We start from the raw sequence: 54719 nt of genomic DNA, 5'->3' as shown, positions 1-54719 counted from the left end.
TCGGCGTCCTGCACGCCGCCGCCGCTCGGCGCGTGGACGTGCCGGGAGCTCTCTCGGTCGTGGGGTTCGACGACCTGCCCGTCGCCGAGCTGGCAAGTCCCCGGCTGACGACGATCCATCAGCCCCTCCGCGAGATGGCGGAGCAGGCCACCCGGCTCCTCCTGCGGCTTCTCGAAGACGCCGATCCGGAGCCGACCCGCATCGAGCTGGCGACGAGCCTGGTCGTGCGCGACTCCACCGCCCCCCCGCTCGCGGGCAAGTGACCGCGGCAAGGCTCAGCGGGTGCGGGCGACCAGCTCCTCTGACTTCTGCTGGAGGAATGCGCAGAGGGCCGAGAGCGTCGCCAGCTCGCCCGCCAGAGCCTTCACCGCGGACGCGCCGAGGCGCACGGCCTGCTCGCGGGGCTCGAACGTGATCGTCCACTCGGCACCGGGTTTCGCGGGAGGCTCGATGTAGATCTCGGTGGGGGAGTCCAGCAGCCGCATCGCCACGAGCCCCGTGTCGGCACCCTCTTCACCGTCCTGCGGGATGACGCGGATCGACCCCTTCAGCGGATAGCCGAGCCGCGTGAACTCCTCGACCCACGCCTGCAGGGTTGCGAATCGTCGATAGGGCATCCTCCACCACACCCCTTTCCGAGCGACGGTGCCCGTGACTCGATTATCCCGACCCGGCGACGGTTGGGCCAGTGCGCTCGTCAGGTCGCGGCGCAACATTTCTCGCCGATCCGGCCCCTCCGCCCGCTGAACCGACCTACTCTCTCGTCATGACACCGTCGCCGTCCGCGATCGCCACCACCGGGCAGCTCCGCGCGTCGGGGCACACCTTCCGTCCGCTGCGCGTCGAGCTTCGGGAGAACCTTCTCGCCGCGCTGGCCGCGGGGCGAGACCCGTGGCCCGGCATCCACGGCTTCGACACCACCGTCATCCCGCAGCTCGAGCGCGCGATCCTCGCGGGGCACGACATCGTGCTGCTCGGTGAGCGTGGTCAGGGCAAGACGCGCCTGCTGCGCAGCATTCCCGGACTGCTCGACGAGTGGAGCCCCGTCATCGAGGGGTCCGAGCTCGGCGAGCACCCGTTCCACCCCGTCACGCCGGCGTCCCTCCGGCGCGCGAGCGAGCTCGGCGACGACCTGCCTGTCACATGGCGGCACCGCTCGGAGCGCTACGCCGAGAAGCTCGCGACGCCCGACACCTCCGTCGCCGACCTGATCGGAGACGTCGACCCGATCAAGGTCGCCGAGGGCCGCTCGCTCGGCGACCCGGAGACCATCCACTACGGGCTCGTCCCGCGCAGCCACCGCGGTATCGTCGCGATAAACGAGCTGCCGGACCTCGCCGAGCGCATCCAGGTGTCCCTCCTCAATGTCATGGAGGAACGCGACATCCAGATCCGCGGCTACCTGCTGCGGCTCGACCTCGACGTCCTCGTCGTCGCCACCGCCAACCCCGAGGACTACACCAATCGCGGCCGCATCATCACGCCGCTGCAGGACCGCTTCGGCGCCGAGATCCGCACGCACTACCCGCAGTCCATCGACGAGGAGATCGCCGTCATCCGTCAGGAGGCCGGGCTCGTCGCCGACGTCCCCGACCACCTCCTCGAGGTGCTCGCGCGTTTCACCCGGAACCTCCGCGAGTCGGACGCCGTCGACCAGCGCGCCGGCGTGTCCGCGCGCTTCTCGATCGCGGGCGCGGAGACGATCGCCGCCGCGGCGCTGCACCGGGCCACGCGTCAGCACGAGGACGTCGCGGTCGCCCGGCCGGTCGACCTCGAGACGGCCGTCGAGGTGCTCGGAGGCAAGATCGAGTTCGAGACGGGCGAAGAGGGCCGGGAGCGCGCCATCCTGGAGCACCTTCTGCGCACGGCAGTGGCCGACACCGCGCGCGCCCATCTGCGGGGGCTGGACTCGCGCGTGCTCGTGGAGGCGCTGCACGAGGGCTCGACCGTCATGACCGGCGAGCAGGTGCCGGCCGCCGATGTGCTCGCGGCGATGCCGGTGCTCGGCGAGTCCGACCTGTACGACCAGGTCGCCGAGCGGCTGGACGCCCGCACGCCCGGCGAACGCGCCGGGGCGCTCGAGCTGCTCCTCGAGTCGCTCTATCTCGAGCGGCGGATCGGCAAGGACAGCGCGGCAGGAGAGACCGTCTATGGATAGCGGGACGTCCTGATGGTGCGGAGCTTCCACCGATCGTCGGCGCACCGGTCTCGATACGGTCGCTACACGGGCGGGGACCCGCTCGCCCCGCCGGTGGAGGTGCAGTCCGCCCTCGAGACGATCGGGCACGACGTCATGTCGGGCACGTCGGCCGAGCGCGCCCTGCGCGAGTACCTCCGCCGCGGCGATCGCGATCGCGAGGGCCTCGACGACCTCGCCCGGCGCGTCCGCGAGCGACGGGCGGAGCTGCTGCGCCGGCACCGGCTCGACGGCACGCTGGAGGAGATCCGGAGGCTCCTCGACCACGCCGTGCTCGAAGAGCGCAAGCGTCTGGCGAACGATGTGGAACTGGACGACGACGATCGCGCGTTCGCCGAGATGCGCCTGGAGAACCTGCCCGGGAGCACCGCGGCAGCCGTCAACGAGCTCGCCGACTACGACTGGAAGAGCCCCGCGGCGCGCGCCGACTACGAGCGGATCACGGAGCTCCTCGGCCGGGAGCTGCTGGACCAGCGGTTCGCCGGCATGAAGAACGCGCTCGAGAACGCCACCGACGCCGACCGGCAGGCCATCCGCGACATGCTGGGCGACCTCAACGACCTTCTCGAGAAGCGACGGCTCGGCGAGGACACGCAGGACGACTTCGACGAGTTCATGCGCAAGCACGGCGACCAGTTCCCCGAGAGCCCGCAGAATCTCGATGAGCTGATGGATGCTCTGGCCGCGCGCTCGGCGGCCGCGCAGCGCATGCTCAACTCGATGACCCCCGAGCAGCGCGACGAGCTTCTCAGCCTGGCTGCGCAGGCGTTCGGGTCACCCGAACTGATGCAGTCGCTCTCGCGCCTGGACGACAACCTGCGCTCGCTCCGGCCCGGCGAGGACTGGACGGGCTCGGCATCCTTCTCGGGAGACGAGCCGACGGGTCTCGGCGAGGCGACCGGCGTCATGCAGGACCTGTCGGACCTCGACGCCCTCACCGATCAGCTGAGCCAGATGTACCCCGGCGCGCGGATGGACGACATCGATCTGGACGCGCTCGCACGGCTGCTCGGCGACGACGCCGCCGTGAGCGCGCGGACCCTGCGCGACCTCGAGCGGGAGCTGAAGGACAGCGAGATGCTGCAGCGCGCGTCCGACGGAGCGCTCCGCCTCACTCCGCGGGCGATGCGCCAGCTCGGCCGCGCCCTTCTGCGCGACATCGCGACGCGCCAGTCGGGACGTCTCGGCCGGCGTGAGACGCGCAACGCCGGGGCGGCGGGGGATCGCACAGGTGCGACGCGGGAGTGGGCGTTCGGCGACACCGAGCCCTGGGACATCCCCCGAACCGTGTCGAACGCCGTCCTGCGAACGGTGGCCGACGGTGCGGATGCCTCGACCGGCGTGCGCCTGACCACCGGCGACGTCGAGGTCGTCGAGACGGAGCAGCGCACGCAGGCCGCCGTCGCGCTGCTCGTCGACACGTCCTTCTCGATGGCGATGGACGGCCGCTGGGTGCCGATGAAGCGCACCGCGCTGGCGCTCCACCACCTGATCTCGACCCGCTTCCGCGGCGACAGTCTGCAGCTCATCGCCTTCGCCCGCCACGCCGAGGTGATCGACATCGAGCAGCTCACGGCGAAGGACGCCGTCTGGGACAAGGGCACCAACCTTCACCATGCCCTGCTCCTGGCGCAGCGTCACTTCCGCCGCCACCCCACGGCTCAGCCGGTGCTCCTCGTCGTGACCGACGGCGAGCCGACATCGCACCTCGAGACCGACGGACATGTGCTGTTCGCCTACCCTCCCGACGCGCGCACGGTCGCCGCGACCGTCCGGGAGCTCGACACCGCGCACCGGCTCGGGGCGCAGACGACCTTCTTCCGGCTGGGTGACGACCCCGGCCTCGCACGCTTCCTCGACGCGCTCGCCCGGCGCGCAGGCGGGCAGGTCGTCGCCCCTGAGCTCGACGATCTCGGGCGTGCCGTCGTCGACAGCTACCTGGGGTCGCGTCACACCGGTCGAGGGTCGCCCGAGGACTTCGGCGACATGCTGCGCGGGCGCGCGTGGTGGTGACCGGAGTCAGCGCTCGGTGCCCACCTGCGTCACGAGTGCCTCCAGGGCGGAGAACGTCGCCCGCGGCGCGGATTGCTGCACGTTATGGGGATGCCCCGGGATCACGACGAGGCGGGCGCTCCCGGCCCGGTCGCGGAGCTCTCGACACCACTCCTCGCCCGCGATCGGGTCGCGTCCGCCGCGCACGATGAGCAGCGGCACCGGCAGTACGGCCACGCGCTCCTCGATGGGGTAGCCGACCATGTGGCGCAGCTGCGTCAGGTACCACGGGATGCCGCAGCGGATGTAGTCCGTCAGCACCAGCGCGTTCACGTTCGGCGGCTCGCGGAGCGAGTCGACCGCGAGCGCCGCCGTCTGAGCGAGCACGGACCGATGCCCGGCATCGACGACGGGTCCGATCGTGACGACCTGGGCGACGAGGTCGGGGCGCTGCACGGCGAGCTCCACGACCCACTGGCAGCCCATCGACTGCCCGATCAGCACGACCGGGCCGGCGTCGAGCGAGGCCACGACGTCCGCGAGCCCCGACGCCATCGCCGGCACGTCGACGTCGTGCGGCGGCTTGGGGAGTCCGCCGAAGCCGGGCAGGTCGATCGAGAAGACGCGACCCTCCGCCGCGAGGAGCGCGTGCAGCTTCGAGAGGTAGCGGTGGGACATCCCGATCCCGTGGACGAGCACGACCGGCGGGCGGCTGCTTCCCTCGGGGCCGGGGCTCTCGACGACGCCGAACACGAGGGGGCCGACGGCGAGCCGCCGCTGCGGGATCGGCATCCGTCATCCCTCCTTCCGCGTGATCTCGCGGATCGCGCGGGTGAGCTCGGGGGGAATGTCCCGCGCGAGGAAGCCGATCCCGACCTCGTCGGTCAGGCGGTCGCCGGCACGCGCGTGAGCCCAGCTGCCCCAGACCGCCGCCTGGGCCAGGGGCACTCCCCGTGCCGCGAACCCCGCGATCGCGCCGGCGAGCACGTCGCCGCTGCCGGAGGTGCCGAGCCCCGGCCCGCCGTGCGGAACGACCCAGGTCTCGCCGGTGGGCGTAACGACGCGCCCGTAGCAGTTGACGACCGCGTCGTAGCGCTGGGCGATCTCGACGAGGTCCGACTCGTCGCCCGGATCGCGGTCGGCGAGGATCGCCGCCTCCTCGCGATTCGGGTTGAGGATCAGTCCGGCCGGAAGGCGGCTGCGGTCCACGCGAGGAAGGATGCCGAGCGCGAAGGCGTCCAGGACGAGGCACTCGACGTCGAGCTCGGCGACGGCCAGGAGGGTCGATCGGGTCTCGTCGGGATCGTCGAACCCCGGCCCCACGAGCACCGCGTCCGCCGATTCGATCGACGACCGCGGACCGTCCGGCAGGGGCGCGTCCGCGTCCTCCGGCAGCGAATGGACGGCCGCCTCGGGCATCACCACGCTCAGCTGCGCGTCCACCGACGCAGGCACCACGACGGCGAGGCGGCCCGCGCCGACGCGGAGCGCCGCCTCGCCCGCGAGGAACACGGCGCCCGGCGACCGGCGGGATCCGCCGACGACCACGACCTCGCCGCGAGACTTCTTCGACTCGCCGGGATCGGGAAGGCCCCAGCTGCGCAGGAGGCCGGGCGTGACGTCGACCTCACTCGGGTTCGACATCGGGGTTCCCGGGGTGGACGGTGACGGGCGCGCCCTCGACCTGCAGGTGGCCCACGGCGGCGAAGTCGGCGAGCTCCCAGCCGCCGTCCCGGCGGACGAGCTCGGTGACGGACGCGTTCAGGACCGTGTGGGAGGCCGCGAAGTCCAGAAGCGCCTCCTCCTGCAGCGGCAGCAGCAGGTAGAGCATCAGCATGACGACGGCGTCGTGGGCGACGATGAGGGCGCCGCTCTCGGACGCCGGCTGCTCGTCGCGCAGGAACGACCGCAGGCGCAGCGCGACGTCCGCCCACGACTCGCCTCCCGGCGGCCGGTGGTAGAACTTGCCGAGGTGGCGGCGGCGCTCGGCCTCCTCGGGGTGCAGGCGCTCGACCCCCCGACGGGTGAGGAGATCGAGGACGCCGAGCTCGCGGTCGCGCAGACGCTCGTCGATGATCGCGGGGTCGCCGCGTCCGTCATCCCCGCGCGCGATCTGCAGCGTCTCTCGCGCGCGTCGGTAGGGCGATACCCAGCTGGTCCCGATCGCGTCGCGGTGGGCGCGCCACCAGACGCCGAGGGCCTCGGCCTGGGCGCGACCCGTCTCGGAGAGCGGCACGTCGGCATCGCGGATGTCGATCGGTATGCGCTCGAGCCCTTCGCGCTCCGCGTCGGTCGCCGCGATGTTCGCGACGCTCTCGCCATGCCGCACGAGCCAGAGCCGGGGAACCGCCATGCGATCAGGCTAGGGTGCAGCCCCGCGCCCGCGAACGGGTTGACAAGGCGCGCGCCGGTCCGGCTAGGGGCGAGGGCGGGGTCGGGCGAGCGGGAGGACCGCGGACAGGAGCCATCGCGGCACCCGGAACATGGGGCGGGCCCTGCCGAGCGCGTCGATGTCGGCCATCTCGCCGGGGGTCAGCGCGAAGTCGAAGACGTCGATATTGGCCGCGATGTGGGCGGGATCCGTCGACTTCGGGATGGCGACGAATCCGCGCTGGATGTGCCAGCGCAGGATCACCTGGACGGCCGACTTGCCGTGGGCCCGCGCCGCCGACACGATGGCGGACTCGTCGAGGAGCTTCCTCGACCCGTGGCCGATCGGGTACCACGCCTCGGCGGCGATCCCCTCCCGTTCCAGGAAGGGCAGGAGGTCGGGCTGCTGCCAGTGCGGATGCAGTTCGACCTGATCCACGACAGGCCGGATGCGCGCCGCCGGAAGCAGCTCTCCGAGATCGTCGGTCGTGAAGTTGCTCACTCCGATCGACCTCACCACGCCGCTGTCGACCGCTTCCTCCATCGCCCGCCACGCTCCGCGCACGTCGCCGACCGGCTGATGCAGCAGCAGCAGATCGATGGGACCGCAGTCGAGCCTCGCGAGCGAGCCGCCGATCGCCGCTTCGGCCTTCTCGTAGGCGTAGTCCGACGGCCAGAGCTTCGTCGTGACGAAGATGTCCTCCCGCGGAACTCCGGACGAACGGATGCCGCGTCCCACGGCGGCCTCGTTCCGATACGCGAACGCGGTGTCGAGGAGCCGGTATCCCGCCCGAAGGGCGGTCCTGACGCTCGCCTCGCACACGGCGGGATCCGAAACGAGGTAGACCCCGAGGCCGAGCTGCGGCATCCGCAGCCCGTTGGAGAGCGTGACGCTGGTCGTCATGCTCCGAACCTAGGACTCCGGCGACCGAGCCGCGAGGGGTCGCGGGCCACGTTGTGCCGTCCACTCGAGGGTCAGCCGATTCGGATGAGGATGCCTCGGACCGGTGGCGCGCTGCTGTCATCATGGGGCGCACACCGGCCCCTCGATCGGAAGGCCACCTCGTGAAGACTCCTCGCCGCCGGGTCGCGCGTCTGCTTCTTCCCGCTCTCGTCCTCGTCGCCGGATCGGTCGCCTTGGCCGGCTGCGCCGGCGAAGTGAGCGGCGTGGACGTCGCACAGGCGCGGGTGGCCGCCAAGGAGAAGGCCGTCGCGGAGGCGGAAGAGGATTTCGCGGCAGCGTCCGCAGAGTTCTGCGGTGCGAGCAGGGCCTACATCACGGCCCTCGACCGGTACGGCGACGTGATCACATCCACCGCGCCGACCGTCGGCGACGTGCGGGACGGCGGAGCGGATCTGGCGGAGCCGCGTGACGACGCGCTGCAAGGAGCGCAGGCGGCCGTCGAAGCGCAGCAGGCCCTCGTGACAGCCGAGCAGGAGCTGGCCGTCGCTCAGACCGCGCTCGCGGCTGCCGAAGCCGAGGCATCCGGCGCCGCAGCCCCCGAGGCCGGCGACGAGCCGGACGAGCCGTCTGCCCAAGGGTCTGCCACGCCGCTGGCCCCGGCTGCGACCGTCGACCGGGTGAGGCAGGCCGAGGAGCAGTTCGCGCAGGCGCAGGCGGGCATATCCGACGACACGCCGCTCACGGAGGCCTCCGAGCAGTTCAACAGTGCGGCCGTCGCTCTCGAGATGGCATGGATCCGCCTGTTCGTGGATGCGGGGTGCCTCACCGACGAGCGGAGGCTGGAGGCCGAGGAGGCGGCACGGGCCTATACGGCCGCGTTGCAGCAGGACCTGACGACCGCGGGCTACTACACGGGCGCCGTCGACGGCATCTACGGCCCGCTGACCGTTCAGGCGGTCGAGGAACTGCAGAAGGCGAGCGGGCTTCCCGTCACGGGGACCGTCGACAAGGCGACGGCAGAGGCGCTGCAGGCCGCGCTCGCCGCGGCCGGCGGCGCCGCCGCGGACGCCTCCCTGGCGTCGACGGCGGCGATTCAGCAGACGCTCAAACTCCTCGGGTTCTGGGACGGACCCGTCGACGGCGTCTGGACGCCGGAGCTCACCGAAGCGGTGAAGGCCTGCCAGGTCGAGCTCGGAGTCGAGCCGACGGGGACCGTGGATGCCGCCACCGTCGCGGCGTTCCAGAGGGCCGTCGCGGATCTCACGGAGTCGCTCGCGTCACCCGACCCCGACGAGCCGCAGCCGGAGCCCTCGCCCGAGGAGAGCGAATCGACGGACGAGTGAGCGCGGCCCCGTCGAGCGCCTCGACGGAACAGCGACGCTCGTGGTCGGGCAGCGCCGATTCGGCTCTTCCGCGCGGTGCACAAGTGCGCGCGGGAGCGCTCCCCGCTAGCGTCGATGCCACAGACCCGCCCTCGCAAAGGAAAGACGCGTGCCAGCTGAATCCACGCCCGCTCGAGGCCGCCCGAGCATCTACGACGTCGCGGCGCGTGCCGGCGTGTCCCACATGACCGTCTCACGGGTGATCAACGCGCAGACCAACATCAAGGAGTCGACGCGGCAGAAGGTTCTCGACGTGATCGCCGAGCTCGGCTATCAGCCGAGCTCCACCGCGCGCGCCCTCGCCTCGGGCCAGTCGCGGCGCATCGGCGTCGTCGTCGACGCCGCCGACCATTACGGCCCGAAGAGCATGCTGCTCGCGATCGAGCGCGCCGCCCGCGAGGTCGGCTTCAGCGTGGAGGCGTTCTCGATCTCCGGCCATCAGGAGGCGACGACCAGCACAGCACTCGCCGAGCTTGCCCAGCACGAGGTGGACGCCGTCTGCATGATCGCCCCGAGGCTCTCGTCGCTGCTCGCCGTCACCGGCGGGCCGGTGCCCGTTCCCACGATCGTCGTCGGCGATTTCGATGCCGAGCCCTCCGTCGCGACGGTCGCCGTCGACCAGGGCGCGGGGGCGGCCATGGTGGTCGAGCACCTCGCGTCGCTCGGCCACGAGTCGGTGCTGCATCTGGCGGGGCCCCTCGACTGGATCGATGCGCTCGCGCGCGAAGGCGCCTGGCGGCGTGCCATGGACGGGCGCGGCATGAGGGCCGAGCTCCTCGTCGGAGACTGGTCGTCGGACTACGGCTACGAGGTCGGGGCGTCGCATCCGCTCATCGAGCAGGTCACAGCGGTCTTCGCGTCGAACGACCAGATGGCCCTCGGCCTCATGCACGGTCTGTGGACGCGCGGCATCCGCGTCCCCGACGACATCAGCGTCGTCGGCTACGACGACACCCCGGAATCGCGACACTTCCTGCCGCCGCTGACGACGATCCGGCAGGACTTCCCCGCGGTCGGCCGCGCGGCGATGCAGGCCGTGCTCGGGTCGCTCGAGAAACGCGACGTGCCGCACCGGCAGCGCGTCACGCCCGAGCTCATCATCCGGGAATCGACCGCCCCTCCCCGTGCGGCGGACGCCGAGTGATGACGGATCGGCTCATCCCACGTCGATGAGCACTTTGCCGACGAACCCCTTCTCGACCGCGTCGTGTGCGGCAGCGGTCTCGGCGAGCGGATAGCGCGCCAGGGGCAGGCCGTGCTCCTCGCCCACCGGCAGAGCCCCGTCGGCGACGGCCGCCGCGACGGCGCGGACCGCGGCATCCTTCTGATCCGTGGCGATCGTGTAGGTCAGGATGAACTGCCAGCGGATGTTCTTGCCCATGCTCGGCCGGATCGGGATGGCGACCTCGGTGGCTCCCGGCGCGTCGGCATACGACGAGACGACGGCGTCCGGCCCGGCGACCGCGGCGTCGAGCGACGCGTTCGCGGCGACGTTCACCTCGACCACGATGTCGACGCCCGACGGCGCGAGCTCGGTGATCCGTGCCGCCGCGTCCGAAGCCGTGTAGTCCACGACGTGGTGGGCACCCGCGGCCTTCGCCAGCGCCGCCTTGGCGTCGCTGCTGACCGTCGCTATCACGACGGCGCCCGCCCACACCGCGAGCTGGATGGCCGCGTGCCCGACCGCGCCCGCTCCGCCTGCGACCAGGACCGTCCGGCCCGCGAGTGAGCCGCGCGTCAGCTCCGCCGGGCCCTCCGCGCTCGCCGCGAGGGCATGGTGAGCCGTCAGCGCGGGGATGCCGAGCGAGGCGCCGACGTCGAACCCCGCGTCCTCGGGAAGAGCCACGACCTGGCGCCGCGGCAGCACCACGAGCTCCTGCGCGGTCCCGTCGGGCCGCTGGTCGGCGGCATCCCACACCCACACCGGCTCGCCCGGCCGCAGATCCGTCACGCCCTCGCCCACCTCGTCGACGACACCTGCGCCGTCCTGGTTCGGGACCTGGGGCCGCTCCAGCGGCGCTCCGCCACGGCGGGCCTTCCAGTCGGTCGGATTGACCGCCGAGACGTGGATGCGCACCCGGACCTCGCCCGGTCCGGCATGCGGCGCGTCGCGATCGACGAGCCGGAGGACGGAGGATTCGCCACGGGACGAGTACACGACAGCTTTCATGCGGCGGGCCTTTCGGGGACGTGCGGGCGCCGGTGTCCGGAGGTTCCGGGACCTCTGCCACGCTAACGGCGTGCCGGAGGGCGCGGGCATTCCGGATCGATGTCGCGCTACATCAAGTCGTCGGCGCGCGCAAGCCCGAGCCTGAACGCGAAACGGCTCCTACCGTGGAGGAAGCCGGTCGAACGATCGAGATCAAGGAGACGACATGGGACTCGACGACAAGATCAGAAACACCGCCGAGAAGGCGGGCGGCAAGGCCAAGGAAGCCTTCGGCGACGCCACCGACAACGAGCGCCTCGAGGCCGAAGGTCAGGCCGACCAGACGAAGGCCGACCTGAAGCAGGCCGGCGAGAACGTCAAGGACGCCTTCAAGTAAGTCCGAGAGCAATCGCCCTGCGCCATAGGCGCAGGGCGATTCTCATTTGTCGCCCGAGGGCCGCCCGAGACTCCTCGCTACAGGCGCTGCACGCCCACGACGACGACGATGATGCCGACGAAAACGAGGATCGCGCCCGTCAGGACATCTCCGTGGCCCAGCAGCCACTCGCGTGCCGCCACGAGCCTCGGCTGCACCTCCTTGCGCGCGACGATGGAGGCGATGACGGGGATCACGACCGTCGAGGAGCCGATCGCCGTGTAGAGGACCAGGGCGACGGCCGTCTCGGTCGGGGTCTGGGCATCGGCCTGCAGCGCGAGGCCGGTCGCGATGGCGAGCAGCAGGCCCTTCGGCCGGACGTTCAGCAGGAGGCCGAACCCGAGCGAGGACCATGGGCCGAGCTTCTCGATGGACGCCAACCACTTGGGGGTGGCGTGCTCGGATCGTCTGCGGGAGCGGAGCATCGTCCACGCGCCCGCGACGACGATCGCCGCCCCGACTGCGATCTCGAGCCAGCCGATCGTCCTCTCCGAGCGTCCCGGGACTCGATGGTCGGGCAGGAACTGCGCGAGGACGGTCATGAGCAGGGCGACGAGGAAGAGTCCCGACACCCATCCGACCAGGAACGGGATCGCCGAGCGCGAGCCGAAGGGCGAGAGCAGGATGACGATCACCGCGAGGATCGGCACGGTGCTGAACGCGACGGCGATGGCGATCGGCACGATGTGCAGGATGAGCGTGTCCATCGCCCCCTGCTCGATCGAGTTCGCCGCTCGACGGGTTCGTGCGGCTGCCTGTCACCCTATTGGACGAGAGGGCGACACTAGCCTGAAACACATGCCGACCCGAGCCCGCCGCACGTAGATGGTCGAGCTCACCCCGCTCCTGTGGAGCCTGCTCGCGCTCGGCGCGCTCATCGTGGGGCTGTCGAAGACAGCGCTTCCCGGCGGCAGCACCCTCGCCGTAGCGCTCTTCGCCGCCGTCCTGCCCGCGCGCACGTCGACCGCGGCCCTTCTCGTGCTGCTGATCGTGGGCGACGCGCTCGCCCTGCTGATGTATCGGCGGCACGCGGACTGGAAGACGCTCCTGCGTCTCGCTCCGGCGGTCGCCGGGGGCCTTCTCGTCGGCGTGGCGTTCCTCGCGCTCGCCGACGACGACGGCGTCCGGCGGACGATCGGGGCCATCCTGCTGCTCGTCGTCGCCTTCACCTTCTGGCTCCGCCGTCGCACCGCGGCAGCGCCGCCGCTCGGCGCCGGCGGGCGTGCGGCGGCGATCGGCTACGGCACCCTCGGCGGCTTCACGACGATGGTCGCCAACGCCGGCGGCCCCGTGATGTCGATGTACTTCCTCGCGTCCCGCTTCGAGGTGAAGGCATTCCTCGGGACGGCGGCGTGGTTCTTCGCGATCGTCAACATCGCCAAGCTCCCCTTCGCGATCGGCCTGGGGCTGCTGACGACGCAGACGCTGCTGATCGACCTCGTGCTCGTGCCGGCCGTCATCGTCGGGGGACTCGCGGGGCGCCTGCTCGCCGACCGCATGAACCAGGCGGTCTTCGAGCGCGTCGTCTATCTGCTGACCATCGTGGCCGCGGTCTACCTGCTCTTGTGAGCTCAACCCATCCGCACGGTGTCGCGCGGATTGCGGCCGTAGGCCTCGCGGTAGTACTTCGCGAACTTCGACGGACCCGCGAAGCCCCAGCGCCGGGCGATGTCGGTGATGGATGCCGCGGCACCGCCCTTCAGCTCGACATGCGCGCCGTCCAGCCGCACCCCGCGGAGATACTCGGTCGGCGTCACGCCGAGCGCGCGCTTGAACGCGTACTGGAGGCCACGGGTCGAGATGCTGACGGCGGCGGCGATGTCGTCGACGGTGATGGGCTCGCGGGCGTGCTCGTCGATGTAGGCGATCGCCCGGCGCACCGTGCGCGGCGCGGCCGTGCGCTGAGCGGTGCGATCGAGCGCGTCGAGGAAGGTCGTCGGGAAGACGGCGAGCGTGGTCCGCAGTGCGTGGCGACGCAGCTCGGCCTCCATCAGCGGATCGATCCCTCCGCTCATCGCCATCGCGAGGAGCGACGACGAGACGTGCTGGAACGTGCGCTCCCACTGCTCGGCGACCGCCGGAGTGCGGGGCGAGGCATCCGTCGTCCTCAGCACGAGACGATCGTCGCCGCTTGCTCGACGTGCGAACCGCTGCGCGAACTCGCGGTCGAAGACGAAGGCACGCACCTGTGCGCGGCCGTTCCATCGGGCGGTCGTGGGCCCGTCCATGCTCAGCCAGGGGAGCCGGGCGTTGAGGTCGCGCCTCGGCGTGCGAACCCACCCGTCTCGCACCGCGACACGGCAGGCCATGATCTCCTCGCTGGGCTCGATCGCCGACTGCACCGAGGCCGCGAGCTCGTAACGGACGACGGAGAAGTCGTCGAGGGTGATCGAGGTCCAGTCGAACTCGAAGGTGCGCGGGTCGACCTGATGAAGTTTCGCGGACGGCACGAAACGCCGCCACGTCTCCTCGACCGCCGCTCCGTCGCGCGATTCCAGCGTCAGCACCTGACTCACCGATACCTCCTTGACCAAGGCGAAACATCACGCCCTGGCGAGGTCGGCGTTGCTGTGTGCATCCATTGTCATATACCTCTCCCCGAAGGGATGCTGAGAGCCTGCGCTTCAAGGGTCGTTCTCAGCTAGCGGAGGTACGCGTCGACCAGGAGCGGGCCTCGGATGTCGCGCAGGGCGTCGAGCAGCCGCTCGAGTCCTCTCCTCCCCATCGCGGACACCTGCAGGTCGTGCGGTCCCAGCTTCTCGAGCTTTCCCGTGCGGATGCGCACGACCTCCCATCCCGCCGTGCGGAGCAGACTGTCCTTGCGACGGTCGGAATCCTCCCGCGCTCCGACGTGCTCGAGCCCGAACCTGCCGGTGCTGTCGTACTCGATCGCGATGCGCAGCTCGGGAAGCAGGATGTCGGGCCACACCTCGACGTGGCCGAAGAACGGCCGGCTCACGCGGACGGCGTTGAATCCGGGCGTGACGCCGAGGCGCGCGAAAAGGTCGGTCCGCAGCTTCGCTTCGACCGCCGACGCGGGCTTCGGCGCGCACTCGCTTCTGAAGGGCTCGCCGACCGGGACGGCGGGCGTCTTCTCGCACAGCGGCCGGGTCGGCTTCGCGCGTTTCGCGCGCGCGGGCTGCCCCGCCGGACGCACGCGCGGCGGCTGGGCGAGACCCGCGCATTCCGGGCACCACGCCGACCGCCGGCGCTGGGCGCCGGGGCGCGCGCGCTGCTCGCTCGGCGTCGCGGCGAACAGGTGGCCGGCCTCGCACTGCCACAGCAGCAGCACGTCGGCGGCGGGTGGAATCTGGGTGAGCGTGATCCCGGCGTTGAGATCAGGGTGGTACTGACGGATCAGCATCGGGTACGGCGCCCACGCCTCGCGGTAGGTGCCGACGGGATACGGCACGTCGGTGCCGCGGGAGAACTGCCGCCGCGCCCACCATGCCTCGACCCGCTCCGCCATGCCCGGGACAGTACCGGGGGCCACCCACATCGCGTTGCGTGCTGCACACTCGACAGTGCACCCCGATCAAGGAGGTCTCGTGACGACAGGCATGAACGACGGCGGATTCCGCTCCGCGAGCGACCTCCTGCGTCTGGAGGACGAGTTCACGGGCGCCGAGCTCGCGGTGCGCGACGCCGTCCGGGAGTTCGTCGGCCGCAGCATCCGTCCCCGGATCGCCGAGTGGTTCGACACCGCGACGTTCCCCGTGGAGATCGTGCCGGAGCTCGCCGGGCTCGGCCTCCTCGGCATGCACCTCGAGGGCTACGGATGCGGCGGCCGCTCCGCGGTCGAGTACGGGCTCGCCATGCAGGAGCTCGAGGCGGGCGATTCCGGCATCCGCACCTTCGTCTCGGTGCAGGGATCGCTTGCCATGACGGCGATTCACCGGCACGGGTCGGAGGAGCAGCGGCGGGAGTGGCTGCCGCGGATGGCGGCGGGCGAGGCGATCGGATGCTTCGCCCTCACCGAGCCGGCCGCGGGCTCGGACCCCGCCGGCATGGAGACGACCGCGCGACTCGAGGGCGGCGAGTGGGTGCTCGACGGCACGAAGCGGTGGATCGGCCTCGCCTCGATCGCCGAGGTCGCGGTCGTGTGGGCGCGCGCCGAGGACGGGGTGCGCGGCTTCGTCGTGCCCACGGGCGCGCGCGGCTTCACGGCGACCCCCATCCAGCGGAAGCTCTCGATGCGGGCGTCGATCCAGTGCGACATCGAGCTCGCCGACGTGCGGCTTCCCGAGAGCGCCGTGCTGCCCGATGCCCTCGGGCTGAAGGCGCCGTTCTCGTGCCTCAACGAGGCACGGTACGGGATCGCATGGGGCGCCGTCGGCGCGGCGCGCGACTGCTTCGACGAGACGCTCGCCTACGCCCTCGGACGGCGGCAGTTCGGCCGCCCGCTCGCCGGCTTCCAGCTGACGCAGCAGAAGCTCGTGGACTGGGCGCTCGAGATCCAGAAGGCGCAGCTCCTCGCGCTTCGGCTCGGCCGCCTGAAGGATGCCGGGCGGCTTCGACCGCACATGATCTCGGCCGCCAAGCTCAACAACACCCGCATCGCGGTGGAGATCGCCCGCGAGGCGAGGGCGGTGCTCGGCGGCAACGGCATCACGCTCGACCATTCTCCGATGCGGCACGCGAGCAACCTCGAGTCGGTGCGGACCTACGAGGGCACCGACGAGGTGCACACCCTCGTGCTCGGTCAGCACATCACCGGGATCCCCGCCTTCCGGGGCTGAGCGCACACGGCTGCAACCGAACGGTTGCTCTTTCGGGCAGGATATGCAACTCTAGGGTTGCTAGTAACTGCAACGTCTGGGTTGCGTCCACCCGCGAAAGGAACCATCATCATGAGCATGACCGCCAATCCGGCCGCCGTCGTCGACGAGAGCCGGTTCACCGTCCGCCGCTCCATCCGCATCGCCGCTCCGGTCGACAAGGTGTGGTCGGCCGTCACCGCGCCCGAGCACATCTCCCGCTGGTTCGGGCACGCCCGCTTCGACGGAACCGGCGTCGGCGCGCAGGGCACCCTCACGTTCCCCGACTACGGCGCCGTGCCGGTCCGGATCGAGGCCGTCGACGAGCCGCGGTCCGTGACCTACCGCTGGGGCAACGACGACGCGCTCGGCGCCCCGCCCGCAGAGCTCGACGAGGCCGCGGCGACCGTCTTCACCTTCACCCTAGAAGCGGTCGAGGGCGGCACGCAGCTCACCGTCGTCGAGTCGGGCTTCGAGAACACGTCCGATCCCGCCGGCAACCTCGAGGCGCACCGCCAGGGGTGGGACGGCGAGCTCGACAAGCTCGTCGCACTCCTCGAGGACGGCGCGTGACGACGCAGACGCTCGTTCCGATGTTCGCCGCACTCGGAGACGAGACCCGGTGGAGCATCCTCGAGGCGCTCGGCGAGGGGGATGCCTCGGCATCCGCCCTCGCCGGGCGCCTTCCCGTCACCCGCCAGGCCATCGCGAAGCACCTGGCCGTCCTCGAAGAGGTCGGGCTGGTCGAGCCGTTCCGGGTCGGTCGTGAGGTGCGATACCGGGTTCTCGGGGCGCAGCTGAGCGCGACGGCGCAACGCCTGGACGCCATCGGCGCCGAGTGGGACCGCCGCCTCGCGGCGATCAAGCAGATCGCCGAATCCCTCTAGCCCGCGTCGCCCGGCTACCTCAGCCTTCCGAAGGTGGCGTCGATCTCGGCCATCTCCATCTCCGCCGTCGCCTCGATCAGCGCCCGCAGCTCCGCGTCGGCGCCCGGGGAGAACTCCTCCGGCCGCTCGGGCGCGATGGTCAGCGGACCGCCCTCGGGCGCCTGCTCGGAGGCGTCGAGCGTCGTGCCGTCTCCCGACGGAGACACGCCCTGGACGATCCTCCCCGCCTCGGACTGCCCGCCGAGGTCGAAGGAGTACTGCTTGTTCTGGAGTCCGAGGTCGAGCAGCCGCTTGACCTCCGGGAAGCTCTCGGCGTTCGTCTTGGGGATCGGCAGCGCCATGCGCCACTGCACGCCGAGCGTCTCGAGCGCCTTCGCATAGGCGTTCTCGTGCGCCTGGTCGCGCACGATGAGGTACGAGATCGTCGACCGCGCCGTCTTGTTCGACGTCATCTCGTAGATCCGGCACTTCTGCAGGCGTCCCGTCGACTCGAGCATCAGGTTGTACAACAGGTCGAGGACGAGGTTTCCGGAGTTGTACACATAACTCCCGCTCCAGGGGTTGCCGGCGGCATCCACCGGCAGGGCGCCCTGCGCACCGACCAGGTAATGGTGGATGTTGCTCGTGTCGAGGGCGATGCTCAGGGGAGTCGCACCGCCCTTCCCGGGCAGATCGACCGGGTCGGTGGGGCTGCCCTTGTACCGCGGCGAGCCGTCGAGGAGGCGCGAGATGGTCGTGCCGATGAGCTCGACGTGACCGATCTCCTCCGTGCCGATGCCCTGGAGCAGGTCCTTGTAGGGCTTGCCGCTGGGCCCTCGGAAGTTGATGCTCTGGAAGAGGTACTGCATCATCGTGCGCATCTCACCGAACTGACCGCCGAGGCCCTCTTGCAGCGCATTGGCGGCAGCGGGATCGGGTTCGTCCTCTTCGATCGGGTTGATGAGCTGCTGCAGGTGGAAGTACATGGAGTCTCCTCGATCGGAAGTCGCGGGCGGAACAGCCCGGTACCCCGACCGTGCAGGAGCCTTGCCGATCATGGATCCCCCTGGCATGTGCGGGGGCGCGAAGCGTAGGATGCCGCGTCCCGGCCGGGGCGCGGCATCCATCCTCACCGAGGCATGACCGAGGAGATCTGCGCAACCGAGGATCGAGAAGTGCGGTTACCTCCTCGGAAGTGCAGATCTCCTCAGTTCCGCGCGCGACCTCAGGCGCCTACTTGATCGAGCCTCTCGTGACACCCGAGATGACCCACCGCTGACTGAAGATGTAGACGATGAGCAGTGGCGCCATCGCCATCAGGTAAGAGGCGAACGCGACGGTGTAGTCGGTGTTGAACTGCCCTTGGAACACGTACTGCGCGAGCGGCAGGGTGCGCGCGGCCGGCTCGGTCAGCACGACGAGCGGCATGATGAAGTCGTTCCACGCCCACACGCATGTCAGGATGCCGACCGTGGCGTTCATCGGCATCAGCAGCGGGAAGATGACCGACCGGAAGACGCGCCACGTGCTCGCACCGTCGATCCGCGCGGCCTCTTCGAGCTCGATGGGGATGGACCGGATGTAGGCGGTGTAGATGAAGATGTTCAGCGACAGTCCGTAGACGGTGTAGAGGATGATCAGCCCGACCTGGTTGTCGAGCCCCAGGATCGCGGTCTGCTTGACCAGCGGCAGCATGATGATCGGGAAGGGGATGAACAGAGCCGCCAGCAGATAGAAGAACACGCCCTTGAAGAAAGGCCGATGGATGTTGCGCGCCAGAGCGTAGGCGACGATCGAACTCGTCAGGAGCGTGAAGATCACCGAGCCCACCGTGATGAAGGCGGTGTTCGCGAGCGCCTGAGGGAAGCTCGTGCGCTCCCACGCCTCGGCGAAATTGCCCCAGTTGACCGGGTCAGGCCATTCGAAGCCGGTTCCCTCGCTGAGCTGGTCGGGCGTCTTGAGGGCGACGACGACGGCCAGATAGAGCGGGACCAGAACCGTCAGCGAGCAGACGGCGATGAGCGCGGTCGCCCACCAGTTGGTCCTGCGCGTGTCGTCGTCGTCGGTCCGACGGCGGCGGAAGAGTCCGCGTCGAGGCTCGAGCGCCTCGGCGGGCTGCTCGAACTGCATTGCGGTGTTGGTCATGCTGGTCATCAGAAGTCGGCCTCTCTGCGCTGAAGGACCCGGAATTGGAAGAGCGAGACGATCGTGATGACGATGAAGAACACCACGGCGTTCGCCGTCTGGTAGGCGAACTCGCCGCCCGAGAACCCCCCGCGGAAGATGAGCAGGGTGACGGACTCGGTGGACGTGCCCGGCCCGCCGTTGGTGAGGGCGACGATCGGATCGAACACCTGTAGGAACCCCTTGAGGCTGAGCACCACGTTGATCGTGAAGAACGCGCTGATCAGCGGGAACGTGATGGACCGGAACTGCCGTCCCGACGACGCCCCGTCGAGGGATGCCGCTTCGTAGAGCTCCGCGGGGATCGTCTGCAGTCCGGAGAGGTAGATGATGATCGAGAACGCGCACGCCTGCCAGACCGCGAGGGCCACGATCGCCGTCCACGCCCACGTCTCGTTCGTCAGGATGTTGTCGGCGAAGAGCGGGATCCCGGACAGGATCTTCGGAAGCGAGTTCGAGAAGAAGAACTGGAACACGTAGCCGATGACGAGGATCGCGAGCACGTAGGGCACGAAGTAGACGCCGCGGAAGAAGTTGCGCGCCCGGATCTTGGCGTTCAGCCCCATCGCGATCGCAAGCGAGATCGCATTCGTGAGCACCGTCGCGACGATCGCGAAGAGGAACGAGAACCCGTAGGCCTGCAGGACCCGGTCGTCCTTGAAGAGGTTCACATAGTTCGACAGCCCGACGAAGTTCCAGGCCCCGTAGCCGGGGTAGTTGGTGAAGCTGAAGAAGATGCCGACCACGACGGGCAGGGTGTGGAAGAAGGCGAAGGCGATCACGGCCGGCCACACCATCCAGTAGTACGCGGACGGCGCTCGCCCCGTCTCGGTCCTGGTCCTGGTGGCGCGTCGCTGCGCCTTGCTCTCGACGGCGGTGCTGCGGACCGCCTGGGTGAGGGTCATTGGTCGTCTCCCGTCGTGACCGGAATGGTGCGCGCGGCGACTTTTCGCCACTCGCTGTCGAGTGTCCTCAGCGCCTTCTCGACGTCACCGTCGAAGAGGAACTGCTGATCCGTGGGGATGAGGGGAATCGCGGGCGGAATCTGGTGGTCGATGAAGCCCGTGATCTGCCCGTTGTCGAAGAACGGCTTGACCGACTGAAGTGCGGGATCGTCGCTGAGCTGGGCGCCCTCGACCGAGGGGACCATGTTCTGCGACGCCGCGAAGGTCTCGATCACGTCCGTTCGGAACGCGTAGTCGATGAAGCGCATCGCCGCCTCCTCGTGGGGGCTCTCCTTTCCCATCGTGAACACGACGTCCACGCCGGAGACGAGCAGCCGGTCCGCTGCGTCGTCGGTGGGGTAGGGGAAGATCCCCATCTCGATGTCGGGATTGACCTGCTTGATCGGGTTCGTCGCCCAGATGCCCTGCAGGAGCATCGCGGCCTCGCCGTTGGCGAACGCGGCGTTGCCGTCGTCATACGTTCTGCCGCGGTATCCGTCCTGCATGTACGAGTAGAGCTGGTACTGGCGGTCCATCACCTCGGCGAAGTCCTTCTCGAACGACACCTCGGAATCGGGCCCGACGTTCTCGCCCTCGTCACGCATCTTGTCGAAGAAGCCGTCCTGAGCGGGGTACGCGCCCAGGGCGTTCCACGAGGGGATTCCGGTCCACGAATCGGCGAGCGTGCCGTAGAAGGGCTGAATGCCGGCCGCCTGGAGCTGGTCGCACACCGCGAGGAACTCATCCCACGTCTCCGGCGGCTCCAGGCCCTGCTCCGCGAAGATCGCCTTGTTGTAGATCACGCCGTTGGCGTTGTTGACGTATCCCAGGCCGTTCACCTCGTCGCCGAATGTGCCGAGGTCGGCGAGGATGTCCTGGACGGCCGGGTTGATCGTCCGCAGGACGGGCTCCTCCGAGAAGTCCTTGAACACGCCCGCCTGGGCGAGTCGACCGAAGTTGCCGTTGGCGTTGAGCGTGATGATGTCGGGCACCCGGTCCTTCACCAGGAGCGTCCGGATCAGCGTGTCAGCGTCGGCCACCTGGTTCTGCACGATCTTGATGTCGGGGTTCTCGGCTTCGAATCCCGCGATCATGTCGTCGAAATCCTCGAGCGCCTCCCCCTTGAACTGGAAGAAGTTGAGTGTCGTCACCCCGTCAGAGGGGTTCGCGGCGCAGCCGCCGGTGACCGCGACGATGCCCGCGATGGCGACGATCGTCGCCAAGCGGCCGATTCGGCATGGGTTCGGTGTCATGTGTGCGCCTCCTTGCGCTGGGTGGTGTCGGGGTGTCAGGAGAGGGCGGTCAGCTCGACGAGTGTCGAGCGCTGCGGGAACTGCACCGGCGGGCGCACGCCTACCGTCGCGAGCTCGCGACCGGTCATCACGATCGAAGAGGTGGTCCACTCGAGCAGCGACTGGCCGGCATCGACGTGCGCACCGGCCGGCGACAGCACCGCGAGCCGGTAGCGGCGGGCGGGGGCGAGCCCCGGCATCCGCACCCGCCCTGCCGGATAGGCCGCGGACGTCTCGACCTGCGTGATCGTGAAGAACGCGGATGCCGCGTCCTCCGCGACGATTCCGCGCACGTCGATGCCCGGTTCCACTCCGTCGACGTCGATGGTGCGACCGGTCGCGACGAGCGGGCGCACGCGCTTGGCCACCGCGACCCAGGCCGCGACCCCGGCACGGGTCGCCTCGTCGGCCGAGGTGAGGTCCCATTCCACGCCGAAGTGTCCGAACAGCGCGACCGCAGCGCTCAGATCGAGACCCACCGTGCGTCCGGTCGAGTGGACGACAGGGCTTGTGAGGTGCATCCCGAGCATCTCGGGGGGCACGACGAGAGCGGTGTAGCGCTGGTTGGCGAGGCGTTCGAGCGGGTCGAGGTTGTCGCTCGTCCACACGCGGTCGGTGCGGTCGAGGATGCCGAGATCGACGCGCGCTCCGCCGGACGCGCAGCTCTCGATCTCGAGGCCGGGATGCGCCGCCTTCAGCTCGTCGATCAGGCGGTAGACGGCGTGCGTGTGCTCGTGCACCCGGGCGACCCCTTCGGGCCCGGATCCCGCGTCGACGAGGTCCCGGTTGTGGTCCCACTTGAGGTAGGCGATCTCGTGGTCGTCGAGGATCTCGTGCAGCCGTGCGGCGATGTAGGCGTAAGCCGCCGGGTGTGCGAGGTCGAGCACCTGCTGCTGCCGGGCCGGCGGCGGAAGGGCCATGCGTCCGCGCAGGATCCAGTCCGGATGCCGGCGCGCGAGGTCGCTGTCGGGGTTGACCATCTCCGGCTCGACCCACAACCCGAACTCCATTCCCAAGCCGCGGACGTGCGAGATGAGCGGCTGCAGCCCGTGGGGCCATACCGTGTCATCGACGTACCAGTCGCCGAGGCCCTTGGTGTCGTCGCGGCGGCCCGCGAACCATCCGTCGTCGAGGACGAAGCGCTCCACTCCCGCGGATGCCGCAGCGTCGGCGAGCGCCGTCAGCTTCGCAAGGGAGTGATCGAAGTAGACGGCCTCCCACGTGTTGAGCGTGATGGGCCGCGGCCGGTGGGGATGCTGCGGCCGACGCCGCCACTCGTCGTGGAACCGGTGCGACAGCTCGGTGAGCCCCTCGCCCCAGGACCCGATGACCCAGGGGGTGGCGTAGGCGCCGCCCGGATCGAGGATGACCTCGCCCGGGGCGAGCAGCTCGCCGCCGGCGAGGAACGCGTCCCCGGTTATAGTGCGCTCGGCGAGCAGGCGGTGGTTGCCGCTCCAGGCGACATGGATGCCGTGCACACGACCGGTCTCGAAGCCGAAGCCCGGTCGGCCCGCGGCGAAGAGGAGGCTCGCGTCGGCACCGGGGCGTCCGCGCCGGCTTTCGCGCACATGCGTGCCGAACGGGAAGGCGTAGCGCTGGGGCGAGCGCTCCCGCAGATGGTGTCCGGTGGTGTCGAGGAGCTCCGTGGCATCCCACGGGACGGGGAAGGCGAGATGCGCGGACTGAAGGGTATACGGGGTCTCGCCGGTGTTGCGGAGGGTGAGCCGCTGGTGGAACAGGCCGCCCGCGCCGATCCGCAGCTCGACCTGCGCCGCGAGCCGCGTTTCGGAGTCGACGAGGGCGAGGGTTGCGCGGTGGTCGTTGCTCTGCACGCCGGCCACGTCGAATCGTGCGCTGAACCCCGCGCCGGAACGGTGCCCCTCGAAGACGGGGGTGCCCAGCCAACCGCTGGCGGGCGTCGCGACGACGGAGAGCCGCGCTGTAGCGTCAAGGCCGCCCGACACCCGCTGAGGGCGGGCGGCGACAGCGACGCAGGCAAGGGACTCGGATGTCGAATCGATGAGCTCTTCACCCCAGTGCACGATCGCCGGTCCGCCGTAAGCGTCCAGGTCGACGACGACACTCGTGCCGCCGCGGTGGAGGTGGAGGACCGCCGGTCGCTCACCCACCGTCGACTCGTTCTCACCGTCGCGTCGCTCTTCCGTAGAGGTCATGAAATTAGTTCTAGCACGGAATTAAAAAACGGCGCAAGACTCGAATGCGGTCGTACTTCCTCGCTTTCTGGGGAAGAATCGTGCCAAGATGGAATTAATGGGCACATTGACCGACAGCGAGCGTGCGCTCGCGAGAGCCGTGCTGATCCACGGCCCGATCTCGCGGAGCGCTCTGACAAGCCGTCTGGGTCTGTCGCCCGCTAGCCTCACCCGTCTCGCCAAACCCTTCGTCGACCGCGGTCTGCTCGTCGAGGTCGACGACGGACCTGACCGATCGGTCGGCCGGCCCGCGCGTCCGCTCGACGTCGCCCCCGGCCTTGGCGTCTTCGCCGGTGTCAAGGTCACGGGTGAAGCGCTCCACGCGGTGGTCACCGACGTGCGCGCGGAGCTGCTCGGGTCGGCCGCCGCGCCGCTGGATTCGACGGCCCCCGCCGACGTCGCACGACAGATCGCCGGCCTCCTCCGGTCGATCCATGACGGGGCGCCCTCCGGCGTGGGAGTGTCTCTCGCCGGATCCGTGCAGGGCGGGCTCGTCGAGTTCTCGCCCTTCCTCGGCTGGATTCGCGAGCCGTTCGCCGACCTCGTGCGCGAGCAGGTCGGAGCGCCGGTGTCGCTCGAGAACGACCTCGTCGCTCTCACCGAAGCCGAGCGGTGGTTCGGCGTGGGGCGCGGCATCCCGGGCTTCACCGTCATCACGATCGGGGCCGGCGTGGGGTACGGCCTCGTGGTCGACGGCGAGGTCGTCCGCTCGCACGATGTCGGGGTCGGGCTCGCGGGTCACCTTCCGCTCAGTGCGAATGGGCCGATCTGCCAAGAGGGCCATCGGGGCTGCTCCCAAGCGATGCTCACATCGGGATCCATCGCGGCCCAGGTCTCGGCATCCCTGCAGCGACCGGTCGACTACGACGAGGCGCTCGCCCTCGCGGCCGCCGGCGATCCGGCGGCGCGTGCGGTGGTGGATGCCGCGGCCGACGCGCTCGGCCGATTCATCGCGCTCGCGGCGAACCTTTCTCTGCAGTCCACGACGGTGCTCGCGGGCGAGGGGATGGGCCTCTACGCTGTCGCGAGAGATCGGGTGGACGCGGCGGCCGCCGCCGACCGGGACCTGCGCGCAGATCCCCTGCGCATCCACGTCGACGACACCGGGTTCACCGCGTGGGCGCGCGGTGCTGCGGCGGTCGCGATACAGGCGGCCGTCGACCGGCTGCGGCTGGACTGACGGGCATCGACGATTCTGCGACCGAGAGGCACTGCATGACCGAGCACTCCAATCCGCTCCTGGACCCCGCGACCGCCCCGTGGTGGACCGGTGCCGTCGTGTACCAGATCTATCCGCGCTCCTTCCAGGACTCCGACGGAGACGGGATCGGCGACCTGCGCGGAGTGCTGCGGCGGGTCGACCACCTCGCCGAGCTCGGCGTCGACGTCGTGTGGTTCTCGCCCATCTACCGCAGCCCGCAGGACGACAACGGCTACGACATCAGCGACTACCAGGACGTCGATCCGCTCTTCGGGACCCTCGAGGACCTCGACGCGGTCGTCGCAGCGCTGCATGAGCGGGGCATCAAGGTGGTCATGGACCTCGTCGTCAATCACACGAGCGACGAGCATCCCTGGTTCGTCGAGTCGCGGTCGTCGCGCGACAGCCCCAAGCGCGACTGGTACTGGTGGCGCCCCGCCCGCCCGGGGACGGTGCCGGGGGAGCCGGGCGCTGAGCCCACCAACTGGGGCTCCTTCTTCTCGGGGCCGACGTGGTCGTGGGACGAGAAGACCGGCGAGTACTACCTGCACCTGTTCAGCCGGAAGCAGCCGGACCTCAACTGGGAGAACCCCGAGGTGCGCGAGGCGGTGTACGCCATGATGCGGTGGTGGCTCGATCGGGGCATCGACGGCTTCCGGATGGACGTCATCAACCTCATCTCGAAGCGCGTCGGCCCCGACGGCGCGCTCGCCGACGGCCCGCTCACGGTCGGTCCCTACGGCGACCTCGGCGAGGCGACCGTCAACGGTCCGCGCCTGCACGAGTTCCTGCAGGAGATGCACCACGCGGTGTTCGACGGGCGACGGGGCGGCCTCCTGCTCGTCGGCGAGACGCCGGGCGCGACCGTCGACGATGCCAAGCTCTTCACCGACCCGTCTCGCCAGGAGCTCGACATGATCTTCACGTTCGAGCACGTCAGCCTGGACCACGGACCGGGGGGCCGATTCGACGTCCAGGGGGTGGACCTCCTCGAGCTCAAGGAGACCATGGCGCGCTGGCAGACGGGCCTGCACGAGGCGGGGTGGAACGCGCTCTACTGGGAGAACCACGACCAGCCCCGCAGCGTCTCCCGGTTCGGCGACGACGGCCGCTACCGGCGGGAGTCGGCCACGATGCTCGCGACCGTCCTCCACCTGCACCGCGGCACGCCCTACATCTATCAGGGCGAGGAGATCGGCATGACGAACGCCCACTTCTCGTCGTTCGAGTCGTATCGCGACATCGAGTCCCTCCGCTACGTCGCGCAGGCGCGGGCGCTCGGGCACGCCGGCGACGAGGAGCTGCTGCGCGGCCTCGCCGAGGGAAGCCGCGACAACGCGCGAACTCCGGTCCAGTGGGATGCCTCGCCCCAGGCCGGCTTCACGACGGGCACGCCGTGGATCGACGTCAACCCGAACCACGTCGACGTCAACGCCGAGACCGAGCGTGCGGACGAGGCATCCGTCTTCCACCACTACCGGAGGCTCATCACGCTGCGGCACGAGGACCCGGTCGTGCGCTTCGGGGACTTCGCGCTCCTCCTGCCCGAAGACCCCGACGTGTACGCCTTCACCCGCACGCTCGGCGACGTGACGCTCGTCATCGCGGCCAACTTCCGCGGCGAGCCGCGAACGGCCGACCTCGGCACCGATCTCGGCGGCGATCTCGGCGGCGCGGCCTTCGTGCTCGGCAACTACCCCGACGGTGCTCCGCTGCGCACCGGGCCCGTGACCCTCCGGCCGTACGAGGCGATCGTCGTCCGGCTCGCGTGAGGGCGGCGGGGCCGGTCAGGATCCCGCGGCCGCCTGGATGCGCTCGACGAGCCTCGTCGTGGAGTGGAAGGGGATGAAGTCGAGGATCCTTACCTCGCCGCCGTAGGCCTCGACGATCGCCGTCTCCTGGAGCATCTCGGCCGTGTAGTCCCCGCCCTTGACGTACAGCTGCGGCCGGAGCTCCTCCAGGAGGGCGGCGGGGGAGTCGTCGGAGAAGACCACGACGTAGTCGACGCAGCCGAGCGCCTCGACCATGCGGGCGCGGTCGCCGACGGGGCTCACCGGGCGCCCGACGCCCTTGAGCCGTCGGACCGACGCGTCGTCGTTCAAGGCGACCACCAGGAGGTCGCCCTGCGCCTTCGCCTGTTCGAGGTGCGCCGCGTGACCCGGATGCAGGAGGTCGAAGCATCCGTTCGTGAAAACCACGACCCGACCCCGCTCGCGTGCCTCGGCGACGGCGGCGACGACCCGCTGCCGGTCGACGGTGCGCGTGGCCGACGGGGCACGGCGGTCGCCGACGAGGTCTTCGAGCGAGCACACGAACGTGCCCGTGTGGGCGACCGCGACGTTCGCGGCCGCCTGGCCGAAGTCGGATGCCTCGGCAAGGGGCCGGCCGACGCAGTAAGCCGCGGTGAATCCCGCCGCGAAGGTGTCGCCCGCGCCGATCGTGCGGTCATCGGACGCCGGTATGGCGTGGGTCCGGTGCGGCGGGGCGTCGGGCCGCAGCAGGAGCGTGCCGTCCCGGTCGAGGGTGACGACGGCGGACCGGGCTCCGGCGCGCTCGAGGACCTCCGGTGCAGATGCCGAGACGACGCCGACGCGATCGGCCGACAGATCGAGCCCCGCCAGCAGCGAGGCCTCCTCGGCGTTGGGGAACACGATGTCGGGGCGCAGGCGTGCCCACCGGCGGAGGTCGTGCGCGTCGACGAGGAGCACGGCCGGCTGCGCATCCGCGATCCGGCGCAGGGCCTCGTCGTCGAAGAGACCCGTGCCGTAGTCGCAGGCGAGCACGACCTCCCCGGCGGTCGTGGCGAGCGCACGATGCCATCGCTCGCGGGCGGTCGGGTCCAGCTCCTCGTGGGTGGCCGAATCGATCCGCACGATCATCTGATCGTTCCCGACGACGCGGGTCTTGCACGTCGTCGCACCCGGGCGCACGACCCAGTCCGACGTGTCGACGCCGCGCTCGTCCAGAAGGCCGCGCAGCAGCGTCCCGTCGTCGTCCTCCCCTGCGACCGTCAGCAGCCGCACGCGCGCGCCGAGCGCGGCGAGGTTCATCGCGGTGTTCGCCGCGCCGCCGGGGCGGTCGTCCCGGCCGCCGAGGTCGACGACGGGTACCGGGCTCTCGCGGCTGAGGCGGCGCACGCCGCCGCGCAGCCAGCGATCGAGCATGACGTCGCCGAGGACGGTGACGCGGGGCGGCTTCGCGCGGAGGGCTTCGACGATCCCGTTCCAGCCGTGCGAGGAGGCATTCCGCATGCCGTCTGTCATCTCCTCCTCCTACCCGCGGAGACTCCCCGCCAAACGCCGGTGCGCGGTTTGAAAGGACCATGCCCGGGGAACTGGGCATTCACGGTCCGCACCGCCGGCGCACGGCGGCTCCGGCGCCGCGCGAAAGGACCCGACACATGCCAGAGCGACCCGACGGCCTCCTTCCCCGGTTCGAGGACGTCCACCGCATCGCCGTGCTGCGCGGGGGCGGCCTCGGCGACCTCCTGTTCGCCCTGCCGGCGATCGAGGCGCTCGCCGCCGCCTATCCGGCTGCGCGGATCACGCTGCTCGGGACGCCGCTCGCCGAAGCGCTCCTGCGCGACCGCTCGGGCCCCGTTTCGCAGGTGCGGATCCTGCCCCACGCTTCCGGCATCCACAGTCCGGCGGGCCGGGAGGATCCGGCCGCCGTGGAGACGTTCCACGAGCGCATGCGGGCCGAGCGGTTCGACCTCGCCTGTCAGTTCCACGGGGGAGGGCGCAACTCCAACCCCTTCCTCCTGAGGCTCGGCGCCCGCCACACGATCGGGACGCAGACGACGGATGCTGCCCGCCTCGAGCGGTCGCTGCCCTACGTCTACTACCAGCACGAGGTCTTCCGCTGGCTCGAGGTCGCGGCCCTCGCCGGGGCACCCGACGTCGGGTACGAGCCCCGCATCGAGGTCACCGCGCACGAGCGCGCGCAGGCTTCCGCGCGCCTCCACCCCGGCGGTCTCGTGGTGCTGCACCCGGGCTCGACCGATCCGCGCCGACGCTGGCCCGTCGAGCGCTTCGCAGAGCTCGCCGCGCGCTGCGCGCGCGACGGGCATCGGGTGGTGGTCGTGGGCGACGGCGAGGACGCGCCGGTCGCCGACGCCGTCGCCGGGGCGGCGCGTCCTTCCGACGCGGGGGCCGCAGTCCAGTCGCTCGCGGGACGGCTGTCGCTCAGCGAGCTGGTCGCACTGCTGTCCGCCGCCGACGTGTTCGTCGGCAACGACAGCGGCCCGCGGCATCTGGCGCAGGCCGTCGGCACGGCGACGGTGGGCCTGTACTGGTTCGGCAACCTTATCAACGGCGGGCCGATGACCCGGGGCCGGCATCGCGTACAGCTCGGCTGGACGACGCGGTGCCCCGTCTGCGATGTGGACGTGACCCAGGTCGGCTGGACCGCCGAGCGCTGCCCGCATGATCCGTCCTTCCTCGCGGGGATCTCCGTCGACTCCGTCTACGCCGACGTCTGCGCGCTCAGGGCCACGAGGGCTCCTGTTCCGGGCAGATGACCAGTTCGCGCACCTCGACGCCGGCGGGGCGCGTGAGGGCGAAGAGGATCGCCTCGGCGGCGTCGCGCGCGTCGATGAGCTGTGCGTCCGCGGCCGGCTTGTACCGCTCCTCGCGCCCGTCGAAGAAGCGCGTGTCCATGCCGGCGGGGAAGACCGTCGTCACGCCGAGGCGGCCCTTGGTCTCCGCGGCGAGGGCCCGGGAGAATCCGACGACCCCGAACTTGGATGCGCAGTAGGCGGAGGCATCGGGGAAGACCCTCAGCCCGAGCGACGACGCGATCGTCACGACGCGGCCGTGCACCGCGAGGAGCGACGGGAGCGCGGCCCGCACGACGGCGACGGTGCCGAGGAGGTTGACGGCGACGATCGTCTCCCACTCGGCACCCGCGATCTCGTCGAACGCGGCGGGGCGGTCGATGCCCGCGGCCGTGACGACGGCGTCGAAGCCGCCGTACTGCTCCGCGAGCTCGGCGACGAGCCGCTCGGTCTCGCGGGTGTCGGAGACGTCCGCGCGGTGGGCGTCGGCACCGTCGCCGGGGTTGACGTCGAGGACGACCGGGCGTCCGCCCCGCTCCGCGACCGCCGCTGCGACGGCCGCGCCGAGACCCGATGCTCCGCCCGTGATCAGGACCGTTCCGACTTCGCGCTCCTGCGCCATGGTGCTCCTCTCTTCCGCGCCACGTCGGGCGCGGGTCGTTGCCGTGGCGGCGTGCGCCGCCCCGGGGCGTCGTCAGCCGACGCGGGCGAGCGCGCCGGCGAGATGCGTCGTCGAGCGCGCGGGGTGGTAGGGGACGGTCACGGTGCGACCGCCCCAGGTCTGCAGGAGCGCCGTCTCGGGCAGCGCCGCGGGCGTGTAGTCGCCGCCCTTGACCCAGAGGTCGGGACGCAGGCGTGCGAGCACCGCCTCGGGTGTGTCCTCGTCGAAGACCATGACGGCGTCCACGCACTCGAGGGCGAGCAGCAGCTCGTGGCGGTCCGACTCCGGGATGATGGGCCGCTCCGCCCCCTTGAGCCGCCGCACCGACGCATCGCTGTTGAGGCACACGACCAGGCAGTCTCCGAGCCTGCGGGCCGCGGCGAGGGTCCGCGCGTGCCCGGCATGGAGGAGGTCGAAGCATCCGCCTGTCGCGACGACCGTCCCGCCCTGGGCGCGGACGCGGCGGGCGAGCGTGAGCGCGTCGGCGTCGCCGCCGAGCGGCGCCGGGGCCGGGGCGTCCAGGGTGTCGACCCCGCCCTGTGCGACGAAGCGGCCGGCCGCCGCGACGGCCGCCTCCGCCGCCGAGGCCAACGCCGATCCGCGGGCGAGTTCGACCGCGAGGGTCGCGGCCAGCCGGTCGCCGGCCCCGCACGTGTCGCCCGATGCGACTTCTGCCGGGGCGATGACGTGCGCATCCGTCCCTCGCGGCTCGTGCAGGAGCGCGCCGCGCTCGCCGAGCGTCAGGAGGATCGCTGGTACCGCCCACGCTCCGGCAAGACGCCTCGCGGCCTCCGCCGCCTCGGCGACGTCTCCGCCGCCGCCGTCGACGGATGCCCCGGCCGCCGCCGCTTCCGACGCGTTGGGGGTCGCGACGGCGATGGACCCGACCGGCGGTGCGCCCTTCGGATGCGGATCCCACACGATCGGCACACGCCGCCCCGCCCGTTGCAGGGCTTCGCGCAGGCGCGGATCGGCGGTGACGCCGCGGCCGTAGTCCGCGACGACGACCGCCTCCGCCTCCTCCAGCGCACGCAGCTGCTCGTCGGTCGCCACGGGAGGAAGGGACACGGGATCGCACGCCTCGTCGACGCGAAGGAGCGGATGTCCGGCTCCTCGCACCCTGGTCTTCACGGGCGTCGGAAGCGCCGAGCGCGACGCGATCACCTCGACGGTGCCGACTCGGTCGCGCCCGGACAGCAGTTCGCGCAGTTCGGCGGCCCGCGGATCCTCGCCCAGCGCGGTCACGAGTACGACGTCGATGCCGTCGCGCGCGAGCAGCGTCGCGACGAGCCCCGCCCCGCCCGCCCGGGCGCGGATCTCCTGCACGGAGACGACGGGCACGGGCGCATCGGGGCTGAGGCGATCGGCCGAGCCCGAGACATCCCGGTCGAGCAGCACGTCTCCGACGACGGCGATCCTCATCGCTCGCCTCCCGCCCCGAGCCGCGATCGCACACGCTCGTCGAACACACGGCAGAGCAGATGCAGCGCCAGCAGATGCGTCTCCTGCACGGCGGCGGAGGTCCCCGGCAGGCACAGCGCTTCGTCGACCGCCGACGCGAGGGGGTTGGGACGATCGCCGCACAGTGCCCACGTCGTCGCGCCGACCGTGCGCGCCGCCTGGACGGCGGCGAGGAGGTTGGGGCTGCGTCCGCTCGTCGAGAGCAGCACGACGACGTCGCCGGCGCGGCCGTGCGCGCGCACCTGCCGGGCGAAGACCTCGTCGTACCCGTAGTCGTTGGCGATGGCGGTGACGCTCGAGGTGTCGGCATGCAGGGCGATCGCGGAGAACGGCGGCCGTTCCCCGTCGAACCGGCCGACGATCTCGGCGGTGAGGTGCTGGGCCTCGGCGGCCGAGCCGCCGTTGCCCATCGCGAGAAGTCGCCGGCCCCGCAGCAGCCGATCGGCGAGATCAGTGCCCCACGCGACGAGCCGCGGCACCTCGCGGGTGAGGCCCTCCACCGCGTCGAGGTGGCTCGCGAGGTGGTCGTTCAGGATCGCCGCGGAGCGCTCCGCTGTGGCGGTGCGGGCGGGAATGGTCGTCGTCATGCGCGTCCCGCGTTCCGCTGCGTCCGCACAGTCGCGGGCCGCTGGGCGGCCGCGCGACGGTACACGCGCTCCGTCTCGGCGGCGACCCGCGTCCAGGTGTAGCGCCGCGCCGTGCGGGCAACGCCCGCCGCGCCGAGCGAGGCGCGCAGGTCGGCATCGGCGAGGAGCGTCTCGACCGCGTCCGCGATCGCGGACGGGTCGCGCGGGGGGACGTGAAGACCGGTCACGCCGTCGACGACGGTGTCGATGAGACCGCCCACGGCGGCGGCGACGACGGGGACGCCTGTCGCCATGGCCTCCAGCGGCACGATGCCGAACGGCTCGTACCACGGAGCGCATACGATCACGTCCGCCGACCGCAGGTGCGACGGGAGCTCGGCGTGCGGAACCTGGCCGAGGAACGAGATGTGCTCCTCGACGCCGAGCCGGCGGGCGAGAGCGGCGAGACGCTGCACGTCCTGGTCCTCGTCGATCCGGTCGGCGGTGCGCGAGCCGCCCACCACGACCAGTTCGACGTCGGTGCGGCCGCGCCGCACGAGTTCGGCGAGCGCCGTGATCGTGGTCCCGACCCCCTTGCGCGGCACGAGCCGGCCGACGCTCATGATCCGGAGCCGGTCGGTCCGCGCCGCGGAGGGTCCGTCCGGGGTGAAGAGCGCGTTGTCGACACCGCACGGGACGACCGAGATGCGCGTGCTCGGGATGCCGAGCCGCGTGAGCTCGAACGCCTCGTCCGAGCAGGTCGCGATCACGGCGTCCGCCTGCCGGCCGACGCCCGGCTCCAGGGTCGCCCGCTCGGCGGGACTCGTGTCGTCGCTGCCCTGATGTCGCCGCTTGACGTTGCCGAGGGCGTGGAAGGTGTGCAGGACCGGCCACGGCACGTCGCCCCGGGATCCGCGCAGGGCTGCCAGGCCCGACATCCAGAAGTGGCTGTGGACGACGTCCGGGGGGTCGATGTCCCAGTGGGCCGCGAGACGGTCGCCGAAGTCGTCCATCCACGGGAGGAGGTCGTCCTTGGGTATCGGCTCCACCGGCCCCGCGGCGACGTGCACGACCTCGACCCCGGGAGCGAGCGCGACCCGCTCCGGCAGCGCGGCGTCGTCTCGCCGGGTGAACACGCGGACCGTGTGACCCCGGTCGGCGAGGGCCGACGACAGCGCGGCGACGTGCACGTTCTGCCCGCCGGCGTCGACGCCGCCGAGGGTCGCGAGGGGACTCGCGTGCTCCGACACCATGTCGATCCTCATCGGAGGCTCCTTTCGGCAAGTCCCGCTCGGGCGCGCGGGAGGGCGGACGCGGCCTCTCCGAGCACGGCATCCCACCGTGCGAGGAAGGTCGGGTGACTGAAGCGCCGCAGCGCGTGGAGGCGTGCGCGGTGTCCCGCCTCGCGCGCGTGCTCCTCGTCGACGAGGTACGCGATGGCGGCGTGCCTGAGGGTGTCGAGGTCGGTGGCCACCACACCGACGCCTGGGGGAACGGCCCGCAGCACTTCCGTCGCGGCGAGCGCGACGACCGGCATCCCCATGAGCATCGCCTCGATGAGTGACAGGCCGAGGGAGGTCCACCGATAGGGGTGCAGGTAGAGGCGGCGGCGGCCGAGCTCGCGGCGGAGTCCCTCGGGGGAGTGATTTCCGGCCCAGGCGACACCGCTGCCGTGGGGGAGCCTGTCGCTCAGGAGCTCGCCGCCCATGCCGAAGACGTCGACGGGGGCGAGGCGGCCGAACGCGGGGAGGAGGTCCGTGCCCGCGATCCGCCAGCGCCGCACCGGCTCGTTGATGACGACCCCGAGAGCGGGGAGGTCGCCGGTATAGGTCTCGCCCGGGTCGGGGAGCCCGTGCTCGATGACGATCGTTCGCGCCTCGCCGTTGTCCCAGTAGAGCTCGTTGAAGTGCGTGACGTGGACGATCGGGATCCGTCGCTGGTCGGCGAGCGGATGCCGGCTCGTGACGACTTCCGGCCGCGGCGCGTTGTGCTCGAGGTAGACGGCCGGCAGGTCGTACCCGGGCCGCCGTCCCGTGAGCTGCTCCGCGAGCTCGAGCTCCTCGGGGCGCTGCAGCACGACGACATCGACGTCGGTCTCGCGCAGGGCGTCGTGCGTGACCTCGGTCGCCTGCGGCCATGAGCGCCCCGCGAGACCGAGACCCCAGGCATCCCGAGCGTCGTTCACGGGAACCAGATACTCGTGGTCCCCGCGCACGAACGCATCGGTGTATCCGCCGTGCACGTGCCAGATGAGAACTCTCATACCGGCGCCTCCTCTCGTACGTCCGTCCTCGCGAGAGCCTGGACGGCTTCAGCCACCTGCCCGGGAGTCACCGACGACAGGCAGGGATGCCCCGGCACGGGGCACTCCCGCGCACGCGTGCCGCGGCACACGGCGTCCTGATCGCCGAGCAGGATGACCGGCACCCCATACGGCGCCCACTGCACGGCCGGCACGACCGGGGAGAACAGGCTCACCACCGGCGTCCCGACGGCCGCGGCCAGATGCGCGGGGCCGGTGTTGCCGCAGACGAGGACACGGGCCCGCTCGAGGAGGCCGGCCATCGCCGCGAGATCGGTCGAACCCCCGAGGTCGCGCGCGAAGGCGCCGTCCCCCGACACGAGCCTCGTGAGCTCCATCTCGCCCCGGCCGCCCGTCACGACGACGTCCAGCCCCTCGGCGTGCAGCAGCCGGACGGCGTCCGCGAAGTGCTCGGCGGGCCACCGCCGCGACGGGGCGTCCGCACCCGGGTGCACGACGACCGGGCTGCCGGCGCCGAGGTTCGCCGGGGGCTCGCCCGGCACGACCTGAAGCCGACCCGCGTCGCCCTCGGGCAGGTCGAACCCTGCGGCGCGGGCGATCGTCAGCGCACGCAGCGGCTCGGGCAGCTCTTCGGGGAAGTCCTCGCCCGGCCGCAACCGCACGTCGAGGAGAGTGCCGGCGTAGTCGACGGAGGCCCCGACCATGAAGGGGACGCCCGCCAGCCGGAGCTGGAGCGCGAGGGGCAGCGGGGACTGGTGGAACGACGTGAGGATCACCGCGGAGTCGAAGAGGCCCGGGGTGACGAGGGCCTGCAGGTCGGCGAGCCGCTCGGGGGTCGCCGCCGGCGGGTTCGCCGTGATCCACGGGCAGTCCCACTCCAGCACGCGGTCGACGCCGGGGAGAAGCCCGGCCGCCTCGGCCCCGCGGCTGCTGCACAGCATCCACACCTCGTCGGCGCCGGCCGCGACGGCGCGCACGGCGGGGCCGCACAGCAGCACGTCGCCGGTGCTGTCGAGGCGGGCGACCAGGACCCGCCGGGTCACGTCAGCCCTCCCGCGCTGAGCGGTGCCAGTCGCGCGGCCAGGACGATGTCGACGGCCTCGTCGAGGTCCGAAGCGACGACGGGCGCGCCCGCGACCTCATCGCGGCGGGTGATGGGGGTGGGAATGAGGATCGCCGCGCAGCCGGCGGCGGCGGCGGCCTCGACATCCGTCCCGATGTCGCCCACCACGACGGTGTGCCGCGGCTCCACCCCGAGCCGACGGCAGGCTCGCAGGACGAGCCCGGGGAGCGGCTTGCGGCAGTCGCAGGCGGCGCGCGGCTCGTGCGGGCAGTACTCCCACACCTCGAGAGGCCCGACAAGCTCGTCGACCCGCGCGTTGACCGCCCCCACGTCGTCATGGGTGAGGATGCCGCGGCCGATGCCGGACTGGTTCGAGACCACACCCACCCGCACGCCGGCGCGGCGCAGCCGGGCGACCGCCTCCCGCGCCCCGGGCATCGGCGTGACGGCCGCGGGGTCGCCGTTGTACGGGACGTCGACGACGAGCGTGCCGTCGCGGTCGAACAGCACCGCATCCACGCGCGGGCGCTTCCTGCCTATGCTCGGCGCCCCATCCGTCCGGGGGGCTGGGATGCTGGGGGGATGCGGCAACTCGGCCCGCCGGACGGGCGCCCGGAGCTCGTGGTCCTTCGCGCGCTCAAGCTCGGCGACCTCCTCGTCGCCGTTCCGGCGATCCGGGGACTGCGCCACGCGTATCCCGATCATCGCCTCGTCCTGGCCGTGCCCGGATGGCTCGCGCCGATCGTCGAGCTGGTCGAAGGGGTCGACGACATCCTCCCCACCCCGGGACTGGACGAGCAGGTCGCGCTCGAACGCGGCCGGGCCGACATCGCCGTCAACATGCACGGGAAGGGGACCGAGAGCCGGGGCCGCATCGACGAGCTCCAGCCGCGGCTGAAGATCGTCCACCGCGTGCCGGAGATCGACGGCGAGGCGGCGGGGGATCCCGGCATGCCGGCCTGGCAGGACGGGATCCTCGAGCGCGAGCGGTGGGTGCGTCTCGTCGGCGCGTACGGAGTGCGCGCGCAGGCGGACGACGTCCGGCTCCAGCGGGGGGCGCCCAGCCCCGCGCACGGCGCGACGGTCGTCCACGTCGGCGCGTTCTACGGCTCGCGGCGGTGGCCCGTCGAGCGCTTCGCCGCCGTCGCCCGCCGGCTGCGAGCGGACGGGCACGCCGTCGTCTACACCGGCGACGCCCGGGAGCGGGAGCGTGCCCTCGTCGTGGCCGAGCAGGCCGGCGACGACGCGTCGGCGGTGCTCGCGGGCCGCATCGACCTCGGGACGTTCGCTTCGGTCATCGCCGACGCGCGTCTGGTCGTGTCGGCCGACACGGGTGCCGCGCACCTCGCGTCCGCCTACAGCCGGCCCTCGGTCGTGCTGTTCGGTCCCGCCTCCCCCTCGGAGTGGGGACCGCCGCCCGGTCCGCACGTCGTGCTCACCGACGAGCGCGTTCGACGCGGGGAGGCCTTCGCCGAGGAGCCCGATCCCGCGCTCCTCGCGGTCGGCGTGGATGATGTGCTGTCCGCCGTCGACGGCCTGCTGCCGGCGGCAGGCGATCGCTGACACCCTCACGCGCTCCGCCGATTCCACGCCGGTTCCTCCTGGAGATCCTCGCGGAGCGCGCGAAGGGTCCGCGTGAGGATGCGCGACACGGTCATCTGCGTCACGCCGACGCGGGCGGCGATGTCGTCCTGCGTGCAGTCCTCGAAGAATCGCAGCTGCACGACACGCCGGTCGCGCGGCGAGAGCCGTCGCAGCGCGGCCCACAGCAGCATCCCGAGCTCCGCCCGCTCCCACTCGCCGGTCGTGCGGGACAGAAGGCTGCCGAGGGTGTCGTCGGCATCGTCGCCGACCGGCGCGTCGAGTGACAGCGGGCGCAGGTGCGCGCCGCTGTCGATCGCCTCGCGCACCCGGTCGACGGGCTCGTCGAGCTCCGTCGCGAGCTCTGCGAGCGAGGGCCGGTGTCCGAGGGTCTGCGTCAGGCGGGGCGCGACCTCGCCGATCCGCAGGCGCAGCTCCTGCACCGCGCGCGGTGGCCGGACGAACCATCCGTGGTCGCGCAGGTGCCGCTTGATCTCGCCCGAGATCGTCGGCACCGCGTACGCGGCGAAATCGGTCCCGCGCGCCGGCTCGAAGCGCTGCGCGGCCTTGACGAGGCCGATGTAGGCGACCTGCACGAGGTCGTCGTCGCGGTTCGTCCCCGCCCGGAAGAAGCGGCGGGCGACGCGTCGGGCCAGGCCCATGTTCTCGAGCACCCGGGCATCGCCCGCCCGGGATCCGGCCGCGAATCCGCTCATGCGCGCCACCTCCCCGATGTCTTCGCTTCCTGGATCGTCGGCGGGAAGCGGAGAACCGGGGAGGGGCTTGCAGAAGAAGGAGAAGCAGTGCACACTGCTTCTCCTTCTCGCGCCGATGGACTCAGTCCAAGAGGTCGATCGCCGGCGTCTCGCGGCGCGCAGGCGTCGCGGACACCGCCGGTCGCTGTTCGGGCCGGTGGCTCACGAGCACGCCGAGGGGCGGATCGCCGTGAGAGGAGAGCTTCGCGCGGGTGGCGGTGAGCTCAGCTGGGCGATCCGCTGCCGGGATGAGGACCTCGACCGCGAGAGCCGGAGAAGCGCACGAGCCGGCACTCCGCGAGATCGGGAAGCGCCGGCTCGTCACATCACGTCATGCTCCGGGCGTGCCGCCGTCCGCGGTGCCGTCGGACTGCTGGTCGCCGGTCTGCGGGGAGCGATCCTCGCCCTCGGCCTGCGAGGGCATGTCCGTCGCCTCCGACCCGTCGCCCGTACCCGGACGATCGGGGTCTTCGCCCTCGGCCTGGCTGGGCTTGTTCGATGCGTCGCTCATCACAGGCCCCGGGCCGTGCCCGCATCTCCGGTGCCGGCTTCGACATCGCCGCGCCAGGCGCCGGTCTCGGCGCCTCGTCCCTCGATGAACTCCTTGAAGTTGTCGAGGTCCTTCTTGACCGCGTGCTGCGGCGCGTGCACCGCGGCGCCGACCTTCTCAAGGAGGTCGCCCGGCTCCCAGTCGATCTGGACCGTCACGCGGGTCTTCGCCTCGTCCAGGCGGTGGAACGTCACGACGCCGGCGTGCTCCGTGTCGCCGCCCACGCTCTTCCAGGCGACCCGCTCGTCGGGGTGCTGCTCGGTGATCTCGGTGTCGAACTCACGCTCGAACCCGCCGATCTTCACCTTCCAGTGGTTGTGGGTGTCGTCGATCTGCGTGATCGACTCCACCTCCTGAAGGAAGTGCGGGAAGCTCTCGAACTGCGTCCACTGGTTGTACGCCGTCGTCACGGGGACGTCGACGTCGATGGTCTCTACGATCTGCACGTGCTGATTCCTTTCATCGGGTGGGATCCGGCGACAGGGCGACGCCCGTCCGCCCCCGGGGCGGTCCGGCCGCTCGTCGCGACCGATGTCCCGCACCCGGAGGCGGATCGATGTTCGTCGTCGAGGACGACGGATGGGTCAGTAGCCGGTGCCCGAGGTCGTTCCCGAGCCGGTGCTCGACGAGCCGGAGCTCAGCTCCTCCTTGGCCGTCCCCGCCGAGTCCTTCGCCTGGTCCGCGACCGTCTGGCCGCTGGACTTGGCGTCTTCGGCCACATGCTGGGCGGCGTCCTGCGCGGTCGTCTTGACCGAGTCGACCGCGTCGCGTGCGGGCTCCTTGAGGTTCTCGCCGACCTCTCGGGCGACATCCTTCGCCTGGTCCACGAGGGGCTGCGCCTTCTCCTCGACCTTGGCGGCGAGCTGCCGCTCCTTGTCCGAGGCCGGGATGAGGGATGCCACGAGCAGGCCCGCCCCGAACGCGATCAGTCCGGCCGCGAGCGGGTTGCCCTTCGCCTTGCGCGCCACGGCCTGACCGGCGTGCGCGACCGACTGCCCGGCGTGCTGCACACCCGATGCGGCCGAGTCGCCCGCGTCGTGCACCGACGACCCGAAGTCGTCCGCGGCACCCATGACGCTCTCGCGCACACTGGTGAAGGCTCCGCGGATCTTGTTCTTCTGGCGGTCGACGATCTTCGACGGCGTGACCTTGTCGGCGAGCGCGTCGACGTCCTGACCGAGCTCGCGCCGAGTGGACTCGATGTCCGCCCGGATCTCTTCCGGTGACTGGTTGCTCATCGGTTCTCCTCATTCCTCTTCAGCGTGTCGGGAATCTCCTTCAGCGTCTCCACCGTCTGAGGGGCTCCCTGAACCTTCTTCATGTTGTTCCGGCCGACGACGAAGAGGATCGCTGCGACGATTCCCCAGATCACGGCCACCACGAGGGCCGACCATCCGTTCCCGATGAGGTAGCCGAGCGCCCACCAGAGGGCGATCGACAGGAAGAGGATCGTCAGGTGCCCCGCGTATCCGGCGGCGCCCAGCATGGCGCCCGCCTTCGCGCTGGTCTTCGCCGATTCGCGGATCTCGGCCTTGGCGAGCTCGATCTCCTGGCGCATGAGGGTCGACATGTCGCCCAGCACCTGGGTGACGAGCTCACCCAGCGACGAGTTCGCCGCCTGGCGCTCCGACGGCGTCGAGTCGTCCAGGGGTGCCGCTCGCGACGGCTCCATGCTCCGCGCGGCGGGTGTCTGATCGGTCATCCGCGCCCCTCAGAGCCGTAGAGCGGGTCGTTCACGTCGTCCGCCGCATCCACGACGGTTCCCGTGCCGACCCCCGTGCCGAGGCCGGCCGATGAGGCGTCGTAGACGGGCGTGTCGCCGTACGCGGCGGTCGACGTACCGGTGCCGACGTAGGCCGACCCGGTTCCACCGACCGCAGCGGGACGGGACGAGGCGGTGAGACCGCGGTTCTGGGTGTAGTCAGGCTCCGGCTCTCCGGCCGCGATCGAGCGCGTGAGACGGCCGACGACGACGCCGGCGAGAGCGGCGACCCCGAGGAACACCACCGGACGGCGACGCGCATAGCGCTTGACCTCGTCGAGGAGGTCGGCGGGCTGGCGGTCGCCGAGCCACGACGCGGCGCTGCTCAGGCGGGTGGCCGCCTGCCGCACGAGGTCGGTGGCGACCCCGCCGTCCGTGCTCGAGTCGGCCATGCTGCGCAGCTCGTCGCTCGCCGAGCGCAGACCCTGAGCGACCTGGTCCTGGCGCTGCGACGCCTGGCCGCTGAGCTCGGAGCGGGTCTCGTCGTAGAGGCGCGAGATCTGCGTGCGCGCTTCGCGCCCGACCTCCTTGACCTCCTGCTTGGCGGTCTGGGCCACGTGCTTGGCCTCGTCCTTGGCAGTTCCCGCGACGTTCGCGGCCTCCTGCTTGGCGGTCTCGACGCCGCCTCCGCTGCCGGAGGATGGCGAGGAGTTCCCCGTGCCTGCGGGGCTCGTCGACCCGCCTGGGGTCGTGGTGTATACGTTCGGCGAGGTGGTGGCGGGGTAAGCCTCCCCGCCCGTTGGCAGCGTGTCACGAGTGTCCGACATCGCGACTCCCTTCCGATTCGGCGGCCACAGCGGGCCGGTCTGCATACAGTCCTACGTGGCGCCTCGGCCACTTTCCCGGGGCTTGCGTGATGCCGAAGGGTGTGGGATAACCGCGGGCACCCGCGAACCGACTCAGCCGGCCCGGGGTTGACACGCCCGCGAGCGGATCGTCAAGCCCCTGTAGGGGCGGGCCGCGCGCGTCTACCGTGGCCAGGGTCGAGCAAGAGGAGGCCGGGGATGCCGGAAACGGTGCCCGAGCGTGTCGGCAGGCGCGCGATGTTCTGGACGTGGATGGGCCTCATCGCCTTCGGGCTCGTGACGTTCTTCGTGATCCCGCTCCTCGGGAGGTGAAGTCCGTCGGGGCGCCCCACCATGCCACCTCAGTCGAATCGGAGTGACCCACGTGCGAATCGGATTCCATGCCTCCCATGAGCAGTTCACACCCTCGCGTCTGCTGACGCTCGTGCAGGAGGCGGAGTCCGCCGGCTTCGACGCCGCGATGAGCTCCGACCACCTCGCGCCCTGGGGCCTCGCGCAGGGGCAGTCGGGGTTCTCGTGGAGTTGGATCGCCGCGGCGCTCGCGACGACGTCCTTCCCGATCGGCATGGTCGCCGCACCGGGGCAGCGATATCACCCGGTGATCGTCGCCCAGGCGATCGCGACGCTCGAGGAGATGTTCCCGGGGCGCTACTGGGCCGCTCTCGGGAGCGGCGAGGCGATCAACGAGCATGTGACGAGCGATCCCTGGCCCCCCAAGAGCGAGCGCGAGGTGCGCCTGCGCGAGTCGGTCGACGTGATCCGTCGCCTGCTCGCGGGTGAGCGCGTCGACCACGACGGGGTCGTTCGGGTGCACGACGCGCGGGTGTGGAGCAGACCGGCCGTTCCGCCGCCCCTTCGCGCCACCGCCGTCACTCCCGAGACCGCCGCCTGGGCGGCGGAGTGGGCGGACGGCCTCATCACGGTGGGCCACGATCCCGCGGGCCTGCAGAAGGTGGCGCGGGCCTATACGGATGCCGGCGGCAGCGGCCCTGTCGCCGTGCAGGTCCATGTGTGCCTCGCCTCCAGCATCGATGAGGGGCTCGGCGTAGCCGCCGAGCAGTGGCGGCACGGGACGGCTCCGGGCGAGGTCATGTGGGAGCTCGAGCAGCCCGAGGACTTCGACCGGATGTCGGACCCGGGCGACGAGGAGACCCTGCGCTCGGCCGTGCTGATCGACACCGACGCCGCCTCGATGGCCGAGCGGCTGGCGGAGGTCGCGGCATCCGGCTTCCAGGAGATGTTCCTGCACCATGTGGGCCTCGATCAGTCCGCGTTCCTCGAGCGTGCGCGCGACGAGCTTCTTCCTGCGCTGCGGGAGGCCGTCGCATGAGGCTCGCCGACACGGGAGACCTGTGGTGGCGCAGCGCCGTCGTCTACTGTCTCGACGTCGAGACCTACCGGGACGGCGACGGCGACGGCGTCGGCGACTTCACCGGGCTGACCGAGTCGATCCCGTACCTCGAGCAGCTCGGGATCACCTGCATCTGGCTGATGCCGTTCTACCCGTCGCCCGACCTGGACGACGGATACGACGTGAGCGACTTCTACGCCGTCGACCCGCGTCTGGGGAGTCTGGGAGACGCGGTGGAGTTCATCCGCACGGCCCGCAGCCGAGGCATCCGCGTCATCATCGACCTGGTCGTCAACCACACGTCCGACAAGCACCCGTGGTTCGTGCAGGCCAAGCGGTCGCGCAACTCGCGCTTCCGCGACTTCTACGTCTGGCGCGACCGCCCCACGCGCAACTCCAAGAACACCGTCTTCCCGGGTGAGGAGGAGAGCATCTGGGAGTGGGAGCCGAAGACCGAGCAGTACTACCTGCACTCCTTCTACACGCACCAGCCGGATCTGAACCTCGCGAACCCGCACGTGCGCGACGAGATCTCGAAGATCGTCGCCTTCTGGCTCGCGCTGGGGATCTCGGGCTTCCGCATCGACGCAGTGCCGTTCCTGCTCGAGGGAGAGGGCGCTCCGTATCCCGTGGATCCGCACGAGTTCCTCCGCGACCTCAAGCGCTTCGTCCGGCGCCGATCCAGCGAGGCGATGCTCCTGGGCGAGGTGGCGCTGCCGCACGACCGGCAGCTGGACTACTTCGGCGGGCCTCACGGCGGCGAGCTGGATGCCCAGTTCGACTTCACCCTGATGAACGCCCTCTACCTCGCGATGGTGCGCCGGGACGCCGAGCCGATCCTCCGCTCGCTGCGATCCAGGCCGTCCACCTCCGAGCCCGTCACGTGGGGGAACTTCCTGCGCAACCACGACGAGCTCACCCTGCAGATGCTCGGTGACGATGAGAAGGAAGAGGTCTTCGCCGCTTTCGCGCCCGACGCCGAACAGCGGATCTACGGCCGCGGCATCCTCCGACGCCTCGCGCCGATGCTCGACGGCGATCCGCGGCGCCTCCAGCTCGCGTACAGCCTCATGTTCTCGCTGCCCGGCTGCCCCGTCCTCTACTACGGCGAGGAGATCGGGATGGGCGAGAACGCCGACCTCCCCGGTCGCGCCACCGTCCGGTCGCCCATGCAGTGGGCGCCTGCGCGCAACGGCGGCTTCTCGACGGCGCCGCCGTCGCGTCTTCCGAACGCGCTCACAGCGGGCGGCTACGGCCCGGACCACGTGAACGTGCGCAATCAGCAGATGGACGAGGAATCGCTGTTCCACTTCATCCGCGCCCTGATCGCCCGATACCGCACGACGCCGGAGATCGGGTGGGGGGACTGCGAGATCGTCGAGCATCCCAATCCCGGCGTGCTGGCGCACATCCTCCGCACCGACGGCGAGGGCGGCATGCTGGCCCTCCACAACCTCACCGCCGAGCCGCAGACGGTGGCGCTGCCGACCTCGACCGACCTCGGCGGCGAGGTGCTGACCGACATGCTGCATCTGCACGAGATCGCGCTGGATCCGCAGCGGTCGACGGATGTCGAGCTCGGCCCCTACGGCTTCCAATGGCTGCAGATCACGCCGCCGGGGGGCGCAATCGTGTGAATCGGTGAACCGGATCATCTCCAGAGGATCCCGGTGAGGAGTGCGGAATGGGCAAATTCATCTACGAGGGCATCATCAAGGTCGACTTCGAGGACCGGACCCTCGCCCACCTTCAGATCGTCATCGGAACGAAGCTTCGTCGTGGTGAGGCGTTCCACTTCAGCTGGCGTGACGACCCGAGCCTCGGCGACGGTCGGACGACGGTTTGGCTGCACCCGAGGAGCTCGCTCGTGTACAAGTTCTACGGCAGCCGGAGACCCGCGCTCAATCGCGCCTGGATCGATGCGCTCGCCTACACGGCGAACTCGCCCTCGGGACTGTACGTCGTCCCCGAGCCGGCGGAGTACGCGCACCAGGAGGCGGAGTTCACCGACGAAGCGCAGTGACATCGTCCACGGCGGGCGGCCCGGCCCTGCTGCGGTCACCCCGGCGATGGCGGGCCGCGCTCGTCCCGCCGTCCGTCAGCCCTTGAGGCCGCTCGTGCTCACCCCCTGGATGATCTGCTTCTGACCCAGGAAGAAGATGATGATCATCGGGATCGTCGCGATCACGGAGGCCGTCACGATGATCTCCCAGTGCCACTCGCCGCCGAACCCGAAGGCGTCGACGAGCGACTTCAGCCCGCGCGGGATGGTGAAGGTCGACGAGTCTCGCAGGTAGATGAGCGCGCGCATGAGGTCGGTCCACACCGCCTGCACCTCGAAGACGAGCACCACCGCCAGCGCCGGCCGCGTGAGCGGCACCGCGATGCGCCAGAACACCGCCCATTGCGAGGCGCCGTCGACGCGCGCGGCCTCGAACAGCTCGCGTGGCAGTCCCAGCATGAACTGCCGGAGCAGGAAGATGTAGAACGCGCTGCCGAACAGGTTGCCCGCCCACAGCGGCACGAGCGTGCCGACGAAGCCGAGTCCGTTCCAGATGAGGAAGGTCGGGATCATGGTGACCGCGCCGGGCAGCATCATCGAGCCGAGCACGAGGGCGAACAGGGCTCCGCGCCCCCGGAATCGGAAGTACGAGAAGCCCCACGCGACCATGGCGCTCGAGAGCGTCACCGTGACGGCGGCGAGGACGGTGACGATCGCCGTGTTCAGCAGCCAGAGGCCGACCGGCGCCTCCTGCCAGACCTGCACGTAGTTGTCGAGGGTGAAGGTCTTCGGGATGAGGGCGTTGTCGAACACCTCGCCCCGCGGCTTGAACGACGCGCTCACGAGCCACACGAAAGGGTAGGCGAAGATCACCGTGAGCAGCGTCAGCACCGCGATGACGACGACGCGGCGCACGCGCTTGCCGCGCCGTGCCGATCGGCCGCTGCGCGTCGACGCTGGGCGGGCCGAGCCGGCGGCGCCGCCCCCTCGCGAGCCTGCGGCATCCTTCCGCTCCTCGGCGACCGGGACGGTCCCGGGCTCACGCTCGGGCTCGAACTCCTGACCGGGGGTGCCCTGGGGCAGGACGCGGCTCATTTCGGCGCCTCGCCCTCGTAGTAGACCACTCTTCGCGACACGATCAGCTGCACCGCCGTGACGATCATGATGAGGAAGAATAGGATCCATGCCATCGCCGAGGCGTAGCCCATATGCAGGAACTGGAACGCCTGCTGGAACAGGTAGATGACGTAGAAGAGCGCGGCGTCATTGCTGTAGGTCGTATTGCCTGCGCCGAAGAAGGCCGTGTAGGCCTCGTCGAAGGTCTGCAGGCCCGCGATCGTGTTGACGACGATGATGAAGAAGAGCGCCGGGCTGATCATGGGCAGCGTCACGCTGAACGACTGGCGCCAGAATCCGGCGCCGTCGATGCGCGCGGACTCGTAGAGCTCCTCGGGGACGTTCTGGAGGGCCGCCAGCAGGATGATGACGGATGCCCCGACCGTCCACAGGCTCATGATGATGAGTCCCGGCTTGACCCAGGCGGGATCCGTCGTCCACGCCGGCCCGTTGATGCCGAACCAGCCCAGCACGGTGTTGATCAGTCCGTTCTGCCCGTTGAAGAGGAGCAGGAACAGGATGCCGACCGCGACCGGGGGCGTCATCTTCGGCAGGAAGAACATCGTCCGGAAGAAGCCCGAGCTGCGCCCCGCGCGGTTGAGCAGGAGGGCGAGCGCGAGGGAGACGAGGACGTACAGGGGGATCTGGATGAAGGTGAAGAACAGGGTGTTGCCGAGGGCCAGGGCGATCTTCGGATCCTGGAAGAGCTGGACGTAGTTGTCGAATCCGACGAAGTTCGGGTCGTTGATGACGTCGTAGTCGGTGAGCGACAGGTACGCGCTGTAGATGAGCGGCCACAGGGTGAAGACGAGGAAGCCGATGATCCACGGCGAGAGGAACAGCAGCGCCGACAGGACGTTGCGACGCGAGGCACGCCGCCGCGCCCGCCGCCGCTGCGGATCCGGGTCGGATGCGCTGCGGGCGGGCGCGGGCGCGACGGCGGTCATCTCAGTCGCCTCCCTGCGATGCCTGCTCGAGCTTGCTCCAGGCGTCGTCGAGGGCCTTCTGCGCCGACTGCTGCGCCTTCGCCAGCGCCTCCTCCGGCGTCGCCTGGCCGTTGAGCACCGAGTTGACGCCGTCCTGCAGGGCCGTCTTGAACTCGGCGTCCGCGGGGTTCGCCGGCAGCGAGAACGTCGACTCGTTGGCCTCGTACATCTTGGCAACGGCCGTGTCCCACGGCTCGCCGCCTTCGGTCACCATGCCCTGGATGGTCTGGTCGGCGTCGGCGTTGCCCGTGAGGATGCCGGTGAACGGCTTCCCCTCGGCGCTGCGGGCCTCGATACGGGCGTTCGCCGCGGCCTCCCACGCCTCGACCGATGTCATCGCGCGCGCCCAGCGGCACGCCGCCTCGGGGTTGGCGCTTCCGGCCGGGATCGCCCAGGCCGAGCCGGAGGCGTAGGCCAGCGTCGCACCCTGGCGATCGCGAACCGTGTCGAAGACCAGCGGGGCGTCGGGCGAGACGTCGTTGAGCACGTTCACGTACCACTGCTCCATCGGCATGGCCCCGAGGACGCTGGTCGCGAACTGGTTGCCCTCGCCGAAGAAGTCGGCGGAGTCGCGATACGCCTTGACAGCGCTGAAGCCGCCCTGCGCGTCGTAGATCGACACCGCCCACTCGAGCGCCTCGACGACCTTGGGATCGTCCAGCTGGGCGGTCTTGCCGTCCGCCGAGATGAGGTCGACGCCGTTCGCCTTCGCCCACAGCGGGAGGAACTCCGGCAGCTTGCTGTCGTATCCGATGACGCTGAGGCTGCCTCCGTCGTTCTTCATGAGTGCCTCGTTCGCGGCGCTCATGTTCTCCCAGCTCGAGCCGTTGACGTCCTCCACGGTGAGGGCCGCAGCATCCAGGAGCTGCTGATTGGCCATCGTGAGCTGGATCGTGTTGAACTCCGGGATGCCGTAGACCTTGCCGTCGAGCGTCACCTGGTCGATGGCGGCCGGCACGTACTGGCCGGTGTCGATGCTCTCGCCCTCGATGCAGCGGTCGAGCGGGACGATCGCGCCTCGCGCGGCGAGCGACCCGAGCTGATCCCGGTTGGCGTAGACGATCTCGGGCGGCTTGCCCGAAGCGACGGCGGACAGGAACTGCTGGAGGTCGAGGTCGCCCTCGATCAGCTTGACGTCGACGTCGCCCAGCTCCTCCTTGGCCAGGTCCATACGGGACGTGGCGACTTCGTCGACCCCCGAGAACCCCATGACCGAGAGCGTTCCGCTCAGCTCCGCTTCGGGGTCGTACTGCGCGTCCGAATCGTCGGCGCCACCGGTGCCCTGAGCGCACCCCGTCGCCGTCAGCAGGAGGACGGCGAGCGTCGCCCCTCCTACGGCTTTCCTCGTGAAAGCACGCATGCTCCCAGCCTCCTCTGACGCCCGATCGAGAAGTGGGCGGTGGAAGCAACATAAGGAGCGACGCGCGCCGTGGAGCAGGGGCTTGACCGAAGCGACGAGGGAAGTTAGCGTCTCGCGACCGGGCCTTGCCTTTCGGTTTCGAAGCTCGATCTTCGCGTGCTGTCCTGCTTGTTTCGGTCAGCGGACATCGGCGACCAGAACGGGTCTCCGTGATGACATTCGTAGGGACGCCGGCGCTGGAATGTCAAGCCCCTCGTGAGAGTCCTCTCACTGGCGCAGAGTCATGGGACAGCGTGACGAGCTTGGGGAAATGGAGCGTCCGCGAGGAACGTAGCGAGGCGGCGATGGGCAAGGCGAAGACGCACGATCGGCACCGGAACGACGCGGCGGTCGAGCCGTCGACGGGCGAGTATCGGCGCGCCTGGTCGCGGGATGACTACGACGGCCGGCTCCGTCCGCAGGGGCGGGGATTCGTCCCGGTCCGCTCCTACCAGATTCCCGCGGACCGGCACGAATGACCACGTCGATGGCCGAGGGTCCCGTGCACCAGCTCGAGCTGGTGCCGCTCGGCGAGGGTGCGTGGAGGCTGTGCGACCGGAACGTCGAGGAGGACGACCCGGCCAGCGTCATCGCCTACGTCGAGCAGACCGAGGAGTTCCTCGAGGTGGTGTGGCTGCACGGACGACTCGGCTGGGCGCGGTTCAGCCGTCTCTCCGAGGTGCTCGAGGCGGCCGCGGCGGAGCTCACGCCGCTGCACGCCGATCGCGCGCGACGTCCGGTGGAGATCCCCCACTTCGCACCGCGCCTCTCGCCGCACTTCTCGCCGCGCTGAGCACCCCTCGCGGCCCAGCAGGTCCGTGAGCAGTGGCGAGCGGGTCGCACGCATTCCTGCCTGTATCGGGACGGCTTTGTCAACCCGATCGCCTACCCCGGACGTGCTGGCTAGCGTCGCGGATGGCGACCCTTCCTGGGTCTGCGACGGAAGGAGCCGGCATGACCGACCAGCCGAACGACCCCCGCGAGAAGCACCCGGACGGGTTTCCTCCTCAGGGGCAGGAACAGCCCGGCAAGACCGAAGAGGTCGAGCCGACGCCGGACCACGGCGAGGACTCCTACGTCGGCGCCGGCCGCCTCGAGGGCCGCCGGGCGCTCATCACAGGCGGCGACTCGGGCATCGGCCGGGCTGTCGCGATCGCGTTCGCGCGCGAGGGCGCCGACGTCGCGATCGCCCACCTACCGGAGGAGATCGACGACGGCGACGAGACCGTCCGCCTCATCGCCGAGTCGGGAGGGCGAGGCGTGAGCTTCGCCGGCGACATCCGCGAGGAGCGATTCGCGACGGCCATCGTGGCGGACACCGTGTCGCAGTTCGGAGGCCTCGACATCCTCGTTCTCAACGCCGCCTATCAGAAGGATCGCGAGAGCATCGCGAGCCTCGAGACCGACGAGTTCGACCGCGTCTTCCGCACGAATCTCTACGGCATGATCTTCTCGGCCCGCGAGGCCGTGCCGCACCTCAAGGCCGGCTCCTCCATCATCGTGACGTCGTCGATCCAGGCGTTCAACCCCTCGCCCGCTCTCGTGGACTACGCGATGACGAAGGCCGCGCAGGTCGCGTTCGTCAAGGCGCTCGCCCAGGAGCTCGGGCCGAAGGGCATCCGTGTCAACGCCGTGGCCCCCGGTCCGATCTGGACCCCGCTCATCCCCGCGACAGGCTGGGACTCGAGCAAGGTCGAGGAGTTCGGCAAGGACACGCCGCTCGGCCGCGCGGGGCAGCCCGCCGAACTCGCGGGTGCGTACGTCTATCTCGCCTCCGAAGCCGCCTCGTACGTCTCGGGGGCCGTGCTCCCGGTCACGGGCGGCAAAGGCCTCTGACATGCGCCGCCGGCGCTCGCGCAGCCGGCTTCCGCGCCTCTTCCCCCTGGGCCTCGCCGCCCTGGTCGCGATCTCGGGCTGCGCGCCCGCGGCCTCGCCCGACCCCGTGCTCGTCTCGCTGGCCGCCGACGCCCTGAGCGCGACGCGCGCGGCCGAGCTCGGCACGGGCCTGCGCGACGACGAGCGCATGTTCGCTACCACCGCTTCGGCCCTCCTCGGCGACATGGAGGAGAAGGTCGCGGACATCGCGCGCGAGGTGGGACTGTACAGGCCGGCGGATGCGACGGATGCCTCGTACCGCGCCGAGCTGCTGCGTGCGAGCGACGACGCGCTCGACGCCATCCATGCGGCGGTCGCAGGACGCGGGGGTGCCGAGGCCGAGCTGAAAGAGGTCGCCGACAGGCTCGAGGACCTCGAGGCGCAGGGAAGCGGATCGTGAAGCGCATCTTCGCGGTCGCGCTCGGCATCCTCACCGCCATCGGCGGCTTCGTCGACATCGGAGACCTCGTCACGAACGCCGTCGTCGGCGCCCGGTACGGTCTCGGTCTCGCGTGGGTCGTCGTGATCGGGGTCGTCGGCATCTGCCTGTACGCCGACATGTCGGGACGGGTCGCAGCCGTCAGCGGACGAGCCACGTTCGAGGTCATCCGGGAGCGGCTCGGACCTCGGACGGGGTTGGCGAATCTGTCGGCCTCGTTCCTCATCAATCTCCTGACCCTCACCGCCGAGATCGGGGGCATCGCGCTCGCGCTGCAGCTGGCCGCCGGGGTCGGTCCGGGGATGTGGATACCGGTCGCGCTCTTCGGAGTCTGGATCGTGCTGTGGCGCGTGAAGTTCTCGATCATGGAGAACGTGGCCGGGCTGCTGGGCCTCGCCCTCATCGTGTTCGTCGTCGCCCTGTTCCTGCTCGAGCCGGACTGGGGAGCTCTCGGCGCGTCGGCCGTGCAGCCATGGACGCTCGCCGGCGAAAGCCCGCTGTCGTACTGGTACTTCGCCGTCGCCCTCTTCGGCGCGGCGATGACGCCCTACGAGGTCTTCTTCTTCTCGTCGGGCGCGGTGGAGGAGCGGTGGACGTCGAAGGACCTCGGCACGGAGCGGGCGAACGTGTTCATCGGCTTCCCGCTCGGGGGTCTGCTCTCCGTCGCGATCGCCGCGTGCGCGGCCGTCGTTCTGCTCCCGCAGGCGATCGAGGTCGAGACACTGTCGCAGATCGTGCTCCCCGTCTCGCAGGCCGGCGGTCAGCTCGCGCTCGCATTCGCGATCGTCGGAATCCTTGCGGCGACCTTCGGCGCTGCCCTGGAGACCACGCTCTCCAGCGGCTACACCCTCGCGCAGTTCTTCGGGTGGAGTTGGGGCAAGTTCCGCCGGCCCGCCCAGGCGGCGCGTTTCCACCTCGCCATGATCGTCTGCCTCCTGATCGGCGGCGGCATCCTCCTGACCGGCGTCGACCCGATCGCCGTGACGGAGCTGTCCGTCGTGTTCTCGGCGGTGGCCCTCCCCCTCACCTACTTCCCGATCCTCGTCGTGGCGAACGATCCGGACTACATGGGCGAGCGGGTCAACGGCCGGGTGCGCAACGCGCTCGGAGTGGGATTCCTCGTCATCATCCTGATCGCCGCCGTGGCGGCGATCCCGCTCCTCATCATCACGGGGATGGGCTCATGACGCATCCGAACGACCCGAGGCATCCGCTGGAGTGGTACCGGGATCCCGACGGGAGAGGGGTGGACGCCCGCCTGCATCTGCTCGACCGGCAGATGCTCGATGTGGACCGCATTCCGGTCAGCACCGTGAACGACATCGAGATCGACGGCATCGAGATCGGAGAGCCCGTCGATCCCGCGAGGGCACCGGTCGTCTCGGCGGTCCTCGTCGGATTCTCACTCCTGCCGCGCGTGTTCGGCGGCAGGCTGCCGCGGTCCGAGTGGGAGCGGATTCCGTGGGACCTCGTGGCGAAGCTGCATACCGCGATCGACCTGCGCGTGCGCGCCGACGACCTCGACGCCACCTGGGTGGAGCGCTGGGTGCGCGACCGCATCATCGCCCGCATCCCCGGAGGTCGCCATGCTCCTGAGTGATCTGCTGGGATGCCGCGTCCTCGACCCCGACGGCACGTCGCTCGGAACCGTGGTCGACGTCCGCTTCCGTCGGGGACCCGCCCGCCGCACGCGCGAGGCCGACCTGCAGCTCGTCGCCCTCATCGTGAGTCCGCGCAGCCGTATGTCGTACTACGGCTACGAGCGCGGCCGGGTCGACGCGCCCGCGGTGATCAACGCCATCATGGCGCGACTGCACCGCGGTGCGCGGGTGATCCCGTGGGAGTGCGTCGCGGAGATTCGCGACGGCGAGCTCGAGCTCGGGGTGACGGCGCCGCGCATCCCGCTCGACCCTCGCGTGCCGATCGGCGAGGGATGACGCGGCTACGAGAGGGCGGCGATCGTGCGGGAGGGTTCCACGTGTTCCGACACGAGCAGGATCCCGCCCGAGGAGTTGGCCGAGTTGGCGAGCTCCTCGATCCAGGCGCGGCTGAGGTCAGGCGTCTCGGCGGCGTCGAACTCGAAGCGCAGGGGGATCGAGGGGTGGAGCCAGACCGTGGAGCGACCGCCCGGCTGATCATCGGGGTGTCGCCATGACACGGTGAAGCTCTCGCCCCGGCGGAGCTTGGTCGCGATAACGACCTTGAGATGCGACAAGGCCCGGTCCTCGATGTGGATCGGAGTGTCCGAACCGCCGTAATAGATCGTGCCCACGGCACGAAGCTAACGTGAGGCGGGTGGGGCGGGCTCGGTGCGCGGCTCGCCTCATAAGATTCTCATCGGAATGCTTCGCAAACCGGCTCCCCGCTTCGGGCGGAGGCTCGGCGCTCGGCGATCGGGGCGGCGTGCCGAGTGTCAGAACGGGGGCGGATCATGGTCGGCCGTCGCCGTCGCCGTCGCCGTCGCCGTCGCCCTTTCCGCCGCCCATGCCGGCTCCCGTGCCGCAACGAAGGTCAACGTTGCGGGAACAAAGTCCGAGTACACGCGTCCCGTCGGACTCGTCCATACGAGGCGGCCCCCGCCGTCCTGCTCGACGTGCCACGGAGAGCAGTGCTTCAGCACATGGTGCCGCCGGCAGAAGTCTGCGAGGTTGCAGGGGCTGGTTCCACCGCCGTCGGCGGCTGCGATCGTGTGGTCGGCGTCGCAGCGCAAAGGCTTCATGCGGCATCCCGGGAAACGACACCGCTCGTCGCGTATGTCGATGAATCGGCGAAGTGCGGCAGACGGGCGATAGCGGCAGACCGCGTCCGGCGCACCGGTCTCGAGGTTCGTCAGCACGCGGTGCCAGACGGGGGCCTCCGCCAGAATCCTCCGAGCGAGCTCCGTGTCGACCGGGCCGTAGCCGCTCATCAGAGCGGGCTCGTCGCCCAGCCCCGCAGCAGTTGCAATAGGGATCGTGAGGCTGATCCGCCCTCGCACGCCCGCGAGCGCGTTGCCGTTCGGAGTCGCGATGAGCTTCGGGCACGCTCGTCAAGAGCAGATCCGCGAGCACATCCGCACGGATCTCGCCGAGCGTCCGACGGCAAGCCCACTCCGACTCCTCGTCCGCGCCGATGTCCCCTCCGGTGTGGACGGGGTCGGAGGCGAGCGGGGCTTGCGACTCGTCGCGCTTCTCCGCATCCGAGACCCGACGGGCGAACTCGTCGATCCGGTCCCTGATCGCGTGGGCCAGGGGTGCGGGCAGATCGGCGAGCAGACGACCCATCCCGTCGTCGAGATCGATCACCCGCACGTCCCGGCTGCGCATGGCTGCCTTCCGGCGGAGGGCTGAAGCGCCGGAGTCGACGCGCGCAGCGATGACGCGCGCGATCTCCCGCAAGCGCCCTGCCGACTCCACCTCGGCCACCGCGAGCACGAGCGACTCGTACTCGCGGCGGACCAGCTCGTCCGCGATCGCGACTTTCTCGTCGACGATGGTCGTCACGTGCTGTCGGTCGATACGCCCCGCACGCCACGCCTCGCACGTCGCCGCGAAGCGGGTCACGAGGGTGTGCGCGTCCCCGATCCGGCGCTGCACCGTGCGATCCCCCACCCGCATCGCGGTGCCGAGCTCGGCCGACACTTCGCGCAGCGGCAGGTCGTTGCCGAAGCGAAGACCTGCCGCGCGACGCTCTCCCGTGCGTGCTTCGATCAGGTCGACCGCTCTGGCGAGCAGCGCTGCTTCGCGGGCCTGCGCGGCCGCGACGGCGGCGCGAGCCCGTCGGACGTCACCGACGAGGATGTCGAGCTCTCGCCACACACCCCGGAGCCCATCGCCTGCCTCGATCTCGTTCGCCACAGCATGCCCCGTCGTGCGGATGCGCCCTGACGTGCGGGGCGACTTCGGATGCTGCGCGCTAAGTGAGGACGTTGCGCGACTTCTTGAGTCGATACTAGTACATAGCTTCGAATATCGCAAGGTGTCGTCCGCCACACAGCCGGCACCGGTGCGGGCCGCCGCGCGGCATCCTTCCCCACCTCCTGGCTACGCTGAGGCCCGTGGACCCCGTCGCCGCCACCCTGGGAATCCTCGTCCTCGCGGTCATCGCCTTCGTGAGCAATCGCGTGCCGCTCGAGCTCGTCGCGGTCGGCGTCTCGCTCGCCCTGTTCTTCACCGGGGTGCTGACGCTGCCGGAGGCGCTCGCCGGGTTCGGCGATCCGACGGTGCTGTTCATCGCGGGGCTCTTCGTCGTGAGCGAGTCGCTCGACGCCACCGGCATCACGGCGTGGGCCGGGCAGAAGGTCATCGCGCGAGCCGGCACCCGGCGGCGCACGCTCATCCTCGTGATCGGACTGCTCGTCGCCGTCGTCTCGGCCCTCATCAGCGTCAACGGCGCCGTCGCGGCACTGCTCCCGCTCGTCGTCGTCGTCGCCGCTCGCGCGGAGATCGCTCCGTCACGGCTGCTGCTGCCGCTCGCCTTCGCCGCGAGCGCGGGCTCGATGCTCCTGCTGACGGGGACGCCCGTGAACATCATCGTGTCGGAGTTCGCCGCGGACAGCGGGGGGCGTGCTTTCGGCTACTTCGAGTTCGCCCTGGTGGGCCTCCCGCTCGTGGCCGGCACGGTCCTCTACCTCATGGTGTTCTCGCGGCTTCTCCCGGAGCG

At 70.7% G+C, this 54719-nt stretch carries 58 protein-coding genes (2 of these 58 only partly in view); 25 read left to right on the top strand and 33 right to left on the bottom strand.

Translation table 11 applies throughout. The features are described from left to right. Positions 1-263, top strand: the 3' portion of a protein-coding gene (locus EV279_RS01025; protein WP_133541092.1) for a LacI family DNA-binding transcriptional regulator. Its footprint begins 754 nt before the window's first position; only the last 263 of its 1017 coding nucleotides appear in the window; the start codon falls outside the window, past its left edge; the stop codon is at positions 261-263. 12 nt (positions 264-275) lie between these two features. On the opposite strand, the gene EV279_RS01020 is transcribed toward EV279_RS01025, so the two are convergent. Next, a complete protein-coding gene (locus EV279_RS01020) occupies positions 276-617 on the bottom strand; it encodes a hypothetical protein (RefSeq protein ID WP_133541091.1) in 342 nt (113 codons plus the stop codon). 149 nt (positions 618-766) lie between these two features. Between EV279_RS01020 and EV279_RS01015 the strand changes: the two genes are divergently transcribed. Both EV279_RS01015 and EV279_RS01010 read left to right on the top strand, forming a co-directional pair. Continuing rightward, the gene (locus tag EV279_RS01015; protein WP_133541090.1) at positions 767-2158 is read left to right on the top strand and encodes a sigma 54-interacting transcriptional regulator; all 1392 of its coding nucleotides are present in this window, start codon (positions 767-769) and stop codon (positions 2156-2158) included. Positions 2159-2170: 12 nt separating this feature from the next. Next, entirely contained in the window at positions 2171-4210 is a 2040-nt protein-coding gene (locus EV279_RS01010; protein ID WP_133541089.1) for a VWA domain-containing protein, read from the top strand. Positions 4211-4216: 6 nt separating this feature from the next. On the opposite strand, the gene EV279_RS01005 is transcribed toward EV279_RS01010, so the two are convergent. The 4 genes from EV279_RS01005 to EV279_RS00990 all read right to left on the bottom strand — a co-directional run bounded on the left by EV279_RS01005 (position 4217) and on the right by EV279_RS00990 (position 7463). Next, positions 4217-4981 carry an alpha/beta hydrolase gene (locus tag EV279_RS01005; protein ID WP_133541088.1) on the bottom strand — a complete coding sequence of 255 codons (765 nt, stop codon included), beginning with the start codon at positions 4979-4981 and terminating at the stop codon, positions 4217-4219. Between the two features lie 3 nt (positions 4982-4984). Next, on the bottom strand, positions 4985-5833 hold the full coding sequence (locus EV279_RS01000; RefSeq protein ID WP_133541087.1) for an NAD(P)H-hydrate dehydratase: 849 nt from the start codon (positions 5831-5833) through the stop codon (positions 4985-4987). Further along, on the bottom strand, positions 5817-6542 hold the full coding sequence (locus tag EV279_RS00995) for a histidine phosphatase family protein (protein WP_133541086.1): 726 nt from the start codon (positions 6540-6542) through the stop codon (positions 5817-5819). The genes EV279_RS01000 and EV279_RS00995 overlap by 17 nt, the downstream gene beginning before the upstream one ends. A gap of 63 nt (positions 6543-6605) precedes the next feature. Beyond that, entirely contained in the window at positions 6606-7463 is an 858-nt protein-coding gene (locus EV279_RS00990) for an aldo/keto reductase (protein ID WP_133541085.1), read from the bottom strand. Positions 7464-7624: 161 nt separating this feature from the next. Between EV279_RS00990 and EV279_RS00985 the strand changes: the two genes are divergently transcribed. Both EV279_RS00985 and EV279_RS00980 read left to right on the top strand, forming a co-directional pair. After that, positions 7625-8806: a peptidoglycan-binding domain-containing protein gene (locus EV279_RS00985; RefSeq protein WP_243728389.1), complete on the top strand. Its 1182-nt coding sequence runs from the start codon at positions 7625-7627 to the stop codon at positions 8804-8806. Positions 8807-8954: 148 nt separating this feature from the next. Continuing rightward, complete coding sequence (locus EV279_RS00980) at positions 8955-9989, top strand: LacI family DNA-binding transcriptional regulator (RefSeq protein ID WP_243728388.1); 1035 nt, start codon at positions 8955-8957, stop codon at positions 9987-9989. Between the two features lie 12 nt (positions 9990-10001). Here EV279_RS00980 and EV279_RS00975 read toward each other — a convergent pair whose 3' ends face one another. Then, positions 10002-11015, bottom strand: a complete 1014-nt coding sequence (locus tag EV279_RS00975) for an NADPH:quinone reductase (protein WP_133541083.1) — start codon at positions 11013-11015, stop codon at positions 10002-10004. 205 nt (positions 11016-11220) lie between these two features. Here EV279_RS00975 and EV279_RS00970 point away from each other — a divergent pair, with 205 nt between their 5' ends. After that, positions 11221-11391 (top strand): CsbD family protein, encoded by a 171-nt coding sequence (locus EV279_RS00970; protein WP_133541082.1) that lies wholly within the window; start codon positions 11221-11223, stop codon positions 11389-11391. A 77-nt stretch (positions 11392-11468) separates the two neighbouring features. On the opposite strand, the gene EV279_RS00965 is transcribed toward EV279_RS00970, so the two are convergent. Next, the gene (locus EV279_RS00965; RefSeq protein WP_133541081.1) at positions 11469-12137 is read right to left on the bottom strand and encodes a GAP family protein; all 669 of its coding nucleotides are present in this window, start codon (positions 12135-12137) and stop codon (positions 11469-11471) included. A 118-nt stretch (positions 12138-12255) separates the two neighbouring features. Between EV279_RS00965 and EV279_RS00960 the strand changes: the two genes are divergently transcribed. Further along, complete coding sequence (locus EV279_RS00960) at positions 12256-12999, top strand: sulfite exporter TauE/SafE family protein (protein ID WP_133541080.1); 744 nt, start codon at positions 12256-12258, stop codon at positions 12997-12999. A gap of 2 nt (positions 13000-13001) precedes the next feature. Here the strand turns inward: EV279_RS00960 and EV279_RS00955 are convergent, their stop codons facing one another. Beyond that, positions 13002-13946 (bottom strand): AraC family transcriptional regulator, encoded by a 945-nt coding sequence (locus EV279_RS00955; RefSeq protein WP_243728387.1) that lies wholly within the window; start codon positions 13944-13946, stop codon positions 13002-13004. Between the two features lie 125 nt (positions 13947-14071). After that, positions 14072-14899, bottom strand: a complete 828-nt coding sequence (locus EV279_RS00950; RefSeq protein WP_133541079.1) for a zinc-ribbon domain-containing protein — start codon at positions 14897-14899, stop codon at positions 14072-14074. Positions 14900-14990: 91 nt separating this feature from the next. Between EV279_RS00950 and EV279_RS00945 the strand changes: the two genes are divergently transcribed. From EV279_RS00945 to EV279_RS00935, 3 genes are all read left to right on the top strand, one after another. After that, positions 14991-16169 carry an acyl-CoA dehydrogenase family protein gene (locus EV279_RS00945; protein ID WP_133544474.1) on the top strand — a complete coding sequence of 393 codons (1179 nt, stop codon included), beginning with the start codon at positions 14991-14993 and terminating at the stop codon, positions 16167-16169. Between the two features lie 111 nt (positions 16170-16280). Next, entirely contained in the window at positions 16281-16760 is a 480-nt protein-coding gene (locus EV279_RS00940) for an SRPBCC domain-containing protein (RefSeq protein WP_133541078.1), read from the top strand. Continuing rightward, complete coding sequence (locus EV279_RS00935) at positions 16757-17074, top strand: metalloregulator ArsR/SmtB family transcription factor (protein WP_243728386.1); 318 nt, start codon at positions 16757-16759, stop codon at positions 17072-17074. Before EV279_RS00940 ends, EV279_RS00935 begins: the two co-directional genes overlap by 4 nt. Positions 17075-17088: 14 nt before the next feature. Here the strand turns inward: EV279_RS00935 and EV279_RS00930 are convergent, their stop codons facing one another. The 5 genes from EV279_RS00930 to EV279_RS00910 form a co-directional block, all read right to left on the bottom strand. After that, positions 17089-18039 (bottom strand): manganese catalase family protein, encoded by a 951-nt coding sequence (locus EV279_RS00930; RefSeq protein WP_133541077.1) that lies wholly within the window; start codon positions 18037-18039, stop codon positions 17089-17091. 247 nt (positions 18040-18286) lie between these two features. Beyond that, the gene (locus tag EV279_RS00925) at positions 18287-19207 is read right to left on the bottom strand and encodes a carbohydrate ABC transporter permease (protein ID WP_133541076.1); all 921 of its coding nucleotides are present in this window, start codon (positions 19205-19207) and stop codon (positions 18287-18289) included. Then, a complete protein-coding gene (locus EV279_RS00920) occupies positions 19207-20142 on the bottom strand; it encodes a sugar ABC transporter permease (protein WP_133541075.1) in 936 nt (311 codons plus the stop codon). Before EV279_RS00920 ends, EV279_RS00925 begins: the two co-directional genes overlap by 1 nt. Then, the gene (locus tag EV279_RS00915) at positions 20139-21434 is read right to left on the bottom strand and encodes an ABC transporter substrate-binding protein (RefSeq protein ID WP_133541074.1); all 1296 of its coding nucleotides are present in this window, start codon (positions 21432-21434) and stop codon (positions 20139-20141) included. Before EV279_RS00915 ends, EV279_RS00920 begins: the two co-directional genes overlap by 4 nt. Before the next feature lie 35 nt (positions 21435-21469). Continuing rightward, entirely contained in the window at positions 21470-23647 is a 2178-nt protein-coding gene (locus EV279_RS00910) for an alpha-galactosidase (protein WP_133541073.1), read from the bottom strand. A 97-nt stretch (positions 23648-23744) separates the two neighbouring features. Between EV279_RS00910 and EV279_RS00905 the strand changes: the two genes are divergently transcribed. After that, positions 23745-24866: an ROK family transcriptional regulator gene (locus tag EV279_RS00905; protein ID WP_133541072.1), complete on the top strand. Its 1122-nt coding sequence runs from the start codon at positions 23745-23747 to the stop codon at positions 24864-24866. Between the two features lie 35 nt (positions 24867-24901). Continuing rightward, positions 24902-26659, top strand: coding sequence for an alpha-glucosidase (locus EV279_RS00900; RefSeq protein ID WP_133541071.1), 1758 nt, complete (start codon positions 24902-24904; stop codon positions 26657-26659). A gap of 15 nt (positions 26660-26674) precedes the next feature. Here EV279_RS00900 and rfaE2 read toward each other — a convergent pair whose 3' ends face one another. Next, positions 26675-28150 (bottom strand): D-glycero-beta-D-manno-heptose 1-phosphate adenylyltransferase, encoded by a 1476-nt coding sequence (gene rfaE2, locus EV279_RS00895; RefSeq protein WP_243728385.1) that lies wholly within the window; start codon positions 28148-28150, stop codon positions 26675-26677. A gap of 137 nt (positions 28151-28287) precedes the next feature. Between rfaE2 and EV279_RS00890 the strand changes: the two genes are divergently transcribed. Beyond that, the gene (locus EV279_RS00890; RefSeq protein ID WP_133541070.1) at positions 28288-29406 is read left to right on the top strand and encodes a glycosyltransferase family 9 protein; all 1119 of its coding nucleotides are present in this window, start codon (positions 28288-28290) and stop codon (positions 29404-29406) included. Here the strand turns inward: EV279_RS00890 and EV279_RS00885 are convergent. From EV279_RS00885 to EV279_RS00855, 7 genes are all read right to left on the bottom strand, one after another. Continuing rightward, positions 29372-30064 carry an SDR family NAD(P)-dependent oxidoreductase gene (locus EV279_RS00885; protein ID WP_133541069.1) on the bottom strand — a complete coding sequence of 231 codons (693 nt, stop codon included), beginning with the start codon at positions 30062-30064 and terminating at the stop codon, positions 29372-29374. The genes EV279_RS00890 and EV279_RS00885 overlap by 35 nt on opposite strands. Positions 30065-30136: 72 nt before the next feature. Then, complete coding sequence (locus tag EV279_RS00880; protein WP_133541068.1) at positions 30137-31525, bottom strand: PfkB family carbohydrate kinase; 1389 nt, start codon at positions 31523-31525, stop codon at positions 30137-30139. Further along, positions 31522-32151 (bottom strand): SIS domain-containing protein, encoded by a 630-nt coding sequence (locus EV279_RS00875; RefSeq protein WP_133541067.1) that lies wholly within the window; start codon positions 32149-32151, stop codon positions 31522-31524. The genes EV279_RS00880 and EV279_RS00875 overlap by 4 nt, the downstream gene beginning before the upstream one ends. Next, complete coding sequence (locus EV279_RS00870; protein ID WP_133541066.1) at positions 32148-33395, bottom strand: glycosyltransferase; 1248 nt, start codon at positions 33393-33395, stop codon at positions 32148-32150. Before EV279_RS00870 ends, EV279_RS00875 begins: the two co-directional genes overlap by 4 nt. Beyond that, positions 33392-34393, bottom strand: a complete 1002-nt coding sequence (locus EV279_RS00865; protein WP_133541065.1) for a glycosyltransferase — start codon at positions 34391-34393, stop codon at positions 33392-33394. Before EV279_RS00865 ends, EV279_RS00870 begins: the two co-directional genes overlap by 4 nt. After that, on the bottom strand, positions 34390-35436 hold the full coding sequence (locus EV279_RS00860) for a glycosyltransferase family 9 protein (RefSeq protein WP_133541064.1): 1047 nt from the start codon (positions 35434-35436) through the stop codon (positions 34390-34392). The genes EV279_RS00865 and EV279_RS00860 overlap by 4 nt, the downstream gene beginning before the upstream one ends. Continuing rightward, complete coding sequence (locus EV279_RS00855) at positions 35433-35975, bottom strand: HAD family hydrolase (RefSeq protein WP_208109569.1); 543 nt, start codon at positions 35973-35975, stop codon at positions 35433-35435. Before EV279_RS00855 ends, EV279_RS00860 begins: the two co-directional genes overlap by 4 nt. Before the next feature lie 63 nt (positions 35976-36038). On the opposite strand from EV279_RS00855, the gene EV279_RS00850 reads away from it, so the two are divergent. Then, on the top strand, positions 36039-37019 hold the full coding sequence (locus tag EV279_RS00850; protein ID WP_208109442.1) for a glycosyltransferase family 9 protein: 981 nt from the start codon (positions 36039-36041) through the stop codon (positions 37017-37019). Positions 37020-37024: 5 nt separating this feature from the next. On the opposite strand, the gene EV279_RS00845 is transcribed toward EV279_RS00850, so the two are convergent. From EV279_RS00845 to EV279_RS00820, 6 genes are all read right to left on the bottom strand, one after another. Next, positions 37025-37753: a sigma-70 family RNA polymerase sigma factor gene (locus EV279_RS00845; protein ID WP_133541061.1), complete on the bottom strand. Its 729-nt coding sequence runs from the start codon at positions 37751-37753 to the stop codon at positions 37025-37027. Between the two features lie 370 nt (positions 37754-38123). After that, entirely contained in the window at positions 38124-38303 is a 180-nt protein-coding gene (locus tag EV279_RS00840) for a hypothetical protein (protein ID WP_133541060.1), read from the bottom strand. Continuing rightward, the gene (locus tag EV279_RS00835; protein ID WP_133541059.1) at positions 38303-38788 is read right to left on the bottom strand and encodes an SRPBCC family protein; all 486 of its coding nucleotides are present in this window, start codon (positions 38786-38788) and stop codon (positions 38303-38305) included. Before EV279_RS00835 ends, EV279_RS00840 begins: the two co-directional genes overlap by 1 nt. A gap of 138 nt (positions 38789-38926) precedes the next feature. Next, the gene (locus EV279_RS00830) at positions 38927-39580 is read right to left on the bottom strand and encodes a DUF3618 domain-containing protein (RefSeq protein WP_133541058.1); all 654 of its coding nucleotides are present in this window, start codon (positions 39578-39580) and stop codon (positions 38927-38929) included. Continuing rightward, on the bottom strand, positions 39577-40014 hold the full coding sequence (locus tag EV279_RS00825) for a phage holin family protein (protein WP_133544468.1): 438 nt from the start codon (positions 40012-40014) through the stop codon (positions 39577-39579). Before EV279_RS00825 ends, EV279_RS00830 begins: the two co-directional genes overlap by 4 nt. 26 nt (positions 40015-40040) lie before the next feature. Then, positions 40041-40871, bottom strand: coding sequence for a hypothetical protein (locus EV279_RS00820; RefSeq protein ID WP_133541057.1), 831 nt, complete (start codon positions 40869-40871; stop codon positions 40041-40043). Between the two features lie 394 nt (positions 40872-41265). Between EV279_RS00820 and EV279_RS00815 the strand changes: the two genes are divergently transcribed. Genes EV279_RS00815 through EV279_RS00805 form a run of 3 tightly spaced genes read left to right on the top strand, consistent with a single transcriptional unit; the run spans position 41266 to position 44284 of the window. Continuing rightward, entirely contained in the window at positions 41266-42240 is a 975-nt protein-coding gene (locus EV279_RS00815) for a TIGR03885 family FMN-dependent LLM class oxidoreductase (RefSeq protein WP_243728384.1), read from the top strand. Beyond that, positions 42237-43898: an alpha-amylase family protein gene (locus EV279_RS00810; protein WP_133541056.1), complete on the top strand. Its 1662-nt coding sequence runs from the start codon at positions 42237-42239 to the stop codon at positions 43896-43898. The genes EV279_RS00815 and EV279_RS00810 overlap by 4 nt, the downstream gene beginning before the upstream one ends. A 47-nt stretch (positions 43899-43945) precedes the next feature. Further along, a complete protein-coding gene (locus EV279_RS00805; protein WP_133541055.1) occupies positions 43946-44284 on the top strand; it encodes an ATP-dependent DNA ligase in 339 nt (112 codons plus the stop codon). 75 nt (positions 44285-44359) lie between these two features. Here EV279_RS00805 and EV279_RS00800 read toward each other — a convergent pair whose 3' ends face one another. Genes EV279_RS00800 through EV279_RS00790 form a run of 3 tightly spaced genes read right to left on the bottom strand, consistent with a single transcriptional unit; the run spans position 44360 to position 47725 of the window. Then, on the bottom strand, positions 44360-45358 hold the full coding sequence (locus tag EV279_RS00800) for a carbohydrate ABC transporter permease (RefSeq protein ID WP_133541054.1): 999 nt from the start codon (positions 45356-45358) through the stop codon (positions 44360-44362). Then, positions 45355-46326, bottom strand: a complete 972-nt coding sequence (locus tag EV279_RS00795; protein WP_133541053.1) for a sugar ABC transporter permease — start codon at positions 46324-46326, stop codon at positions 45355-45357. Before EV279_RS00795 ends, EV279_RS00800 begins: the two co-directional genes overlap by 4 nt. Position 46327: 1 nt before the next feature. Further along, positions 46328-47725, bottom strand: a complete 1398-nt coding sequence (locus EV279_RS00790) for an extracellular solute-binding protein (RefSeq protein WP_133541052.1) — start codon at positions 47723-47725, stop codon at positions 46328-46330. Between the two features lie 344 nt (positions 47726-48069). On the opposite strand from EV279_RS00790, the gene EV279_RS16750 reads away from it, so the two are divergent. From EV279_RS16750 to EV279_RS00760, 7 genes are all read left to right on the top strand, one after another. Continuing rightward, complete coding sequence (locus tag EV279_RS16750) at positions 48070-48243, top strand: hypothetical protein (RefSeq protein ID WP_166644407.1); 174 nt, start codon at positions 48070-48072, stop codon at positions 48241-48243. Between the two features lie 8 nt (positions 48244-48251). Beyond that, positions 48252-48557: a hypothetical protein gene (locus tag EV279_RS00785; protein ID WP_133541051.1), complete on the top strand. Its 306-nt coding sequence runs from the start codon at positions 48252-48254 to the stop codon at positions 48555-48557. A 161-nt stretch (positions 48558-48718) separates the two neighbouring features. Further along, positions 48719-49600: an SDR family oxidoreductase gene (locus tag EV279_RS00780; protein WP_133541050.1), complete on the top strand. Its 882-nt coding sequence runs from the start codon at positions 48719-48721 to the stop codon at positions 49598-49600. Between the two features lies 1 nt (position 49601). Continuing rightward, complete coding sequence (locus EV279_RS00775) at positions 49602-50039, top strand: hypothetical protein (RefSeq protein WP_133541049.1); 438 nt, start codon at positions 49602-49604, stop codon at positions 50037-50039. Continuing rightward, positions 50036-51265 (top strand): divalent metal cation transporter, encoded by a 1230-nt coding sequence (locus EV279_RS00770; RefSeq protein ID WP_133541048.1) that lies wholly within the window; start codon positions 50036-50038, stop codon positions 51263-51265. The genes EV279_RS00775 and EV279_RS00770 overlap by 4 nt, the downstream gene beginning before the upstream one ends. Beyond that, positions 51262-51678, top strand: coding sequence for a hypothetical protein (locus tag EV279_RS00765; RefSeq protein WP_133541047.1), 417 nt, complete (start codon positions 51262-51264; stop codon positions 51676-51678). The genes EV279_RS00770 and EV279_RS00765 overlap by 4 nt, the downstream gene beginning before the upstream one ends. Further along, complete coding sequence (locus tag EV279_RS00760) at positions 51665-52015, top strand: PRC-barrel domain-containing protein (RefSeq protein WP_133541046.1); 351 nt, start codon at positions 51665-51667, stop codon at positions 52013-52015. The genes EV279_RS00765 and EV279_RS00760 overlap by 14 nt, the downstream gene beginning before the upstream one ends. Positions 52016-52020: 5 nt before the next feature. On the opposite strand, the gene EV279_RS00755 is transcribed toward EV279_RS00760, so the two are convergent. Then, positions 52021-52350, bottom strand: a complete 330-nt coding sequence (locus EV279_RS00755) for a hypothetical protein (protein WP_133541045.1) — start codon at positions 52348-52350, stop codon at positions 52021-52023. A 157-nt stretch (positions 52351-52507) separates the two neighbouring features. After that, positions 52508-53914: a DUF222 domain-containing protein gene (locus EV279_RS00750; RefSeq protein ID WP_166644406.1), complete on the bottom strand. Its 1407-nt coding sequence runs from the start codon at positions 53912-53914 to the stop codon at positions 52508-52510. 200 nt (positions 53915-54114) lie between these two features. Here EV279_RS00750 and EV279_RS16960 point away from each other — a divergent pair, with 200 nt between their 5' ends. Continuing rightward, positions 54115-54719, top strand: partial view of an SLC13 family permease gene (locus EV279_RS16960; RefSeq protein ID WP_243728383.1) — the 5' portion only. 142 nt of this gene lie beyond the right edge of the window; the window shows 605 of its 747 coding nt (coding positions 1-605); the start codon lies at positions 54115-54117; its stop codon lies beyond the right edge, outside the window.

Source organism: Microbacterium sp. BK668 (assembly GCF_004362195.1).
In the GTDB taxonomy this organism is placed as follows: domain Bacteria; phylum Actinomycetota; class Actinomycetes; order Actinomycetales; family Microbacteriaceae; genus Microbacterium.
The sequence above is the reverse complement of the archived record's forward strand: the minus strand, read 5'-3'. Positions and strand labels throughout refer to the sequence as shown.

What these genes read in the sequence shown, in the direction of transcription:
- EV279_RS01020 (WP_133541091.1), bottom strand. Translation starts at nt 617, where the DNA reads ATGCCCTATCGACGATTCGCAACCCTGCAGGCGTGGGTCGAGGAGTTC.
- EV279_RS00920 (WP_133541075.1), bottom strand. Translation starts at nt 20,142, where the DNA reads ATGACCCTCACCCAGGCGGTCCGCAGCACCGCCGTCGAGAGCAAGGCG.
- EV279_RS00765 (WP_133541047.1), top strand. Translation starts at nt 51,262, where the DNA reads ATGACGCATCCGAACGACCCGAGGCATCCGCTGGAGTGGTACCGGGAT.
- EV279_RS00905 (WP_133541072.1), top strand. Translation starts at nt 23,745, where the DNA reads ATGGGCACATTGACCGACAGCGAGCGTGCGCTCGCGAGAGCCGTGCTG.
- EV279_RS00870 (WP_133541066.1), bottom strand. Translation starts at nt 33,395, where the DNA reads ATGAGGATCGACATGGTGTCGGAGCACGCGAGTCCCCTCGCGACCCTC.
- EV279_RS00915 (WP_133541074.1), bottom strand. Translation starts at nt 21,434, where the DNA reads ATGACACCGAACCCATGCCGAATCGGCCGCTTGGCGACGATCGTCGCC.
- EV279_RS01015 (WP_133541090.1), top strand. Translation starts at nt 767, where the DNA reads ATGACACCGTCGCCGTCCGCGATCGCCACCACCGGGCAGCTCCGCGCG.
- EV279_RS00805 (WP_133541055.1), top strand. Translation starts at nt 43,946, where the DNA reads ATGGGCAAATTCATCTACGAGGGCATCATCAAGGTCGACTTCGAGGAC.
- EV279_RS00840 (WP_133541060.1), bottom strand. Translation starts at nt 38,303, where the DNA reads ATGAGCGACGCATCGAACAAGCCCAGCCAGGCCGAGGGCGAAGACCCC.
- EV279_RS01010 (WP_133541089.1), top strand. Translation starts at nt 2,171, where the DNA reads ATGGTGCGGAGCTTCCACCGATCGTCGGCGCACCGGTCTCGATACGGT.
- EV279_RS00975 (WP_133541083.1), bottom strand. Translation starts at nt 11,015, where the DNA reads ATGAAAGCTGTCGTGTACTCGTCCCGTGGCGAATCCTCCGTCCTCCGG.
- EV279_RS16750 (WP_166644407.1), top strand. Translation starts at nt 48,070, where the DNA reads ATGGGCAAGGCGAAGACGCACGATCGGCACCGGAACGACGCGGCGGTC.
- EV279_RS00965 (WP_133541081.1), bottom strand. Translation starts at nt 12,137, where the DNA reads ATGGACACGCTCATCCTGCACATCGTGCCGATCGCCATCGCCGTCGCG.
- EV279_RS00910 (WP_133541073.1), bottom strand. Translation starts at nt 23,647, where the DNA reads ATGACCTCTACGGAAGAGCGACGCGACGGTGAGAACGAGTCGACGGTG.
- EV279_RS00990 (WP_133541085.1), bottom strand. Translation starts at nt 7,463, where the DNA reads ATGACGACCAGCGTCACGCTCTCCAACGGGCTGCGGATGCCGCAGCTC.
- EV279_RS00900 (WP_133541071.1), top strand. Translation starts at nt 24,902, where the DNA reads ATGACCGAGCACTCCAATCCGCTCCTGGACCCCGCGACCGCCCCGTGG.
- EV279_RS00760 (WP_133541046.1), top strand. Translation starts at nt 51,665, where the DNA reads ATGCTCCTGAGTGATCTGCTGGGATGCCGCGTCCTCGACCCCGACGGC.
- EV279_RS00865 (WP_133541065.1), bottom strand. Translation starts at nt 34,393, where the DNA reads ATGAGAGTTCTCATCTGGCACGTGCACGGCGGATACACCGATGCGTTC.
- EV279_RS00925 (WP_133541076.1), bottom strand. Translation starts at nt 19,207, where the DNA reads ATGACCAGCATGACCAACACCGCAATGCAGTTCGAGCAGCCCGCCGAG.
- EV279_RS00790 (WP_133541052.1), bottom strand. Translation starts at nt 47,725, where the DNA reads ATGCGTGCTTTCACGAGGAAAGCCGTAGGAGGGGCGACGCTCGCCGTC.
- EV279_RS00960 (WP_133541080.1), top strand. Translation starts at nt 12,256, where the DNA reads ATGGTCGAGCTCACCCCGCTCCTGTGGAGCCTGCTCGCGCTCGGCGCG.
- EV279_RS00950 (WP_133541079.1), bottom strand. Translation starts at nt 14,899, where the DNA reads ATGGCGGAGCGGGTCGAGGCATGGTGGGCGCGGCGGCAGTTCTCCCGC.
- EV279_RS00785 (WP_133541051.1), top strand. Translation starts at nt 48,252, where the DNA reads ATGGCCGAGGGTCCCGTGCACCAGCTCGAGCTGGTGCCGCTCGGCGAG.
- EV279_RS00850 (WP_208109442.1), top strand. Translation starts at nt 36,039, where the DNA reads ATGCGGCAACTCGGCCCGCCGGACGGGCGCCCGGAGCTCGTGGTCCTT.
- EV279_RS00995 (WP_133541086.1), bottom strand. Translation starts at nt 6,542, where the DNA reads ATGGCGGTTCCCCGGCTCTGGCTCGTGCGGCATGGCGAGAGCGTCGCG.
- EV279_RS00930 (WP_133541077.1), bottom strand. Translation starts at nt 18,039, where the DNA reads ATGTACTTCCACCTGCAGCAGCTCATCAACCCGATCGAAGAGGACGAA.
- EV279_RS00940 (WP_133541078.1), top strand. Translation starts at nt 16,281, where the DNA reads ATGAGCATGACCGCCAATCCGGCCGCCGTCGTCGACGAGAGCCGGTTC.
- EV279_RS00970 (WP_133541082.1), top strand. Translation starts at nt 11,221, where the DNA reads ATGGGACTCGACGACAAGATCAGAAACACCGCCGAGAAGGCGGGCGGC.
- EV279_RS00810 (WP_133541056.1), top strand. Translation starts at nt 42,237, where the DNA reads ATGAGGCTCGCCGACACGGGAGACCTGTGGTGGCGCAGCGCCGTCGTC.
- EV279_RS00875 (WP_133541067.1), bottom strand. Translation starts at nt 32,151, where the DNA reads ATGACGACGACCATTCCCGCCCGCACCGCCACAGCGGAGCGCTCCGCG.
- EV279_RS00880 (WP_133541068.1), bottom strand. Translation starts at nt 31,525, where the DNA reads ATGAGGATCGCCGTCGTCGGAGACGTGCTGCTCGACCGGGATGTCTCG.
- EV279_RS01000 (WP_133541087.1), bottom strand. Translation starts at nt 5,833, where the DNA reads ATGTCGAACCCGAGTGAGGTCGACGTCACGCCCGGCCTCCTGCGCAGC.
- EV279_RS00830 (WP_133541058.1), bottom strand. Translation starts at nt 39,580, where the DNA reads ATGAGCAACCAGTCACCGGAAGAGATCCGGGCGGACATCGAGTCCACT.
- EV279_RS00845 (WP_133541061.1), bottom strand. Translation starts at nt 37,753, where the DNA reads ATGAGCGGATTCGCGGCCGGATCCCGGGCGGGCGATGCCCGGGTGCTC.
- EV279_RS00795 (WP_133541053.1), bottom strand. Translation starts at nt 46,326, where the DNA reads ATGACCGCCGTCGCGCCCGCGCCCGCCCGCAGCGCATCCGACCCGGAT.
- EV279_RS00885 (WP_133541069.1), bottom strand. Translation starts at nt 30,064, where the DNA reads ATGGCGCAGGAGCGCGAAGTCGGAACGGTCCTGATCACGGGCGGAGCA.
- EV279_RS00800 (WP_133541054.1), bottom strand. Translation starts at nt 45,358, where the DNA reads ATGAGCCGCGTCCTGCCCCAGGGCACCCCCGGTCAGGAGTTCGAGCCC.
- EV279_RS00820 (WP_133541057.1), bottom strand. Translation starts at nt 40,871, where the DNA reads ATGTCGGACACTCGTGACACGCTGCCAACGGGCGGGGAGGCTTACCCC.
- EV279_RS00775 (WP_133541049.1), top strand. Translation starts at nt 49,602, where the DNA reads ATGCGCCGCCGGCGCTCGCGCAGCCGGCTTCCGCGCCTCTTCCCCCTG.
- EV279_RS00945 (WP_133544474.1), top strand. Translation starts at nt 14,991, where the DNA reads ATGAACGACGGCGGATTCCGCTCCGCGAGCGACCTCCTGCGTCTGGAG.
- EV279_RS00825 (WP_133544468.1), bottom strand. Translation starts at nt 40,014, where the DNA reads ATGGAGCCGTCGCGAGCGGCACCCCTGGACGACTCGACGCCGTCGGAG.
- EV279_RS00780 (WP_133541050.1), top strand. Translation starts at nt 48,719, where the DNA reads ATGACCGACCAGCCGAACGACCCCCGCGAGAAGCACCCGGACGGGTTT.
- EV279_RS01005 (WP_133541088.1), bottom strand. Translation starts at nt 4,981, where the DNA reads ATGCCGATCCCGCAGCGGCGGCTCGCCGTCGGCCCCCTCGTGTTCGGC.
- EV279_RS00890 (WP_133541070.1), top strand. Translation starts at nt 28,288, where the DNA reads ATGCCAGAGCGACCCGACGGCCTCCTTCCCCGGTTCGAGGACGTCCAC.
- rfaE2 (WP_243728385.1), bottom strand. Translation starts at nt 28,150, where the DNA reads ATGACAGACGGCATGCGGAATGCCTCCTCGCACGGCTGGAACGGGATC.